This is a genomic window from Citrobacter sp. KTE151, from assembly GCF_000398845.1.
GTDB classification, from domain to species: domain Bacteria; phylum Pseudomonadota; class Gammaproteobacteria; order Enterobacterales; family Enterobacteriaceae; genus Citrobacter; species Citrobacter braakii.
This window is the reverse complement of sequence record NZ_KB976068.1, coordinates 112,681-170,351: the sequence shown is the minus strand read 5'-3', so window position 1 is coordinate 170,351 and position 57,671 is coordinate 112,681. Positions and strand designations below refer to the sequence as shown.

Genomic DNA, 57,671 nt, shown 5'->3' with positions numbered 1-57,671 from the left:
TAGCTAATCCCATCTGGGCACATCCGATGGCAAGAGGCCCGAAGGTCCCCCTCTTTGGTCTTGCGACGTTATGCGGTATTAGCTACCGTTTCCAGTAGTTATCCCCCTCCATCGGGCAGTTTCCCAGACATTACTCACCCGTCCGCCACTCGTCACCCAAGGAGCAAGCTCCTCTGTGCTACCGTTCGACTTGCATGTGTTAGGCCTGCCGCCAGCGTTCAATCTGAGCCATGATCAAACTCTTCAATTTAAGTTTGATGCTCGTGAATTAAACTTCGTAATGAATTACGTGTTCACTCAGAGACTTGGTATTCATTTTTCGTCTTGCGACGTTAAGAATCCGTATCTTCGAGTGCCCACACAGATTGTCTGATAAATTGTTAAAGAGCAGTTGCGACGCGCTTTAGCGCTCTGTCGCGAGGTCCCGTATATTACGTTTTCCTCATTCAGAGTCAAGCATTTATTTTCGCTTTTCTCCGCTGACCCGGCGGTTTGTAATCCGTTGTTCCGTGTCAGTGGAGGCGCATTATAGGGAGTTATTTCAGGCTGACAAGGGGAAATTTAAAATAATCTTCCGAGTGTCTATTTTTCCACCAAAACAGCCTAAACAGCCAGTTTTTCGAGCGTCTTAAAGCCATAACGCTGCAGCACGGGCAATAATTGTTCGGCTTCTGCCGTCATTGCCATGCAGAATGCGACATTCTCATCAGTTGATTTCGCGTCTGGCGCTTCATGTTCTAATAACCAGGCCGTACGACGCGCAATCGCGGCACCAGAATCCACCAGCCGCGTCCCCTCGGGCAGGACCTGTAAAAGTTCTTCCCGTAATAGAGGGAAATGGGTGCATCCGAGCACCACCGTGTCAGGTGGTTCCGACATCCGCAGCCAAGGGCGCAGGACACGACGCAGTTCTTCCAGAGAAATGGTTTCACCGTGCAGCTTCGCTTCCGCCAGTTCCACCAGCTCAGCGGAACCCAGCATCGCTATCTGACATTCGTTAGCAAACCGTGCAATCAACTCATGGGTATATGAACGCTTCACCGTTGCACGCGTAGCAAGCAGTCCCACCACACCATTCGCCGTGAGTCGCGCCGCCGGTTTAATAGCAGGCACCACGCCCACAACCGGAAAGGCAAATTTCTCACGTAATGCAGGGAGCGATACCGTGCTTGCTGTATTACACGCGATGACCGCAAGAGAGAGGGGATAGCACTGCTGGACCGCAGTCACAATCTCAACAACACGTTCGACGATAAACTCCTCGCTCTTCTCTCCATAAGGAAAGGCGACGTTGTCGAAAGCGTATATATAGTGGAGATCCGGCAGAAGACGCCGGATCTCATCATAGACCGACAACCCACCGACGCCGGAATCAAACACCAGCACGGTGGGACGCGGATCAGAAAGTGTAGCTGCCAGACAAGGTGTATTCCCGTCCTGCAGTTGCGTAGCCATAAACTGTCTCGTAATCTTTATCGAACAGGTTGGCGATTTTACCACGAACTGTCAGCTGTGAGGTGATTGGATATGACACGCCAAGATCCCACAGGCTAACCCCACCCATTTTTACATCTCTCTTATTGTCGTAGTCGTTATCGTAACGCTCGCCGAGGTACTGATACATTACATTCCAGCCGAGTTCAAAGATTTGCCCGGTCAGCTCATACTTTACCTGCTGCTTAGCACGGCGATAGAGAACCTTATTAGTTTCATCATCACGCGGATCGACATATTGCAGCGTCAGGTGGTGATCTACCGGACCAGTGGTGATATTTCCAGTCCACTCAAGACCTTTAATGGTGGCTGACTTCAGATTGACGTACTGGTTATCTTTATAATCGATCAGGTTTTGAACTTTATAATGATATGCAGAAAGACGCCAATCCAGCGGCCCGGTCAGTCCATCAATACCGGCCTCCCACTGCCTGGATTCTTCCGGCTTCAGATTTGGGTTGGCGGCAATGCCAGGCCCATAAGACGATGCAAAACGCGTCGCGCCATATTGCTGTCCAAGGGATGGCGCCAGGAAACCCGTGCCATAGGAGAGAGTCGCCCGATAGCCATCAACAAACTCCCAGCCCGCAGCGGTCTGCCATGTCCCATGCCAGCCGAACTGCTCATCATGATCTTCACGGCCAGAAGCTTCTAGCGTGACGCTATCGATTTGCTGCTGCCCGGTCAGGTAGAGTCCGGTGGTATCACGTTTGTAAGTATCGGCCTTCGTTGTACTGCTAGAAGTCAGCTTTTCCTGTTTCCAGTCAACCCCGCCGTTAACCGCCCCGTGCCCAACTTCAACACTATTACCCCACTGAATATAACGTTGCTCCATGTTATCCAGCGAGGCATCCCCCGCATACCGACCGAGCTCGTTGCTGTAGTTGTAATCTTTCAGGTGCTGATAATTGGCGATCAGCTGAGAAGAATAGATGCCAGAACTGTATTGCAGGCCAGAATCCCAGGATTGAGTGTAATTCTGAGCTTCATCATTGCCGCCAACATAGCCATATGAACCCTGATCGTAATCGCTATTCGCCGTATAGCCATAGCCGCGAAAGAACCCAGAGACGTTATCGTTAAACTTATGCTGTACGCCTCCCCAGAACAGCTTGTTGCGGTAGCCGTCCCGGTCACTGTCACCGCGATAGGGAGAGTCAGGCTGAATGTTAAAGCCCCTGGTCGTCTCATATGCCCCGGCAGCCGTTACGATCGTATCGCCAAACCGTTTATTTATGATGCCATCATAGGTCTGGTAACCATCCGTTCCCATACCGGCATTGATCTGCGATTTATCGTCATTGCTCATCGTAATGATATTGACGACGCCGCCAATCGCGCCGGAGCCGTACACCGCTGAACGCGGTCCGCGAATGTATTCAATGCGCTGCACCAACGATACCGGGAGCTGGCCAATATCAATCGCGTTACTAATGCCCGCCCGCGCCATCGGCACACCATCAATCAGTACCAGGACATGCCGCGCTTCGGTGCCGCGAACATACAGAGAGGAACTTTTTCCCATTCCGCCGCTCTGTGAGATATCTACCCCAGGAAGACGGCGCATCACGTCATTAAGATCTTTTGACTGCCAGCGCTGAATATCTTCGCGGGTAACAATATCCGTTGGCGCAAGCACGGTATTTACCGGTTGTTGAAAACGGTTAGCGGTAACGACAAGGGTATCCTGGCCTAAATCCTGCGCCCAACCCGAAAATGCTGTGACGGACAGTGCCGTGCACAGCAACGATTTTTTAATCATTGTAAAGCATCCACAATATAAGAAGGATGCCGCAGGTCCCACCGATAGTACGCGATGATGAAAACCAGATGCGACGTTAGCCGGCAGGTCTTCGGGCTTGGAGGCAACTTAAAGAGATGATGACTTCCCACGGCAAGCCGCAGTGTCTGCACCAGGTGCGCTCATCTCCTACCTTCCATACCGCTGCGCGTCAGCTCCAGATTCACACTGGATTCCCTTTTAACTCACAGGACCGGAAAACGGATGCTACAGTTTGTTACAACCTGGTGTCCAGACCGCGCATCACAATATCGGAAATCATCAATGACTGGACATCTGTTGAGCAATCCCTACAATCCCCGCGTACTTTTATTTTTCAGGACGCATCATGACCCCCGAACACCTTCCGACAGAACAGTACGACGCCCAGTTAGCTGAAAAAGTAGTGCGTCTGCAGAGCTTAATGACGCCATTTTATGCACAGGCTCCGGAAGTGTTTCGCTCGCCGGTCAGCCACTACCGTATGCGCGCGGAATTTCGTCTGTGGCATGACGGGGATGATCTGTACCACATCATGTTCGACAGCCAGACCAAAAGCCGTATCCGCGTCGACAGTTTCCCGGCGGCCAGCGAGCTTATCAACACGCTGATGACGGCAATGATCGACGGCGTTCGCAACAACCACGTCCTGCGCCACAAACTGTTCCAGATTGATTACCTCACTACCCTGAGCGATCAGGCGGTGATATCGATGCTGTACCATAAAAAACTGGATGATGAATGGCGTCAGGAAGCTGAAGCGCTGCGGGATGCGTTACGGGCGCAAAACCTGAACGTGCATCTGATTGGCCGGGCAACCAAAACCAAAATCGAGCTGGACCAGGATTACATTGACGAACGCTTGCCGGTTGCGGGTAAAGAGATTATCTACCGCCAGGTTGAGAACAGCTTCACCCAGCCGAATGCCGCCATGAATATTCAGATGCTGGAATGGGCGATTGATGTCACCAGGGGATCAAAAGGCGACCTGCTTGAGCTATACTGCGGCAATGGCAATTTCTCGTTAGCCCTCGCACAAAACTTCAACCGCGTGCTGGCCACTGAAATCGCTAAACCGTCCGTGGCTGCTGCGCAATACAACATTGCGGCTAACCATATTGATAACGTACAAATTATCCGCATGGCGGCCGAAGAGTTTACTCAGGCGATGAACGGGGTTCGTGAGTTCAACCGTTTGCAGGGAATCGATCTGAAGAGTTACCAGTGTGAAACCATTTTCGTTGACCCACCGCGCAGCGGTCTGGACAGCGAAACAGAGAAAATGGTGCAGGCGTACCCGCGAATTCTGTACATCTCCTGTAACCCGGAGACATTATGTAAGAATCTGGAAACGTTAAGCCAGACGCACAATGTTTCACGCCTGGCTCTGTTCGATCAGTTCCCGTATACGCACCATATGGAGTGCGGAGTATTACTGACCGCCAAGTAAATGATGTCCTGGCCGGGGGCGCTTCGCTTGCCCGGCCTAAAAATATTACTCCACGATTTCCTGTCTACGGTTACGCACTTTAAAGCCGATCCAGAACACCAGAATCACCGACAGAACCGCCGGGAAGAAGTTTGAGCCAATATCCGGATATTCAGCGCGTACCACAGTGCTGTACAACAGAACGCCGAGAATAAAACAGGCGGCGGCCAGGCCCGGTAACCCCACAGGCATGGTGCGGTTTTGATAGCGTTGATGCAGACAATAAACCGTCAGCACCAGCGAAATAATTGGGAATACTGAGAATGGCACAATGGAGCTAAACAGCGCCGCAAATGTGCCATTGATCGATAAGCCAGCAACCAGCGCCAGCAGCAGCGTACCTTTATCTTGACCTGACTGTTTCATTGCTCGTCCTTCTCGTTACTCGGAGTGATGCGTCATCTTCTCTTGTTCACGGCGGTACCAATAAAATGCGCCCTTCGCGATCATGCGCAGTTGCAATACCAGCCGTTCTTCCAGCTGTCGACGCTGCTCGGCGCCAACATCCAGTGCTTCTGCCCCGGCGCTGAACACAATGGTGACCATGGCTTCGGCCTGCGCTTCAGTAAACGCACGAGGCATATGGTTTTCGAGTTCGAGATAGTCCGCAAGTTCCGCAATGAAGTGCTGAATTTCACGAGCGACCGCTGCGCGAAACGCCGCGGAGGTTCCCGAACGCTCGCGCAATAATAAACGGAAGGCGTTGGGATTGTTGCCGATGAACTCCATAAATGTTGAGACCGAGGTGCGGATCACACTCCCGCCCTTCGCGATACGCTGACGCGCCTGACGCATCAACTGACGCAGCATCAAACCACTCTCATCCACCATCGTCAGGCCGAGTTCATCCACATCGCGGAAATGGCGATAAAACGAGGTTGGCGCAATGCCCGCTTCACGAGCGACTTCGCGTAAACTGAGGCTGGCAAAACTACGCTCAGCGCTGAGTTGACTAAATGCGGCTTCTACCAGCGAACGCCGGGTTTTTTCTTTTTGTTGCGCTCTAACGCCCATCACGATGTCTGAATCCTTCCACATACCTTGCTGGCACTATACCAGAGATTAGGCGGTTGGCATGGCTTTGTGAATGATTGTTTACGCGCAGTTTGTGCTTCGAGTTCGCAAAAAAGCACAACGATAATTGGGTTATCCCGACAACGATGTTACTATTCTGTTGCTTTTATGTATAAGAACAGGTAAGCCTGACCATGTCACATTCCTACGATTACGATGCAATAGTAATAGGTTCCGGTCCCGGCGGCGAAGGCGCTGCAATGGGTCTGGTTAAGCAAGGAGCGCGCGTCGCGGTGATTGAGCGCTATCATAACGTCGGCGGAGGCTGTACCCACTGGGGGACCATCCCGTCGAAAGCCCTCCGCCACGCCGTCAGCCGTATTATTGAATTCAATCAGAACCCACTTTACAGCGACCACTCCCGACTCCTTCGCTCTTCTTTCGCCGATATTCTCAACCACGCTGATAACGTTATTAATCAGCAAACGCGTATGCGGCAAGGATTTTACGAGCGCAACCACTGTGAAATTTTGCAGGGAAATGCCCGTTTTGTTGATGAACACACACTCGCCCTTGAATGCCACGACGGCACGGTGGAAACGCTGACCGCGGATAAGTTCATCATCGCCTGTGGTTCACGCCCCTATCATCCGGTGGATGTCGACTTTTCCCATCCCCGGGTTTATGACAGCGACTCTATCCTGAGCCTGCACCATGAACCCCGCCATGTTTTGATTTATGGCGCGGGAGTAATTGGCTGCGAATATGCGTCGATCTTCCGTGGAATGGACGTCAAAGTTGATTTAATCAACACCCGCGATCGTCTGCTTGCGTTCCTCGATCAAGAGATGTCCGACTCGCTCTCTTACCACTTCTGGAACAGCGGAGTGGTCATTCGCCACAACGAAGAGTACGAGAAGATTGAAGGTTGCGATGACGGCGTCATCATGCATCTGAAATCCGGTAAGAAACTGAAAGCCGACTGCCTGTTGTACGCCAATGGCCGTACCGGTAATACCGATTCGCTGGCGCTGGAAAATATTGGGTTGAAAACCGACAGCCGCGGACAGTTGAAGGTCAACAGCATGTACCAGACGGCGCTGCCGCACGTGTATGCCGTAGGAGACGTGATCGGCTATCCGAGTCTGGCATCGGCGGCCTACGATCAGGGACGCATTGCCGCCCAGGCATTGGTAAAAGGCGAAGCTACCGCGCATCTGATCGAAGATATCCCGACCGGGATTTATACCATTCCGGAAATCAGCTCCGTCGGGAAAACCGAGCAGCAGCTCACGGCCATGAAAGTTCCATACGAGGTTGGCCGCGCCCAGTTTAAACATCTGGCACGTGCGCAAATCGTGGGTATGAGTGTCGGAACGCTGAAGATCCTGTTCCATCGCGAAACGAAAGAAATTCTGGGGATCCACTGCTTTGGGGAACGCGCGGCCGAAATTATTCACATCGGTCAGGCGATAATGGAGCAAAAAGGTGGTGGTAACACCATCGAATACTTCGTTAACACCACCTTTAACTACCCAACCATGGCGGAAGCCTATCGGGTAGCAGCGCTAAATGGCTTAAACCGCCTGTTTTAACGCACTGTCGAAATGGCCATCCATTGACCCACGGATGGCCTCTGCCAGCTGTTCATAACGGCTGCGCAGCGGCGAACCTGGACGATACACCAGGCCAATCGTACGGCGCGGTTCTGGCTTGATGCAGGGCAGATAGACTACGCCATCACGCTTACGCTCTGGCGGCACGGCCAGCGCAGGCAGTAAGGTAATACCGCTGCCTGCCGCCACCATGTTACGCAGCGTTTCCAGACTGGTCGCCCGGAAATGGGTATCCTCATCAGCACCCGCTTCAAAGCAGAAGCCCATCGCCTGATCGCGCAGGCAGTGGCCATCCTCTAGCATCAGCAGTTTCTCACCCGCCAGATCGGACATCGGCACACAGTCGCGGTTTGCCCATGGGTGATCTTCATAGATCGCCAGCAGCATAGGCTCATCAAATAACGGTACTTCGATGAACGCCTCACTCTCTTTCACCAGCGCCAGAATCACGCAGTCGAGCTTACCGCTATCCAGTTGCGCCAACAGCTGATGCGTCTGCGCCTCATGAAGATACATTTCCAGTTTTGGGAAGGTCTGATGCAACATAGGAATAATATGCGGCAGCAGGTATGGCCCCACCGTTGGGATCAAACCAATATGCAGCGGTCCAGACATTGTCTCGCCTTGTTGGCTTGCCATCTCCTTGAGCACTTTGACCTCGCGCAGCACGGTGCGCGCCTGATCCACCAGCAGTAAACCTGCCTGAGTGAACAGCACTTTGCGACTCGTACGCTCCAGCAGCATGACGCCAAGCTCATCTTCCAGCTTGCGGATCTGTCCGCTCAGCGTTGGCTGGCTAACGTGACAGGAGTCTGCCGCTCGTCGGAAGTGACGATGTTCGGCTAGCGCCACCAGGTATTCAAGATCACGAATATTCATTATTCATCCTCCATCGCCACGATAGTTCGTAGCGATAGGTAGAATAGCAACGAACGATTATCCCTATCAAGCTTTCTGTTTAATAATGCACCACAGAAACGGAACGGTACCCCTTTAACCCTTGAAGCTACGGTCCGTTTTGAGAGTTTCTCTCATACTCGAAATAACTAAAGCCAACGTGAACTTTTGCGGACCTTGAGTCCGCATTTTTTTTGCGCCCGGCGCGAATACATTCAAAAAAATATATACAAAATATAAATTACATATTTCAATTCGATTATTTAAATGAAAATCATAGTAAATTAAAATAATCAAAAACATTTTGTATCATTTATATATTTGACGACACACCAGGTGAATCAATAATATTCGCAAGCTATTCAATATATGGCAAATCGCAAGGACATTCATTTCCTCGTTGCTCTAATTATTTAGAGTATATTCAGCCATATTTTTTTAATATTTATCGAATGGAATCTTTTATGAAACTCAATACTATTTCGCGATATTTTCTCGCGGCAGGCCTGATGTCGTGCACTGCAAACGCATTCGCCCTGGAAGCCTGGAGCGGTCAGGCAAGTGAAAACACCATTGAAGTTATTTTTGACAGTAAAGTTTATAGTAACCGCTGGTATGTAAATGCCGATAATTGTCCGCAGGGCGCATCCGCAGACAACTGGGATAATCCGTGGGGTTACGTGCGTAATGCTACAAAAGCGGAAATAGACCAATACGGTAACCCAACCACCTGTGACGCAGGCAGCGCCACGCCGGTAGCCCAAGATGCCTTCAGCGCCGAAAAAAGTTACGCCAAAGGCGATATTGTCGCTTATCAGAATGTGACATATGAAGCGCAAGCCGCCGTTCCGGCTTATTCTTTTGCCCCGGGTGCCAGCAATCCGTGGGTACTCTACACGCCCGTATCCACCTGGAGTGCCAGCCAGGTTTACAACAAAGGAGATAAGGTAAAAGTTGACGGCCAGTCTTATGAAGCACTGTTCTATACCGTTGGCGACAATCCTTCTATTGCAGGCAACCAGAACCCGACCAGCACCAATGGCCGTCCGTGGAAACCATTAGGCCCAACGGTCGAATACACCCAGGAACAATTAAATAACGCGCCACAGCTCAACTCCGTCGCGATTTACGAACCCGGCAAACTGGTGGTGTACAAGGGAATGCCTTATATCGCTCAGACGAAAGTCAAAGGCGTTATGCCGAATGATACCAACCCGTGGGCGATTTATACCGACTGGAAAGGCACCAAAGATCGCGTAGGCACACCGAAAAATCCGTGGCCTGCCCACGTTTATGCGCCATACGTCGACTTTAGCCTGAACAGCATCCCGGATCTGGCGAAACTGGCGAAAGAGCAGAACATTACCCACTTCACCATGGCGTTTGTCGTCGCGAAAAGTGGCGATCAGTGCATCCCAACCTGGGGGACTGCCTATAACCTGCAGGATTACGCGCAATACAGCAAAATAAAAGCGCTGCGTGAAGCCGGTGGCGATGTGATGGTTTCCATTGGCGGAGCGAATAACTCTCCGCTGGCAGCGGCCTGTAAGAATGTGAGCGATCTGCAAAAACACTATTACGACATCGTGGATAACCTGAACCTGAACGTGCTGGATTTTGACATCGAAGGCACATGGGTGGCCGATCATGATTCCATCGATCGTCGCAACCAGGCGGTGAAAGCAGTTCAGGAGCAGTGGAAGCAGGAAGGTCGCAAAGTGGGTATCTGGTACACCCTGCCGATTCTGCCGACCGGTCTGACGGCTGAAGGTCTGTATGTGCTGGAAAATGCGCGCCATGTCGGCGTTGAGCTGGCAGGTATTAACGTGATGACCATGGACTACGGTAACGCCGTCTGTCAGTCAGACGGCACCGAAGGGCAGAACATTCACGGTAAATGCGCCACGTCCGCCATCGACAACATGTTCACCCAGCTGAAGAAAATCTGGCCAGAGAAATCTGACAAAGAGATCAACGCCATGATGGGCACCACCCCGATGATCGGTTACAACGATGTGCAGGGCGAAGTGTTCTATCTGTCCGATGCGAAACTGGTAATGGAAGATGCGAAAAAACGCGACCTCGGCATGATTGGCGCCTGGTCAATGGCACGCGATCAGCCGGGCGTGGCGAAGCAGGTCAGCCCGGAGCACAGCGGCATGACCGCACAGCAGGCGCCGATGTACGCTTACAGCCAGATATTTGCGCCGTTTACTCACGATAATTCCGCAGATGAAGCGTCTACCGATCTTGCCGGTGATGTGAAAGCGGTTTATGTCGATGTTTTTGATGGGCAGCAGCGCGTCAATGTGAATCTCGATACCAGTAAGCTGAGCGGCAGTAACAAGTACTCGGTGGATGTGGATGGTAAATATGTCTTCTCCACCTCTGGCAGCAGTGTCTACTCCAGCTATCGCTACAACTACGGTACGCAAAGCGCGGTGCGATCAGGTAATTTATCCCACGTGCTGGCGCCAGGAAAAGTGATCACCGTTAAACGCACCAACCCGAATCCTGAAGTTCTGGCGCAGGTCACCGTGACGAAGGATATGCTGGAAGGTAACAATCCGGTCAAGGATGCCGGTGAAGTGAAATCGTTGACGGTTAAAAAAATCAACGGCGTGCCGAATGTGGTTGTTGATTTTGACACCAAAGCGCTGGGCTGGAAACCGACAAATGGTTCTGCATGGGTCGTGAAAGTGATGGGCGACGCGAAAAACGGTAACTACATCTTCAGTTGTGACAACGGTAAATGCTATTACAGCTCTGTCAAAGCAGCGGGAGATATCACCACGGTAACGTCTGCTGAAAAAGACATCTCCGAAGGTGAAACCATTGTCGTTGAACGTGTTACACCGAATCCGGCAACCGTAGCCAAACTGGTTGTTACGAAAGATATGCTGAAATAATCCTTTTCGCATAAAGTCAGAACCCCGTCAGCTCACAGCGACGGGGTTCTTTTTTTTACACCAGCCGCGCCTTCGCGTAGTCGATCGCCTGCGCCACCTGCTGTGGCGACACGCCGCCTTTCGCCGCACGTTTATCCAGGCACGATTGCAACGAGAGGATCGGATAAACGTCATCGCCAATCACTTGACTGAACTTTTGTAAGTCGGCAAGCGACAGCGCTTCCAGCGGTTTGCCCTGACGAATCGCCTCGACCACCGTCTCACCCACAATATGGTGTGCTTCGCGGAACGGGACGCCTTTTGCTACCAGATAATCCGCCAACTCGGTGGCGTTAGCATAACCCTGCTGCGCCGCTTCCTGACAACGCGGACGTTTCACCTGAATGCCATCCAGCACCAGCGCAGCCATATGCAGACAGTCCAGCCAGGTGTCGAGCGCATCGAACAGCCCTTCTTTGTCTTCCTGCATATCTTTATTGTATGCCAACGGGAGACCTTTTAAGGTCATCATCATGCCGGTCAGCGCACCCTGCACGCGACCACATTTCCCACGGATCAGCTCCAGCGCATCCGGGTTTTTCTTCTGCGGCATCAGAGATGAACCCGAAGTTACACGATCGGACAGCTCGACAAATCCCGCTTCGCCGGTATTAAAGAAAATCAGGTCTTCAGCAAAACGCGACAGGTGCACCATGCCGATAGAAGCGTCGGAGAGTAACTCCAACACGTGGTCACGGTCAGAAACACTGTCCAGACTGTTACGCGTCGCCGAGGCAAAGCCCAGCCAACCGGCCAGCTGCTCGCGATCGATTTCATACGCCGTACCCGCCAGCGCGCCGCAGCCCAGTGGACTGACGTCCAGGCGCTTGAGCGAGTCCTGCAGGCGGCTCTCGTCACGCGCCAACATTTCGACATAGGCCAGACACCAATGAGCAAACGTCACCGGCTGCGCACGTTGCAGGTGGGTGTAACCCGGCATAACGGCGTCCTGGTTATTCTCTGCCGTCACCACCAGCGCACTTTGCAGCTGACGGTTGGCCGACAGTAATTCAATAACCGTGTCTTTACACCACAGTTTAAGATCGGTCGCGACCTGGTCATTACGGCTACGTCCGGTATGCAGTTTTTTACCAAGCTGGCCGACTTTATCAATCAGCTTACCTTCCACCCAGCTATGAATATCTTCGGCATCGCTTTGCAGGATCTGCTGCGGATTAACGCGAACCTCTTCCAGCAGAGTGTTCAGCGCCTCTTCCAATTGCAGCTGTTCATCGGCAGTCAGTACGCCGACCGTTACCAGCGCTTTAGACCAGGCCACAGAGCCGACAATATCCTGTTCTGCCAGGCGGTAGTCAAAACGCAACGAGTCGTTGAACTGTTTGAACCGCTGATCTGCTGCCTGTGTAAAACGCCCACCCCAAAGTGCCATAACTTGCTTCCTTAATATCTTGAATTTCAACGCCGGATGGCGCTTAGCTTATCCGGCGTACAGGTTCGGTTCACGTAGGCCCGATAAGGCGTAACCGCCATCGGGTACAAAATAGTTTACGCTAAAATCCGCGTGCCAATTGGCATGCCGTTAAACAGCGCCGGAAGTTGCTCGGCATGACGCCAGGAGGCAATATCCACAGGGCGGCCCAGCGTGCGTGCGGCATCCAGCGCCGCATTGACCTTCACGATCATGCCGTCAGTAATAATACCTTGTTCAATCAGTTGTTCCGCTTTCGCGGCGGTCATTTCGGCAATACGCTGGCCTTTACCATCCAGAATACCGCTTACGTCAGAGAGCAGGATCAGATCCGCACCCAGCGTTGCCGCCAGCGCCGTTGCCGCCTGATCGGCATTAACGTTCATCAGCAGTCCGTCTTCAGTAACGCCAATGGAGCTAACTACCGGCAGAAAACCGCCTTCCAGCAGTGTGTTAATCAGCTTAGGCGAACCCGGCTGCGCCAGTCCAACATGACCCAGCGCTTTATCGAGCGGCGTCACTTTTACGCTATCGCCATCACCAAGATACAGACCCACGGATGCGATGTGGTGCTTTTTCGCCCAGGCCAGTAAGGTTTTATTCGCTGTTCCCGCCAGGGCGCCGGTAATAATGTCAATTTGATCGGCTGGCGTGACGCGCAGACCATTTTTCTTTTTCACCGGCAGGTTCAGCTGCTTCATAAGATCGTCAACCACGCAGCCGCCACCGTGCACAATGACCAGCGGTCGCTGGTGCGACTCACGATAATTCACCAGTGCGGTAAACAGACGCTCCAACGCCTCTTCGCTATCCAGTAAAACGCCGCCCAGCTTGATAATTAATGGATTCATCGTTGCACCCTTAAATAAGAGACTGCGTTTCAGCAAAGCCAAAACGAATATTTGCGCACTGCATCGCCTGTGCCGCCGCGCCTTTCAATAAGTTGTCTTCAGTTGCCACCACGATCAGGTGCTCACCCTGTACGGCAAACCCGATATCACAGAACGGTAAGCCAACCACGTTCTTCAGCGCCGGAACGCCTTTGTCATACAGACGCACCAGTGGCTTATCGCCATACGCCTGTTGCAACGTTTGAGCCACCTGCGCATGGGTTACGCCCGCTTGCAAACGGCAGGTGATGGTTTCCAGAATTCCGCGCGGGAAGTTGCCCAGATGCGGGGTGAAGATCACCTCCGCACCAAGGTGAGTAGCGATTTCCGGCTGATGGCGATGGGTAAACACGCCATACGGCTGCAGGCTCACCTCACAAAAGCTGTTGGAAATAGCCGCCTTACGTCCCGCGCCGCTCACGCCGCTGGTGGCGTTAATTACCGGCCACTGGCTGAGATCCAGCAGCCCGGCATCAATCAGTGGTTTCAGCGACAGCTGCGCCGCCGTCGGGTAGCAACCCGGCACGGCAATCAGATTCGCGTCTTTCAGTTGGTCTGCGCTCCACTCCGCCAGTCCATAAACCGCCTGCTCCAGCAGGTCGGGATGCTGATGGGTAAAGCCGTAATATTTTTCATAGAACGCGCCGTCGTTTACGCGAAACGCGCCCGAGAGGTCAAACACCACGCATCCGGCCTGCAAAAACTGCGGGGCCAGGTCATGGCTCACCTCATGTGCCGTTGCGAGGAACACAACGTCCACCCCTGCGCTAAACTCGCTGATATCTGACATTGGCTGTAACGGTAAATCGACAATGCCTTTCAACTGCGGATGCAAATCGGAGATTAATTTTCCTGCATCATTGCTTTGCGCTGAGACGGTCAAAGCGGTTATGGTCATATCAGGATGGCGATTTACATAGGTCACAAGCTCTGCGCCGGCATAGCCACTGGCGCCCACAATCAGCGTATTCAACATCGGGGCTGCTCACCTTCTTAGATTCTGTTGCCAGATATAAGCCTTTATCACCTCACCTTACACTTGGTGGGTTTTATTACGCTCAACGTTAATGTATTTTTATTCACAAATACTGCATGAATATTGATACTATCATGACCCGAGGTGTGTCAACAATGAAAAACAATTTACCGCCATTTATCGAGATATACCGCGCTCTGATTGCCATGCCGTCGATTAGCGCCACCGAAGAAGCGCTCGACCAAAGTAATGCAGGTTTAATCACTCTGCTGGCGGGCTGGTTCAAAGATTTAGGCTTTAATGTGGAGGTTCAGCCGGTTCCCGACACACGCAATAAATTCAATATGCTGGCAAGCATTGGACAGGGAGCCGGTGGTTTGTTGTTGGCGGGCCATACCGATACCGTCCCCTTTGACGACGGACGCTGGACGCGCGATCCGTTCACCCTGACCGAGCATGACAATAAGCTCTACGGTTTGGGTACGGCGGATATGAAAGGCTTCTTCGCCTTTATCCTCGACGCGCTGCGTGACGTCGACGTCACTCAACTGAAAAAGCCCCTGTACATTCTGGCCACTGCCGATGAAGAGACCAGCATGGCGGGAGCGCGTTATTTCTCTGAAACCACCGCTTTACGCCCGGACTGCGCGATCATTGGCGAACCCACTTCTTTGCAACCTGTCCGCGCTCACAAAGGTCATATCTCTAATGCGATTCGCATTTTGGGGCAATCGGGTCACTCGAGCGATCCGGCTCGTGGCGTGAATGCCATTGAACTGATGCATGATGCCATCGGCCATATCATGAATCTGCGCGATGACCTGAAAGAGCGCTATCACCATGATGCTTTTACCGTCCCGTATCCGACGTTAAATTTGGGTCACATCCACGGCGGCGACGCTGCTAACCGAATCTGCGCCTGCTGCGAGCTGCATATGGATATTCGCCCACTGCCCGGCATGACGCTTAACGATCTCAATGGCTTACTTAACGACGCGCTGGCCCCGGTCAGCGAGCGCTGGCCGGGTCGCCTGACGGTGTCGGAGCTGCATCCGCCAATTCCAGGCTATGAGTGCCCACCGGATCATCAACTGGTACAAGTGGTTGAGAAACTGCTGGGCGCACAGACTGAGGTGGTGAACTACTGCACCGAAGCGCCGTTTATCCAGACGCTTTGCCCGACGCTGGTGTTAGGGCCTGGCTCCATTAATCAGGCGCATCAGCCGGATGAGTATCTGGAAACTCGTTTTATTAAGCCAACCCGCGAATTGATCACCCAGGTTGTGCATCATTTCTGCTGGCATTAACCGCTTATCGCCTCGCTAACCCTTTAGTGGTAAGCGAGGTAATTTATTAACATTTCCATAAGCAAAGCTTATTTGATTCGATGTGAATTAAATAACGTAAATTCCCGTCATTTTTTCGTTTGCTGAACCGATTTCGCAGCAATTGACGTCACGACTTTTACGTGGCTTTATAAAAGACGGCTAACATACAAAGTCCGAGAGATTTCGTGTCACAGCAAGGCGGCAAGCGAGCTCATACCAGGAGCTTACATAAGTAAGTGACCGGGTGGGCAAGCGCAGCCAACGCCGATGTCGCGCGAAAGATACAGGACGCATAAATTAAAGATGGGGTGTCTGGGTTAATATGAACGAACAATATTCCGCGTTGCGTAGTAATGTCAGTATGCTCGGCAAAGTGCTGGGGGAGACCATCAAGGATGCGCTGGGAGAGAACATTCTTGACCGCGTAGAAACAATCCGTAAGTTGTCCAAATCATCCCGCGCCGGCAATGAAGTCAATCGCCAGGAGCTGCTCACTACGCTGCAAAACCTGTCTAACGACGAGCTGCTGCCGGTTGCCCGCGCGTTTAGCCAGTTTCTGAACCTGGCCAACACCGCCGAGCAGTACCACAGCATTTCGCCAAAAGGCGAAGCAGCCAGCAACCCGGAAGTGATTGCTCGCACTCTGCGTAAACTGAAAGAGCAGCCCAACCTCGATGAAGCCACCATCAAAAAAGCCGTCGAATCTCTCTCCCTGGAGCTGGTTCTCACCGCCCACCCGACCGAGATCACCCGCCGTACGCTGATCCATAAAATGGGTGAAGTGAACGCCTGTCTCAAGCAACTTGATAACAAAGACCTCGTCGATTACGAGCGCCATCAGCTGATGCGCCGTCTGCGCCAGTTGATTGCCCAGTCCTGGCATACGGATGAAATCCGCAAGCTGCGCCCAAGCCCGGTTGATGAAGCCAAATGGGGCTTCGCGGTGGTTGAAAATAGCCTGTGGGAAGGCGTACCGAATTATCTGCGCGAGCTGAACGAACAACTGGAAGAGCATCTGGGCTATAAGCTGCCCGTTGATTTTGTCCCGGTTCGCTTTACCTCCTGGATGGGCGGCGACCGCGATGGCAACCCGAACGTAACGGCGGATATCACCCGTCACGTGCTGCTACTCAGCCGCTGGAAAGCGACCGATCTGTTCCTGAAAGACATTCAGTTTCTGATTTCTGAGCTGTCGATGGTGGATGCTACACCGGAACTGTTGGCGCTTGTGGGCGAAGAAGGCGCAGCAGAACCTTACCGTTATCTGATGAAAACCCTGCGTTCACGTCTGATGGCAACCCAGGCCTGGCTGGAAGCCCGTCTGAAAGGCGAGAAATTACCGAAACCTGCGGGACTTCTCACCCAAAACGAACAGCTCTGGGACCCGCTATATGCGTGCTATCAGTCTCTGCAGACCTGTGGCATGGGCATTATCGCCAATGGCGAATTGCTCGACACCCTACGCCGCGTGAAATGTTTCGGCGTACCGCTGGTACGTATTGATATTCGTCAGGAAAGCACCCGTCACACTGAAGCCCTTGGCGAACTGACCCGTTATCTGGGCATTGGCGACTACGAAAACTGGTCGGAAGCGGATAAACAGGCTTTCCTGATCCGCGAGCTGAACTCCAAGCGTCCGCTGCTCCCACGTAACTGGGAGCCGAGCAACGACACCCGCGAAGTGCTCGACACCTGCCGGGTCATTGCCGAAGCCCCGTATGGCTCTATTGCCGCCTATGTTATCTCAATGGCGAAAACGCCATCGGATGTACTGGCCGTACATCTGCTACTGAAAGAAGCCGGTATCGGTTTTGCTATGCCGGTTGCCCCGTTGTTTGAAACGCTGGACGACCTCAATAACGCCGATGACGTCATGTCCCAGCTCCTGAACATTGACTGGTACCGTGGCTTTATTCAGGGCAAACAGATGGTCATGATTGGCTACTCTGACTCCGCAAAAGATGCAGGCGTGATGGCGGCCTCCTGGGCGCAATATCAGGCACAGGACGCGTTGATCAAAACCTGCGAAAAAGCCGGTATCGAACTGACGCTGTTCCACGGTCGCGGTGGCTCCATTGGTCGCGGTGGCGCGCCTGCGCATGCGGCGCTGCTCTCTCAACCACCAGGCAGCCTGAAAGGCGGTCTGCGCGTGACAGAACAAGGGGAGATGATCCGCTTTAAGTACGGCCTGCCGGAAGTGACCATCAGCAGCCTGTCGCTGTATACCGCAGCAATTCTGGAGGCCAACCTGTTACCGCCGCCAGAGCCGAAAGATAACTGGCGTCATATCATGGATGAGCTTTCCGATATTTCCTGTGAGCTCTATCGTGGATATGTGCGTGAAAACAAAGACTTCGTCCCTTACTTCCGCTCCGCAACGCCAGAGCAGGAACTGGGTAAATTACCGCTCGGTTCACGTCCGGCAAAACGCCGCCCAACCGGCGGGGTAGAGTCTCTGCGCGCCATTCCGTGGATTTTTGCCTGGACGCAGAACCGCCTGATGCTCCCGGCGTGGCTGGGTGCAGGCACCGCACTGCAAAAAGTGGTTGAAGACGGTAAGCAAAGCGAACTTGAAGCAATGTGCCGCGACTGGCCATTCTTCTCCACACGTCTTGGCATGCTGGAAATGGTTTTCGCCAAAGCAGACCTGTGGCTGGCAGAATACTACGATCAGCGCCTGGTCAAAAAAGAGCTGTGGCCGCTGGGTGAAGAGCTGCGTCAGCGCCTGGAAGCCGATATCGATGTCGTGTTGGCGATTGCCAACGACTCACATTTGATGGCCGACCTGCCGTGGATTGCCGAGTCCATTCAGTTAAGAAATATTTATACTGACCCGCTGAATGTCTTACAGGCTGAGCTGTTACACCGCTCACGCCTGGCGGAAGAGCAAGGCAATGCACCGGATCCGCGCGTTGAACAAGCGCTGATGGTGACAATCGCTGGTGTCGCAGCCGGCATGCGTAATACAGGCTAACGTCCCCCCCCCTCGTCGCCTTCGTGCTATTGTACGAAGGCGACAACAAAAACTGCTGTCATAACCGCTTCTTTTTCAATATATTCCCGCCTTAATATATTCACATTGTGAATATATCAACAGCAAAACACGATCCTAAGATCGTGATGCTTAAGTTCCTCTTAATATTAAGTCGCTACTCTTGGCGCTACGATTAAAGACAGGCTCACATTATGCAATCCTTACAACTCCAGTCTAAACCTAAATTTAGCTGGAAAGCCCTGGGTTGGGCGCTCCTCTATTTTTGGTTTTTTTCCACTTTACTCCAGGCCGTTATTTGTATAACCGGATATAGCGGAACTAATGGATTACGCGACTCCTTGCTATTCAGTTCGCTGTGGTTAATCCCGGTATTTTTATTTCCAAACCGTATCCGTATTATTGCTGCCGTCATTGGCATGGTGCTATGGGCGGCCTCACTGGCTGCTCTGAGCTATTACGTCATCTACGGACAAGAGTTCTCGCAAAGCGTTCTGTATGTGATGTTTGAAACCAATGCGAACGAAGCCAGCGAATATCTCAGCCAGTATTTCAGCCTAAAAATTGTTCTTATCGCCCTGGCCTATACGGCTATCGCTATTCTGCTGTGGACGCGTCTGCGCCCTGTTCATATTCCATCACCCTGGCGCTATCTGGTGTCGTTTGCGTTGTTATACGGTTTGATTCTGCATCCGATAGCCGTTAACACTTTCATCAAACACAAGCCGTTTGAAAAAACGTTAAATGGTCTCGCCTCACGTATGGAGCCCGCCGCACCGTGGCAATTCATCTCCGGGTATTATCAGTACCGTCAGCAGTTGACCTCACTCAATAGCCTGCTGAATGAGAACAATGCCCTGCCGCCGCTGGCTAACTTCAAAGATAACTCCGGCGATGCTCCACGTACGCTGGTGCTGGTCATTGGCGAGTCAACGCAGCGTGGTCGCATGAGCCTGTATGGTTACCCGCGCGAAACGACGCCAGAACTGGATGCATTGCATAAATCCGATCCTAACTTCACCGTATTCAATAATGTCGTGACCTCACGTCCGTACACCATTGAAATCCTGCAGCAGGCGCTGACCTTCGCCAACGAGAAGAATCCGGACCTGTACCTGACTCAACCGTCTCTGATGAATATGATGAAACAGGCAGGTTATAAAACCTTCTGGATCACCAATCAGCAGACGATGACGGCCCGCAACACCATGCTGACCGTGTTCTCTAAGCAGACGGATAAGCAGTTCTATATGAATCAGCAGCGTACGCAAAGTGCGCGCGAATATGACAGCAATGTGCTGGCGCCATTTAAAGAAGTACTGGCCGACCCGGCACCGAAAAAGTTCATCATCGTGCATCTGCTGGGTACGCATATTAAGTACAAATTCCGCTATCCGGATGGTCAGGGTAAATTCGATAACAATGTCGACCATGTTCCTGCTGGTCTGGATAATGATGAACTGGAAGCATACAACGATTACGACAGCGCGAATGTCTACAATGACCATATCATTGCCACTCTGATCAAAGACTATAAAGCGACAGATCCGAACGGCTTCCTGCTCTACTTCTCCGATCACGGGGAGGAGGTATACGATACGCCACCGCATAAAACGCAGGGTCGTAATGAAGACAACCCGACGCGCCATATGTATACGGTGCCGTTCCTGCTGTGGACCTCTGAAAAATGGCAGGCTGCACACCCGCGTGACTTCTCACAGGATGTGAATCGTAAATACAGCAGCTCAGAGCTTATCCACACCTGGTCTGATTTAGCGGGATTCACCTACGACGGTTTCGATCCGACCCGATCCATTACCAGCCCGCAGTTCAAAGAGACGACCCGCTGGATTGGCAATCCGTACAAAAAGAATGCCCTGATTGATTACGATAGCCTGCCGTACGGCGATCAAATCGGTAATCAGTAATACTCGTATCGGCCACTCTTAAAGAGTGGCCTTTTTTTATGATGGCGGTTACTGTTTCCCCTGTCTGCTGCCTGCAAGGGATTAACATGTATCACGACGTCAGCCATCTTCTCTCCCGCCTGATTAACGGCCCCACGCCGCTGCGACAGGTTTATTTTGCCAGCACCAGTAGCTCAACGCCGGAGCTGGCGTATCAGGTCGATTTTCCCCGGCTGGAAATTGTGCTGGAAGGTGAGTTCACCGATAACGGAGTTGCTGGCGCATCCGCGACGTTACTGCCTTGCGATGTGCTATTCGTTCCGGCTGGCGGCTGGAACTTTCCGCAATGGCTCACACCGGTCACCACACTCAGCATTCTGTTCGGCAAACAGCAACTGGGTTTCAGCATCGTCCAGTGGGACGGCAAGCAGTATCAAAATCTTACCCGCCAGCACGTCGCGCGACGTGGGCCACGAATTGGCTCTTTCCTGCTGCAAACGCTCAATGAAATGCAGATGCAACCGCAGGAGCAACAAACCGCCAGGCTAATCGTTGCGAGCTTACTGAGCCATTGCCGCGATCTGCTGGGCAGCCAGATCCAGACCGCATCACGCAGTCAGGCGCTTTTCGAAGCCATTCGCGACTATATTGATGAACGCTACGCTTCGCCGCTCACCCGAGAATCCGTCGCGCAGGCGTTTTACATCTCACCCAATTACCTCTCCCACCTGTTTCAAAAAACGGGCGCTATCGGGTTTAACGAATACCTGAATCACACGCGACTGGAACACGCGAAAACGCTGCTGAAGGGTTATGAGCTGAAGATCAAAGAAGTGGCGCACACCTGTGGGTTTGTTGACAGCAACTATTTCTGCCGCCTGTTTCGCAAAAATACCGAACGTTCGCCGTCAGAATATCGTCGGCAATACCACAGCCAGCTGACGGAGATAAAAGCTAATCCAAAGTAAGATGTGTGTGCTGTGGCGCAGAAAGCAGCTTTCGCACGGCGCTCATCACCCGCTGCGGCTCACGCAGAAATGCGCTAATGCCCGACTGGACGTATCGGCTCTGCGTAAATCGCTCTGCTCCTGCCAGTTCAATATCGGTAATGAGCAACACCGCATCAGCACGGTTAATATCCTCTTCCGTCAGGCGATTTTCGGTACCCAACGCGCCCTGAGTTTCAATCTTGATGCTCCATTTCTCCTGCTGGCAGAGTTTCTCCAGCCGTTCAGCAGCCATATAAGTATGGGCCACGCCGCTTACGCACGCGGTGACAGCAACCAGATATCGTACAGGTGCGATGGCCATACTATCCTCCTACTGTTACCTGAAATCCGGCGCATTCTGCCATCTTACGTATAAAACCTATCTCTTGCGCCGACGGGACGGGCACTTCTTTCATCGACCAGGGTAATCCGAGCAGGTTGTATTTCGGTTCGCCATATTGATGAAACGGTAGCAGGTGCACCTGCTTTATGCCCAATGATGACAACAGCGTCAACGCCTGCTGCGTGTTCTCTACATTCATCGTAAAGCCCGGAATCAGCGGCAGGCGAGGTATGACATTAATTCCTTCAGCGACCATTAGTCGTAAATTCGCCAGCACGCGCGGCAGGTTCATATTAATGGTCTCACGCGCCAAATGGACATCCATAATTTTGAGGTCAAACAGCACCTCATCGCACTCTCTTGCCAGCGATAACAAACGACTGGCTGGCGCATCGCCAGCAGTTTCAATCGCACAGCGCACGTCCCAGCGCCGCAGACGTTGCAGGAATCGTACGGCAAAGGGCGCTTGCATCAGCACTTCACCACCGGAAAGCGTCACCCCCCCGCCAGAGGTGCGAAAGAAAATATCATCTTTCATCACTTCACGTTCCAGCTCGTCCAGCGAGATATCACGACCGATACGTTCAAACGCCCCGGAGGGACACTCATCAGCATCACGTAGACAGGGTGTACAGTGCAGGCATTTACTCTCCCGCCGTACTGTTTCAATACGTGGGGAGAGAGATTCAGGGTTGGCGCACCACGGGCAGGTATGCGGACAACCTTTAAAAAAGACTACCGTACGAATACCTTGTCCATCATTCAGTGAGTAACGCTGAATATTAAATATACGCGCGACGTCCTCGCCACGTGGATCAATAACCTCACAGCTGATGCGCGGTGCGGCGAATGATGTCATCCTGGATCTCCTTCGACAGCTCGACAAAGAAGGCGCTGTAGCCCGCCACGCGCACCACCAGTCCGGCGAAATCTTGTGGGCGCTGCTGCGCTTCTCGCAATGTGTCGGCATTCACCACGTTAAACTGGATGTGCTGGAGCTTGAGCTGGGTAAATGCCCGCAGAAAATCCGCCAGCTTGCGTAAACCAGCCTCACCTTCCAGTGTGGCTGGCGTAAACTTCACGTTCAGCAAAGTCCCATTGGAAAGCAATGTGTTATCCAGCTTGCTGACCGATTTCAATACCGCCGTCGGCCCTTGCATATCCTGCCCCAGCATCGGCGACAGCCCCCCGTCCGCCAACTGTTCCCCGGCGAAGCGACCATCCGGTGTCGCTCCGACGACCGAACCCAGCGGCACGTGCGCAGAGACAGTATATGAACCCGGCGTAAATTGCCCGCCGCGTGGATTCTGGTATTTCTCTACCTCTTTGCAGTAATGACGCAGCAGTTCGGCGCTGATGTTATCTACATCATCAATATCGTTGCCGTATTTTTCGAAGCGGTTAATCAGCCTGGCGCGAATTTTCTCGCCTTCCGGGGTAGCAAAGTTGTCTTTTAGTACCGACAAAAGTTCGTCAAAAGTTAAACGCTGTTGTTCAAATACCAGTCCATTGAGCGCATGCAGCGAATCGCTCAGGTTCGCAATGCCGATCCCCTGTACGCCGGAGAAGTTATAACGCGCGCCGCCGTCGGTAATATCACACCCTTTATCCAGACAATCGCTAATAAACGAGGAGAGCAGCGGCACCGGCGCCCAGTCGCGATGACCGATATCGCAGATATTACTGCCTTCGACCATCAACGTAATGTAGTGGCTGATTTTGGCACGAATGTGCTTCAACAGATCTTCGTACGTCAGCGCGCGATTGCCTTCGTTCTCATGCAGGCAGATTTCCATTACTTTCAGCAGATTAAACATGGCGATGTCGTGCAAACCGTATGTTCTGCCTGGAATAGACAGCTCGACACAGCCGACTACCGCGTAATCTCGCGCATCTTCCAGCGAGACGCCACGGTTAAGAAATGCAGGCACCACCACTTCATCATTAAAGATTTGCGGGATGCCGGTCCCGAGGCGAATGGTCTGTGCCGTTTTCATCAGGAACGGCGTATCGATCAACGCGTTCGTGCGCACACCGAGATTTGGTTGCGGCAGTTGTACGCTCTGATAAGCATCAAGGCAGAGAAACGACAGTACGTTTACCGCACTACGACCATTCTCCGTTAATCCCCCAAGCAGTGCGGTGTAACCCGTTGGGAAGCCAGCGAAATAACGCGCGCTGCTGGTGGATCGCAGCAGTACAATGTCATTGCATTTCACCCATAGCGATTCGAGGATTTCTTTTAAGAATGCAGGATCTTCCCCCTGCGTCAGCGAGGTTTGATAAAACGGCAGCATATACTGGTCGAAGCGTCCGAGTGAGAGCGAACTGGCGTTGGACTCATATTGCAAAATAATGTTCATGTACCAGAACAGCTGACATGCTTGCCAGAAGGTTTGCGGCTTATGCTGAGCGTTATGCCGGGAGTTTTCCGCAATCGTCAGCAATTCCTGACGTCGCTGCGCATCCGGGCAGTTTTCCGCCATTTTTTCTGCCAGCAGGGCGTAACGTAGAATGTGGCTTTGCGAAGCCTCAAGCAGCAGCAGCGCAGCCTGATAAAAGTGGTTATCCGGCTGCTGCAGACAAGGCGCCCGCATCTGCGCTACCAGTTCGCCAAGTCCGAGATTCAACAGGCGTGGATAATCAATAATGATATGCCCCTGACCTTTATCCGTCTGGTTAACGCTAAAAATCTGCGTACGGACAGCGGCTTTTACCTCATCGGTCATCTGACCGTTGATGAAATCTTTCATCGACCGCTTTTCCCAGTACGGATACAGCACATCGCGATAGAGATGTTTATCCTCTTCGCTGATGTCAAAACGGTCCTGCGGACGGGTTGGAAACTGCTCCAGTTCGTTGAGCAGCCAGTAAGGATCCATTTCCGGTGACATTATGCCCGCCCGCGGTTTAACGGTACGGTTCCCGGCTATCAGTTCCTCATCACGAATCGATATTTCAACGTGCTCAAGAATATATGCGGTGGCTTTCGCCCGCCGCAGAATAACCGGCTCTCCCTCCGTCTGCTGGTGGCTGGCGGTATATAGCAGCGCACGCTCAAGCGAAATTTCGCGGTTATTCTGAAACAGAGCGTTTTTTAAACGTTGGATACGGTTAGTCATGAGGAACTCCTGTAGAAAAACTGATGCCAGATGGCGCTGTGCTTATCTGGCCTACGTATCAGTAGGCCGGATAAGTCGCCCCCCCCTCCGGCAAACAAACCGTTATGCGGTTTGCGCAAGGTGTGCGCCAATCTTGTTCATGATGGCGTCGGCACGTTTCACTGCATCGCTGATGTTGACACGAACGATAGTTTTGCCCGCAAAACGCTCTTCAAACTTAATACCAATGTCTTTGGTCAGAATGACCATGTCGGCTTCTGCCACATCCGCCGCGGTCAGTTCGTTTTCCAGACCGATCGACCCCTGAGTCTCAACCTTTACTTCCCACCCCTTGGCTTTAGCGGCGCTTTCCAGCGCTTCGGCGGCCATATAGGTGTGGGCAACGCCAGAAGGACATGCAGTTACTGCGATAATCTTGGTCATGACTCATTCCTCACTTAATTCATTTCAAAATCTAAATCCAGGTCGTCTTCTTTCTGGTCGACCTGAGACACTTTTTTCCGCGCCAGACTTTTCAGTACGTTAACGCACACAGCGGTCACTACAGCCCCCACGGCAACCGCCGCGATATAACCCAATTTTCCTTCCACGACCGGCAGAACAATCAGCCCGCCCCAGCCGGCATAACACTGCGCACCAAACAGCGCGGCGGTTACCGTGCCGCAGGCGGAACCCACCATAATGGATGGGATAACGCGTAGCGGATCGGCGGCAGCAAAAGGAATTGCGCCTTCCGTTACGCCAACGCAGCCCATCACCAGCGCGGCTTTACCGGCTTCACGTTCTTCAGAAGAGAAATTCTTACGACCAATCAGCGTCGCCAAACCTAAGCCCAGCGGCGGCACGCAGATCCCTACCGCGGCGATTGCCACCACGGTATAAACCCCCTGCGCCACGCAAATCAGCATGAAGGCGTAGGCAACTTTGTTAATCGGCCCCCCCATATCGAAGGCCAACATCAGTCCCATAATTACCGCCAGCAGCACGATGCTGCCCTGCTGCATACCCTGCAGCCACTCGGTCAGGCTAGTGGTTAACGCGCCAACGGGTTCTCCCTGGCCCCACATCATGATGCCTGCGGTGATAAAGGTGCCGACAATAGGAATAACGAAGATAGGCATTACCGATCGCAACACCTTATGTACGGGGATCTTCTTCAGATAATGGACGACGATGCCGCCAATAATCCCGGCAATTAGCGCGCCGAAAAAACCTGCGCCGAAGCTGTTTCCCACCCATGCGCCAATCGCACAAGGGGCGAGAGCAGAACGTTCAGCAATGGAATAACCAATGTAAGCGGCAAGGAATGGCACCATCAACGTCAGCCCTGCGACGCCAATATCAAACAGTTTCTTGAGATTAGGATCGGTCGCAGCATCCGGTACCGCGCCCTTGCCATACAACATGACGGAGACCGCCAGCAAAATTCCACCCGCGACTACGAAGGGGATCATATGCGAAACACCCGTCATCAGGTGTTGACGGGTATTTTTCAGGATTTGTACCAACTCTTTCATAAGTCGCTCCCAGGCTGCCTAAAGCCCATATCCATAAACTTGTTGCGGAAAACAATAGGCAATCCGACGCGGCGCAAACAGTGGATAAAAAGGCCATTTGCTGGACTTTTGTAATGTCAGCGCAAAAATGCGATCCGCCTCATAACTTGTAGTTTCTCGGAATTTATAGAGGACATACTGACTTGTGAGGGATATCTCACTTTGATGGTTACATTACATTTATCCAGTTTTTGGCAGATTTGTCAGATGGCAGGCTCAGGCGTTGCCCTTTTATCCTGTAGCGAGAAATCGTTATGGGAGATGAGGCTATGGCCCTGATTGTGGAATTTACCTGTGAGCTGCCCAATGGCGTACATGCGCGCCCGGCAAGTCACATAGAAACGCAGTGCAACACCTTTACTTCACACATTGAGTGGCACAACCTGCGTACCGAACGTAGGGGTAACGCCAAGAGCGCATTGGCACTGATTGGCACCGATACTCTGGCGGGTGATAGCTGCCAGTTGCTGATTTCCGGTGCAGATGAACAGGCAGCCCACCAGCATTTAACCCAATGGTTACGTAATGAATTTCCACACTGCGATGCACCGCTAGCGGAAGCCAAAAGCAACGAGCTGGAGCCACTTCCTGCATCCCTCACCAATCTAAACCCACAGCTTTTTCGCGCTCGCACCGTCTGCAGCGGCAGTGCGGGAGGCATTCTGAGTCTGCTCTCTTCGCTGGATCTCAACGCCCTTAACAATCTCCCATCCGCTAAAGATATTGAAACCGAGCAGGCGGCACTGGATAACGGCTTAACGCTGCTGATGAAGAATATTGCGTTTCGGTTACTCGACAGCGACGGCGCAACCAGTGCGATTCTGGAAGCACACAGCTCGCTGGCAAGCGACCTCTCACTGCGTCAGCACCTGCTCGCTGGAGTATCTCGCGGGTTAAGCTGCGCCCAGGCGATTGTCGAAAGTGCCGGACATTTTTGTGATGAATTCGCCCGCTCCAGCAGCAGTTATTTACAGGAACGTGCGCTGGATGTGCGCGATGTCTGCTTCCAGCTTCTGCAGCAAATTTATGGAGAGCAGCGTTTCCCTGCGCCGGGAAAACTAACCCAGCCTACGGTCTGTATGGCGGACGAGCTCACACCGAGCCAGTTCCTCGAACTGGACAAAACATTGCTGAAAGGTTTGCTGTTAAAAAGCGGCGGTACCACTTCACACACGGTGATTCTCGCCCGGTCATTCAACATTCCTACGCTGGTTGGCGTGGATATTGAATCCTTAATGCCATGGCTGCAGCAAACGGTTTATATCGATGGTAACGCAGGAGCGGTCATTGTTGCCCCTGATGAATCCGTCGTACGTTACTACCAGCAGGAAGCCCGTATCCAGGATGCCATTCGAGAACAACAACGTATCTGGCTGACCCAGGAGGCGCGCACGGGTGATTGCATCCGCATGGAAGTCGCCGCCAACATCGCCCATTCCGTGGAAGCGCAAGCAGCCTTTGGCAACGGTGCGGAAGCGGTTGGCCTGTTTCGCACGGAAATGCTGTATATGGACCGTACCTGTGCCCCGGATGAGAACGAGCTATACAACATTTTCTGCGAGGCGCTGGAGCCCGCGCAGGGACGCAGCATCATTGTGCGCACCATGGATATCGGTGGTGATAAACCCGTTGATTACCTGAATATTCCTGCCGAAGCCAACCCGTTCCTTGGTTATCGCGCGGTGCGTATCTATGAAGAATACGCCGCTTTGTTTACCACACAACTGCGATCGATCCTGCGCGCATCAGCGCACGGTAGCCTGAAAATCATGATCCCAATGATCTCCTCTATGGAAGAGATCCTGTGGGTCAAAGAGAAGCTGGCCGAAGCTAAACAGCAACTGCGTACTGAACACATCCCGTTTGATGAGAAGATCCCGCTCGGTATCATGCTGGAGGTTCCGTCAGTGATGTTCATCATCGATCAATGCTGCGAAGAAATTGATTTCTTTAGTATTGGCAGTAATGACCTGACGCAATATCTGCTGGCGGTCGACCGCGACAACGCCAAAGTTACCCGCCATTACAACAGCCTGAATCCAGCCTTCTTGCGCGCACTGGATTACGCCGTACAGGCGGTACATCGGCAGGGGAAATGGATTGGCCTGTGCGGCGAACTTGGCGCTAAAGGTTCAGTGCTACCGCTGCTTGTGGGACTGGGTCTGGACGAGATCAGCATGAGCGCTCCCTCCATTCCCGCCGCCAAAGCGCGGATGGCGCAACTTGACAGCCGCGCCTGCCGTCAGTTGCTGAATCAAGCAATGGCGTGTCGAACGTCGCTGGAGGTCGAACATCTGCTGGCTCAGTTCCGCATGACTCAACAGGATACCCCTCTGGTTACCGCCGAGTGCATCACGCTGGATAGCGACTGGCGTAGTAAAGAGGAGGTCATCAAAGGGATGACCGACAACCTCCTGCTGGCAGGTCGTTGCCGCTATCCGCGTAAACTGGAAGCCGATCTGTGGGCGCGCGAAGCGGTCTTCTCTACCGGATTAGGTTTTAGCTTCGCCATTCCACACAGCAAATCAGAACATATTGAGCAGTCCACTATCAGCGTAGCGCGCCTGCAAGCGCCGGTACGTTGGGGTGATGATGATGCGCAGTTCATTATTATGCTGACGCTCAACAAACACGCCGCTGGCGACCAGCATATGCGTATTTTCTCGCGTCTGGCACGCCGCATTATGCATGAAGAATTCCGTAACGCGCTGGTTAACGCCGCCTCTGCCGACGCTATCGCCAGCCTGCTGCAACATGAACTTGAACTTTAAAGAGGGTGTTTTTGTATGGAACTTTACCTTGATACCGCCAACGTCGCGGAAGTCGAACGTCTGGCACGCATCTTCCCAATCGCGGGTGTCACCACCAACCCAAGCATTGTGGCAGCAAGCAAAGAATCCATCTGGGATGTGCTGCCGCGCCTGCAAAACGCCATTGGCGAAGAGGGCATTCTGTTTGCCCAAACCATGAGCCGCGACGCACAAGGCATGGTGGAGGAAGCCAAACGTCTGAGCAACGCGGTCCCCGGTCTGGTGGTAAAAATCCCGGTGACATCCGAAGGTCTGGCCGCAATCAAGATGCTGAAAAAAGAGGGTATCACCACGCTGGGAACCGCCGTGTACAGTGCCTCTCAGGGGCTGCTGGCAGCGCTGGCGGGGGCGAAATATATCGCGCCTTACGTTAACCGTATTGACGCGCAGGGCGGCGACGGAATTCGCACGGTACAAGAACTGCAAACGTTACTGGAACTGCATGCGCCAAACAGCATGGTACTGGCAGCCAGCTTTAAAACCCCTCGTCAGGCGCTGGATTGCTTACTGGCAGGATGCGAAGCAATCACCCTGCCATTAGACGTAGCGCAACAAATGCTCAATACCCCTGCGGTAGAGTCAGCAATAGAGAAGTTTGAACATGACTGGAACAATACATTTGGTCACATCAACCTGTGAGGGAAATAAAGTATGGATCGCATTATTCAATCACCTGGTAAGTACATCCAGGGTGCCGATGTTATTACCCGTCTTGGCAACTACCTCAAACCACTGGCAGAGCGCTGGCTGGTCGTTGGGGACAAGTTTGTCTTAGGCTTTGCCCAGGGCGCACTGGAAAAAAGCTTCCAGGATGCCGGACTGGCGCTGGAGATTGCACCGTTTGGCGGCGAGTGTTCACAAAACGAAATCGACCGTCTGCGCGGCGTGGCAGAAAAAGCGCAATGTGGCGCAGTACTTGGTATTGGCGGCGGTAAAACGCTGGATACTGCCAAAGCGCTGGCGCACTTTATGGGCGTGCCTGTCGCCATTGCGCCAACCATCGCCTCTACCGATGCACCGTGCAGCGCGCTGTCCGTTATTTACACCGATGCCGGTGAATTCGATCGCTATTTGCTGCTGCCCAATAACCCGGACAGGGTCATTGTTGATACCAAAATTGTCGCAGGCGCACCGGCGCGTCTGTTAGCCGCGGGCATTGGCGATGCGTTGGCGACCTGGTTCGAAGCACGTGCCTGTTCACGCAGCGGCGCAACCACCATGGCGGGCGGTCAGTGCACTCAGGCGGCTCTGGCGCTGGCTGAGCTGTGCTTTAATACGCTGATAGAAGAAGGTGAAAAAGCGATGCTGGCCGCCGAGCAGCACGTGGTAACGCCTGCGCTGGAGCGCGTTATTGAAGCCAACACCTATCTGAGCGGCGTCGGTTTTGAAAGCGGCGGTCTGGCGGCGGCGCACGCCATCCATAACGGTCTGACGGCAATCCCGGATGCGCATCACTATTACCACGGCGAGAAAGTGGCTTTCGGCACGCTGACACAACTGGTCCTGGAAAACGCGCCGGTCGATGAAATTGAAACCGTTGCGGCGCTGTGTCATTCCGTTGGCCTGCCGATTACCCTGGCGCAACTGGACATCAAACAGGATATTCCGGCGAAAATGCGCATTGTGGCTGAAGCTGCCTGTGCCGAAGGCGAAACCATCCACAACATGCCTGGCGGCGCAACGCCGGACCAGGTGTATGCCGCCCTGCTGGTGGCTGACCAGTACGGTCAACGTTACCTGCAAGAGTGGGAATAACCGACCAATAAAAATCCCCGCAATTGCGGGGATTTTTTTGTTCATACTATGCCGGACCCGCACAAGCGATATCCGGCATGGTCTGTTACAGCAGATCGAAACGATCCAGGTTCATCACTTTCACCCATGCGGCAACGAAATCTCTCACGAACTTCTCGTGAGCATCGCTGCAGGCATAAACTTCAGCCACTGCGCGCAGTACAGAGTTAGAACCAAACACCAGATCGGCGCGAGTTGCGGTGTATTTTACTTCGCCGCTCGAACGGTCACGACCTTCAAACAGCTCTTGTGACTCATCAACCGCCTTCCACTCATGACGCATATCCAGCAGATTGACGAAGAAGTCAGTGCTGAGTACGCCAGGGCGATCGGTAAAGACGCCGTGCTGGCTACCATCAAAGTTGGTGCCCAGTACGCGCATACCGCCCACCAGCACGGTCATTTCCGGTGCGGTTAGCGTCAACTGCTGCGCTTTGTCGATCAGCAGCGACTCGGTGGTCGACACGTCAGGACGAGCGCGGTAGTTACGGAAACCATCGGCAATCGGCTCAAGCAGTTCAAACATCTCAATATCCGTTTGATCCTGACGCGCATCCACACGACCCGGCGCAAAAGGCACCTTGATGCTGACACCCGCAGCGCTAGCCGCCTGCTCGATACCGACAACACCGGCCAGCACGATAATATCGGCCAACGAGGCAGTATGAGCAGACTTATAAATACCTTCCAGCACAGGCAGAACGCGTGCCGCGGTGGCATTCACATCCCAGCCGCGTTGTGGGTCCAGCGCCAGACGCGCACCGTTAGCGCCGCCACGTTTATCCCCGCCACGGAAAGTCGATGCCGAAGCCCACGCTACCGATACCAGTTCGCCCACGGACAGTCCGGAAGCAGCGATGGTCGCCTTCAGCTTCAGGATATCTTCTTCGCTTGGGTTGAAGAACGCATGCGGCAGCGGGTCTTGCCAAATCAGATCTTCTTTTGGCACTTCCGGTCCAATGTAACGCGATTTTGGCCCCATATCGCGGTGCGTCAGTTTAAACCACGCACGGGCAAACGCTTCGTTGAACGCTTGCGGATCGTTCAGGAAACGGCGAGAGATCTTTTCAAACTCAGGATCGAAACGCAGCGTCAGGTCGGTAACCAGCATCGTCGGCTTGCGTTTTTTCGACGGATCAAACGGATCGGGAATAATTTCTGGCGCGTCAACCGCTTCAAACTGAATCGCGCCTGCCGGACTGCGAGTCTGCACCCACTCATATTTGAACAGGTTCTCGAAGAAATAGTTGCTCCATTGGGTAGGCGTCTGCGTCCACACCACTTCCAGACCGGAAGTAATTGCATCCGCGCCCGCGCCACTACCGTAGCTGCTGGCCCAACCCAGGCCCTGCGCTTCAATCGGTGCGGATTCTGGATCGGCGCCAACGTGCGATGCCGCTGCTGCGCCGTGGGTTTTGCCCAACGTATGACCGCCGCCAATCAGCGCCACGGTTTCTTCGTCGTTCATTCCCATGTTACCGAAGGTCGCGCGAATAGCCGCTGCCGCAGAAAGCGGTTCGCCGCTATGGTCCGGCCCTTCCGGGTTGACATAAATAAGGCCCATTTCGGTGGCGCCCAGCGGCGCTTTTGCCAGCTCTTCCGGGTGACGGTGAGTCAGCCAGGCTTTTTCATCACCCCAGTTTACGTCGAGATCCGGTTCCCAGACATCTTCACGACCGGCACCAAAGCCAAAGGTACGGAAACCTGAGTTTTCCAGCGCCACGTTACCCGCGAGGATAAACAGGTCGGCCCAGGAAATTTTCTGACCATATTTCTGCTTGATTGGCCACAGCAGACGACGTGCTTTATCAAGGCTGACGTTGTCCGGCCAGGAGTTCAGTGGTGCAAAACGCTGCTGTCCGCGACCCGCTCCACCGCGTCCATCGATAGAGCGATAGGTTCCCGCGCCGTGCCATGCCATGCGGATAAACAATCCGGCATAGGTTCCCCAGTCAGCGGGCCACCACGGTTGAGATTCGGACAGAAGGGCTCTGAGATCCCCTTTCAGGGCAGAATAGTCGAGTTTACTAAACTCTTTGCGGTAGTCGAAGTCCTCACCCAGCGGGTTCGAACGGTTGGAATGTTGGTTTAAAAGATCAACGCGGAGTTGATTTGGCCACCAGTCGCGGTTATTCGTTCCTGCTCCCGCGCTCTGATCGTGACCGCCTTGATGAAAAGGACACTTACCGGCAGTTGATGCGTTTTGGCTATCGTCGGACATGCTCATCTATATGCTCCCTTTACAGTGTTCTGACTACGATATACACCACCAGAGATAAGATATAGTCGAAATAACCCACAGATTCGATAGCTAATTCCTTTTATATTTTAAGTTACAGAGATGTAGATCAAAATGATCAACAAAAAGCCCTCCGTAGAGGGCTGGGGCATCTGTTTAGTTAGGTCTTACACCCAGTGTGTGACAAATAGCGTAGCTCATCTCGGCACGGTTGAGGGTATAGAAGTGAAAATCTTTCACCCCTTCGCGACTGAGAATTTTCACCATATCCATGGCGATATTCGCGCCCACCAGCTTGCGGGTTTCCGCGTCATCATCAAGACCATCAAACATGGTCGACATCCACGCAGGAATGCGGACGTTGGTCATGTCAGCAAATTTTTTCGCCTGCTTAAAGTTAGATACCGGCAGGATGCCCGGAATAATTTCCACATCGATTCCCGCAGACACGCAGCGATCGCGAAAGCGCAGATAGCTTTCTACATCGAAGAAAAACTGGGTGATCGCGCGGTTTGCACCGGCATCAACCTTACGCTTCAGGTTCAGCAAATCCGCCTGAGCGCTTTTCGCTTCCGGGTGCACTTCCGGGTAAGCCGCAACGGAGATATCGAAGTCTGCAACGTCTTTCAGCAGAGTCACCAGGTCGGAAGCATACATATCCGGTTTACCGCTTCCCGGCGGCAGGTCGCCGCGCAGGGCAACAATATGACGAATACCGTTATGCCAGTAGTCCTGAGCAATGGTACGCAGCTCATCGCGGGTCGCATCAATGCATGTCAGGTGCGGGACCGCTTCAAGACCTGTGCGATCCTTAATGCCTTTAATAATGCTGTGCGTACGGTCGCGCTCACCAGAGTTTGCACCGTAAGTGACTGATACAAACTTCGGCTTCAGGCTGCTCAGGCGATCGATGGAGTTCCACAGGGTTTGCTCCATTTCACTGGTGCGCGGCGGGAAAAACTCAAACGAAACGTTAATCTGACCCTGCACTTCTGCCAGGCTCTGATTCAGGGCTTCCCGCTGGTTGGCGTGAAAAAAGCTCATACCTTACCTCATCAATCTTTTGTCGTTATATGTTGTGTTGTGAACTGCTATACGTTTAGACGTCTAGATGTAAAAATGACGGAAAAGCATGCTGGCGTCAACACAAAAATCATCGTTAAAGGTGAGGAATACTCAGCCAACGTGAAAAAAATTCACATCAGCTTGAAATGGTGAGGGATTGCGTCACGACCGTCTGTAGCCACTCTACTTTTGTTACGTTCTCAGGCAGAGTCGCTAACCCCATGCTAAGCCGCAATTCTGTATCAGTAAGCGGAAGGAAGATCACGCCCTGACGCTGGATAGCGGAAAAGGAGGCCGGAACCAGGCTCAGACCGTCACCCTGCGCGATCCGTGCCAGCAGCACGTCATGTTCCATCGGCTCCTCAATAAGGGTAGGAGAGTAACCGGCACGACGAAAAATGTGTCGAGTGTAATCAAAAAAAGCAGGGTTACGTTCACGTTTGAACCAGAACAGCGGTCGGTGGTTCAGCGACGTTAACGACAGCGAAGGCAGAGCCGCCTCGGGCCAGAGCGTGGGTAAGGCCGGGGCTGGATTTACGCAGTAGAGAAATTGCCACCGTCGCCGCGCTCACCGCCATGGGTAACGCCGCACCGCAGCTTAAGGTACACATCGCCGCCGCGCTGCACGTTGGCTTAACGCAGGAAGAGATTATTGAAGTGATGATGCAGATGGCTGTTTATGCGGGATTCCCGGCAACACTCAACGGTTTGTTCGCTGCAAAAGAGGTGTTTGCCTCCCACAGAGGTTAAAACAAAGGCCAGCGGAATATCTGCTGGCCTGACCTCACTACGGTTTCACATCTTCCACACGCATGCCTTTGAGTTGCTCATCCGTCAGCGTATTTCCCGCTTTGAAATAATCAACGACCGCATTAGAGACATAGTAACCGCCGGATGTGTTACGCGCTTTACCTTCAGTAAATGTCGTGAAACCATCACCGCCGTCCGCCAGGAAGCTATTGGTGGCAATGTGATAAACCGTGGCATCCTCAATGGGTTTGCCGTTTAACGTCAATACGCTAACCCGCTGACCAACCGGTTTACTGCTGTCATACTTCATCTCCAGTCCTTTGGACACCTGCAATACACCGTTGCTTAAACCCGCGCCGTGCTCCATCAGGCTACGTAACTGCTTCCCGGTGAGATCCATGGTTGCCAGCTCATTCGGGAACGGGAAGGTGCTAATGACTGCGCCCATGGTGATGACTCCAGCAGGGATTTCATTCCGGATGCCGCCCGAGTTAGTGAGCGCTAACTGGGTATCTTTACCCGCCGCAACCAGCAACGCATCTGCCGCCAGATTTCCCAGCGAAGAAGATTCACCGTAAGCACGCGTCAGCTCAACCGGCGCGTTGGCAACCGTCTGCTGCACCACTTTATCGAGCTTTTTATTCCAGCCATCAATGACCTGTTTCGTCTGCGGGTCTGGCTGCCACTCATCAGCAAAAATGGTTTTCAGCTCGAAGTTCTTCACGGTAAATTGATGCGGTTTTTGCTGGTAATCCAGCACCAGTTTACCCACATCAATGCCGCCGCTGTCGGTAGACAGAATCAGGGTGTTACCTACTTTAATCGGCTCCGGCGTGCCCACATGCGCATGACCGGTGATCAGGATGTCCAGCCCCTGCACCTGGCCTGCGGTCTGGATGTCTTTATCCAGCGCACGGCGTACATCGGTGCCCCCCAGACTGGACTGACGCGCTGGCGTGCCTTCATGGATCAGCGCCACGGTGAGATCGACTTTGCCTTTCAGCTCATCAATATAGCGTTGCAACCACTTCACTTCATCCCGCGCCTCGATCCCGACATGTGTCGCAGCGGAAACCGTATCATCAAAAGCAAACACGCCGTGCAGGCCAATCACGCCAATCTTCACGCCATCTTTTTCAATAATGGTGTAAGGCTTATCCCAGAACATTTTGCTGCTGTTCTGGTAAAAGATGTTGCCCTGCACGATCGGAAACTTTGCCTGGCTCAGCTGCAGCAGCGTATTGTCCCAACCGTGATCGAATTCATGATTACCCATGGTGACAGCGTCAAAATTCATGGTGTTCATGATATCGATAATCGCCTTCCCCTTGGTCAGGCTGCTGATATATGGCCCGGTAAAATAGTCGCCAGCATCCAAAAACCAGGTGGCGCTATTTTTCGCTTTCTCCTGCTTCACCATCGCCGAGATATTGGCCCAACCGCCAATATCTCGTGTGCCATTGGCAATCCATGGCACTTTATAAGGTTCGACATGGGCATGGAGATCGTTGGTATAAATAATCGTGACATCTTTGGCACTTGCCCAGAGCGGCAAAGATACCAGAACACCGACAGCAAGCATTTTTAGCTTCATAACCAATCCCTTTCAGTCATATAAAGATTCGCTACGTTACGTTCTGAAAGGTTTTTTTATGTGAGAAAACTCACATCCATCGGTGATAGTTGCAGGCCAAAATCAACGACCATTAAAAATCGTTGGTAACAGGATGACGTCACTGTTCACTATCAATTGTTGCAAATCCTTTGGCTGCAAAAATCTGGGGCTGGCGAGTTCAGCTGATTACAGCTGGCCAGAATATCGGCTGGGTTATGCCGCACTGCATTGTCGGGCATGCGGCAGCCTTCCACCGCTGTTTGATGAGGAACAGTTCCGTTGCTGGTTGTCGGCATATTTAGCGGATTTTGCCGCTAATCGTGGTCAGTTTTGCCCATGTTGCTACCAGCGAGAAATCATTCGCTATGGGCATAATCCCCAGGGTAGCCAGCGCGTCCAGTGCCGAAACTGCAAAAAAGTGTGGACACCAAAGCAGGCGCCTCCCACCAGCATCGTTTTGCCAGAACAAATAGCGACGATTCCCTTGCTCGTCCCTTTTCAGGGCGTTAGTGCAGGCCAGCAACTCTATGTATTACTCTCTTTTGACGCTATTCGCGGCAATGTTCTGCATATTTCCAGCAACTTTACGCCGCACACTGCCGGCATATCATTGCTTTACCGCTGGCGTGGCAGTGCTGAGCCAACAGTCATTCACGACGATATCATTGAGCGAGTGAGTCAGCGGGAAACCCAGTTTTTACGCCGCAGCCAGTTTGATGAAATCCAGTACGGCAGCGCCATACTTAAACGGAACGCCAGCGGCGCGATTTTACGCCCGGTCATTACTGCCCATGGGCATTTCCGCCTGCTGAGCCATCTATGGCCAGAGGTAAAAACCCATATTATTGCCCACGAATGCTTCCTGCGCGGCGCAGCGATTACCGCATGGGCGGAACAGTTTCGCCATCATCGCGCCTCGCTGTGGTTTATTGATGAAGAAATGAATAGCGATCAGCGCACGCTGCCCTGGCAATTGCTGGGTAAAACGTATCAGGGATGGTGGCGAAATCAGTGGCAAATCTGGCAACGAGGCGATATGCGTAAAATGGTGTGTTTGTTAACGCAGGGGCGGGTTGAAGAAAGCGCGTCAATAACCCTGGCGGCAAGCCATCGTTTTCTCGCCTGGTTGCGGCAACAGACGGAATTTGAGCAAAGTACCCGTTACTCTGCCCATTCGGTGTTTCAGGCGATAAGATCGCTGGCAGATAAATACAACGCCCTCATTGAGGGCGATGTTTACACATGTTATCCGGCAACAAAAACTACAGCAGTTGCGCCAGGCGGTTGATATCAGACTGAATCGCCCCGGCGGTCACGTCGCGGCCCGCCCCCGGTCCACGAATGACCAGCGGGTTATCACGATACCAACGGCTTTCAATGGCGAACACGTTATCGCACGGCAGCAGCGCCGCCAGCGGGTGCTCAGGGCGTACCGCTTCAACGCCAACGCGTGCCTTACCGTTAGCGTCAAAACGCGCCACATAGCGTAGCACCAGTCCCATTTCACGTGCCGCTTCCAGGCGTTGCACCATCTGCTCGTTCAGCTCATCGCCATTTTCAAAGAAATGGTCAATAGAACCTGCTTCACAGTGTGCAGGCACCAGCGATTCTACGCGTACCTGGTCCGGTTCGATGTCGTAACCCGCTTCACGCGCCAGAATCACCAGCTTGCGCATCACATCTTTGCCGGAAAGATCCACGCGCGGATCAGGTTCAGTCAGACCCTGCTGCCACGCCTGATCCACCAGATCGGTGAACGGGACCGTGCCATCAAATTGCAGGAACAACCACGACAACGTGCCGGAGAAGATCCCACTGATCGACAGAATAGTATCTCCGCTATCAATCAGATCGCGCACGGTATGGTTGATCGGCAAGCCTGCGCCGACGGTGGCGTTATACAGCCAGTGACGACCGGTTTTTTCAAAGGCGTCATGAATCTGGCGGTAATTATTACTGCTACTCGCCCCCGCCAGCTTGTTGGCGCTGATAACATGGAAGCCATGACTGGCGAAATCCAGATACTGCTCCGCCAACTGCTCGCTGGCAGTGACGTCCAGCACCACTAAATCATCATACGGGTGGGCACGCATCCACAGGAACAATGACTCTTCATCCTGTTCTACCGCCTCGTCATCGAAGAAGGCCAACGCGCGGCTGGCATCCAGCCCTTCGTAATTCAACAGGCTACGGCGACTATCAACCACTCCTGCCAGCACGAACTCTAATCCGGTACGCGCCGAGAGCGTGCTCTGCTCGCGGGCAAACAGCTCCAGCCAGCGCGACCCAATGTTACCTTTGCCGAACAGCACCAGACCAATGCGTTTTTCCGCGCGGAAGATTGACTGGTGCAGACCCTGAATCAGGCTCTCCGTTGGCCCGGTACGCAAGACGGCGACCAGGCTAATGCCCTCTTCCGACTGCCAGGTGAATTCGACCGGCTGACCTTTCAGCTGTTGCCAAAAGCGATGGCAGTGCAGCGGGTTACGGGTGACGCCCGCCCCAACCATCGCCACCAGCGCCAGCCCCTGGCGCAGACGCAGTTCGCCCGGCAGGCCAGCTTCATCCAGAATTTTCAATGCGCCATCAGCGACTTCGGAGGTATAGCAAAATTGCAGCAACTGGCGGTCAGGATGCACACCCACTGCCAGCGGACGCACCTGGGTGCGTTTTAAAATCTGATCAATCTCTTTATAGGCCAGTTTAAAGTCCTGGCCAGTGGGAACCTGAAACTCAATCAGGCAAACGTCGTCATGGCTGGTCACAATACGTGCCCCGGTACCGGAAGCCAGCACGCGTTCAATACGCGTCGATCCCTGCTCCGGCGTATAGCTACAACGCAACTGGAGATCGATATCGCTGCCGGAAACCGGCTGGAGGGTGCGGGCATGCAGAACCGGAGCCGCCAGACGCGCCAGCTCGCTGGCTTCATCCAGACGCAGCAGCGGCAGCAGACAGGCATCTTTTACTTTACGCGGATCCGCGCTGTAAACCCCGGCGACATCGCTCCAGATGGTTACGCGGGAAACCCCCGCCAACGCGCCAACCTGCGTCGCCGAGTAGTCGGAGCCGTTACGCCCCAGCAGTACCGTCTCACCGGCGTTGCTACGGCTAATGAAACCGGTAACGACCAGGCGTTTGCCCGGATGCTGCGCCAGCAGTTGCTGCAGCAATGGGTAAGAAAGACCTTCATCCACCTGCGGCTGAGCGCCGCGCTCGGCACGTAAAAAATCGCGCGCATCCAGCCAGGCTGACTCCAGCCCCTGTTGGTTAAGGACGGCAGACATCAAACGCGCCGACCACACCTCGCCATGCCCGACGACTTCAGCATAGACGGCATCATTCACGCCGCTGTCGAGTAACCCGGCCAGGCGCTCCAGATCGTGAATAAACGCGCCGATCAGCCCATCCGCCACCTCAGGAGGCAACAAACCGCTGATAAGCTCACTCTGATAGCGACGTAACGCCTGTTGAACCTGATGCGCAGACAGACGATCGGTCTGGCTTAATTTTAGCCAGCTAATCAACTGGTTAGTGGTACTGCCTGCGGCTGAAACAACCATCATGTCATCAGGCTGCGAGTACTCCGCCATAATGCCTGCGACACGCAGATAACATTTCACATCAGCCAGACTACTACCACCAAATTTGTGCAGTTGACGACCCTTCGTCCCTGCCTGCGCAATCACACTCATGTTTACCCCTTGTTTGCAGCCCGGAAGCCATTTTCCAGGTCGGCAATTAAATCTTCGCCATCTTCAATACCGGTGGAGATACGCAACAGCGTTTCCGAAATTCCGGCAGCAGCACGCGCTTCTGGCGCCATTCCCGCGTGTGTCATGGTTGCGGCATGGGAGATCAGACTTTCAACGCCCCCTAACGATTCCGCCAGCGTAAACAATGACAACCCGCCGAGGAAGCGACGCAGCGTTTGCTCATCGCCATCCAGCTCAAAACTCAACATCGCGCCAAACCCTTTTTGCTGACGCGCGGCAATCTCATGACCCTGATTATCCGGCAATGACGGGTGATACAATTTTTTCACCAGCGGCTGAGTTTGCAGATAATCCACAATCGCCTGAGCATTACGTTGCGCCACCTCCATACGAGGTGACAGAGTACGCAGGCCGCGCAACAGCAGATAACTATCAAACGCGCCGCCGGTCACACCAATATTATTCGCCCACCATGCCAGTTCAGTGACCATTTCCGGATCTTTTGCTATCACCACACCAGCCACTACGTCGGAGTGACCGTTTAAATATTTCGTGCATGAATGCAACACCAGATCGGCGCCTAATGCCAGTGGATTTTGCAGTGCCGGGCTTAAAAAAGTGTTGTCCACCACGCTGACCGCACCAGCCTCGCGCGCCAGCTGGCAGATTTTCGCGATATCCACCACGCGCAGCAGCGGGTTGCTTGGGCTTTCTACCAGCACCAGCTTCGGTTTTTCCGCCAGTGCCGCCTGCAACGCCTGCTCATCTCCTTGATCGACAAACAGTACGCGATAACAGCCACGCTTTGCCAGGCTGTCAAACAGACGATAACTCCCGCCGTAGCAGTCGTGCGGTGCGACCAGCAGATCGCCAGGCTTGAGGAATACCGTAGTCACCAGATGAATCGCCGACATGCCGGTATTGGTCAGTACTGCCCCCGCCCCACCTTCCAGTTCCGCCAGCGCACGCTGAACGACATCACGCGTTGGGTTACCGCGGCGCGAATAGTCATGGGCGCGAGGCTCATTAAAACCGGTAAAGTTATAGGTGCTGGAGAGGTGGATCGGCGGGACAACGCAACCGTACTGTTCGTCGTCATTTAACCCGCTACGCACTGCGATGGTGGCCTGTTTACGCGTCATATCGAGGAGATCCTGGCTGAGTCGGTGAAAAGTCAGACACCAGAGTAATCATAGTTACGATAGCCGTCAATACATCTGGACATCTAAACTTCTTTGCGTATAGATTGAGCAAACCGGAAATAGCCGTTAAAATTATATGCATTAGCGTACATCTGCGTCGGCTTACTTCGTGTCAGGGCCACGCCACTACGATAAACTACGCGCAATTATGGTCCGGGCTCAGGTTCTGGCCTCAATATTAATGACAAAGAGGATTAGGTATCTCATGGCTGAATGGAGCGGCGAATATATCAGCCCATACGCTGAGCACGGTAAGAAGAGTGAGCAAGTCAAAAAAATTACGGTTTCCATTCCTCTGAAGGTGTTAAAAATCCTTACCGATGAACGCACGCGTCGTCAGGTTAACAACCTGCGTCACGCCACCAACAGCGAACTGCTGTGTGAAGCGTTTCTGCATGCTTTTACCGGGCAACCATTACCCAACGATGACGACCTGCGTAAAGAGCGCAGCGATGAAATCCCGGAAGAAGCAAAGGTAATTATGCGTGAACTGGGTATCAACCCGGAAACGTGGGAATACTGATTTTTCAAGACAGATGAGAAAAGGCGGGATTACTCCCGCCGCTTCTCACTACGTTACTTACTGATACCATTAATCTTATTCAATGTTTCTTCCATTTTGAGCGTCTCTTTACGGTTCAATGGATAGAAATAAATCAGAATGACCGCTGCCAAGAACAGGCATAAAGCCGGTAACAGATTTGCCATCGTATAGATGTTTTCCTGCACAATGCTGGTTTGCACAGCGCCGCCCGTTGACGAAGATTGATAACCAATGATGGCCAGCATAAAGCCGCCAATAGCCCCTGCGCACGCCTGGCCAACCTTGCGGGCGAAGAAGTTCACGCCATAGACGGTCCCATCTTCACGATCGCCGGTGACATACTGGTGATAATCACACACATCGGTCATAAACGCCCAAATCATCAGGTTGAATAACCCGGCACCCAGCGTCGCCAGGAACAGGAAAACCAAATAAACCTTCGCGTCGGTAATGTGAGTGAAGTACATAATCACATACATGGCTACCGCAAAGAGCAGCGCGCCTACGCTGGCTTCTTTCTTACCAAAGCGCTTCGTGAGCCAGGATGCCGAGGGTGCCAGCAAAACCAGAGAGCCAAAGGTGAATAGCAATGCAACGGACATGGCCTCTTTGTTATGGAAATAGTCATTAAACAGGTAAGTCATGTTGGTACCAGACAACCCCTGATTAATCACAATCAGCAGATCCACAACCACTAAAACAATCAGCGCTTTATTGCGTATCAGCCCCTTCAGCAGCACAGAAACCGGCATGCTCTCTTTTCTTTCCACCCGCACGCGTTCCGTCGTTAACTGACAGGTCAACGTTAAAAAGATAAACCCCAGCACAGAACAACCAATGGCAATCCAGAAGAAATGCTGTCCAGAGATCACCTGGCTTCCGTCCACCAGAGTGGTGTACATCAGGATCGGAATAAAAAAGCCGGTTGTCCCGCCGCCGATGGCGGACCCAACGCTGCGCCAGGTTGACAGCGATACGCGATCTTCCGGATTCGAGCTAATCGCCGCAGACATGGCGCCATACGGAATACTCACTGTCGATAACAGCGAACCGTAAATAAAATAGGAACAGCAGATGTAGATAATTTTCGCCGTATAAGAAAAATCATGCACAAACGGCAGGAACAGAACGACCGCAATGATGCAAAACGGGTACTTCATGCGGCGCACCCAGGGGTTAAATCGCCCATGTACCGTCAGTTTAGAGGTATCACATAAGCGCCCTACGCCAACGTCGACAAACGCATCAAAGAGTTTGGTCACAAAATAGAGTGAACCAACAATAACACCGGAAATACCGAGTACGTTGGTGTAATAAATCATTAAAAAACTATTTACCAGCCCAAGAATAAAACAGGTTCCGAGGTCACCACATAAATAACCGAATTTATCTCTTAATCCGAAAGGCCTGACAGCAATATTTTGATTGCTTCCGATCATTGTTCCATCATTAGACATGATGTTAACTCCTTAGACACATTATTCACGCAAACTATGCGTATACCGATGCTCAGCGTAATAAATCGATACGAAGTGTATTAACGGTCAGAAGTTATAACCGAGACCAACGCGATAGCGGGTCTGACGATCGTCTGTGGTTGTGGTGTTATACCCCGAGGAAACGTTACCCACCTCAACAAATGGAACCCATGAGCCTATTTTATACGCCACACGGAAGTTATATTCGTAATCGTCTTTTCGGTTGTTATATAAATCTTCGCTATCGGCAATTTTATAAATACCGTTCAGCTCAAACATCCAGTCATTGATGTTATAACCGAGCCATGCTTCCGGACGATAGACCATGCGGTCATCCTTGCCGTCAGTGTTTCTGCGCATGTACTCCTGACGATAGCGGAACGCGGTCCACCAATTGTCATTGATGTTATACTGCACGCGGATATAAGGCTTATAAATCGCGATGTTATCGCCCGTTTCGATCGCAATACCCGGCTGCCAGACAAGGTCCTTCCAGGTGAACTGGTAGCTCGCCGTATACTCGTTGCCATTACTTTCCATATTATTCCACGCATCATTAGATTGCGTATTTTCGGAACGTGAAATGGCCTCGACTGCGACACCAAAACCAGTCGCAAAACGATGCGACATATAAACACGGTCGTAATTACGACCATCATCATAATATTCATGTCGATAATCAACATAACCCGCTTGCGCGGCCGCAGAGAATAATGAAATCAGTAATAACGCGGATTTAAATTTCATGACCATCCCTCTTCACACTAAATCTAGGAAATTGCCCATCTCGCTCCGTCCATAAATGAAGAAACGATGAAGGAATAAGAATAATTTTATATTTCCACGAAAGTGTATTTTAGAAAGAAGGAAGAAACCTTTGGTATTTTGCCAAAGATTGGCATAAGTGGCAAAAACAAGAAGATAAAAAGGACGCAGATCACCAGTTGAAACATTTTATCGTAAAAATAAAAACGCTGTTTTATTTATTAAATAAAAGACATTATTCAATACATCAATACGAATTTCAGTCTGCAGGCGCAGATACAAAAAAAGCGCCATAAGGCGCTTTTTTCTGACAGCTGAAACTTACTTGCTGCCTGGGATGCTGAAACGCTTGTTGAAGCGATCAACACGGCCACCGGTAGCAACATCACGCTGCTTGCCAGTATAGAACGGGTGGCACTGACCGCACACGTCCAGGTTCAGATCGTGACCGACGGTAGAGCGGATTTTCATGACGTTACCGCAAGAGCAGTTTGCAGTAATTTCTTCGTATTTCGGGTGAATATCTTTTTTCATGGGAAAACCTCGGTTTAAGGCCGCGTCGCTCTTCCAGCCCTAACGCCAGACACCACGCGATGTTAATTATTCCCCGTCACCTTTCACGCTGCATCAACAGCCTGAAACTCTCGGGTAATGGTCATTGTTTGACGCAATCAATTTGCATCAAAGGCGGCGAATCATACAGAAATTAACCTGCTCATGCAAACTGATCCGCATTCTACCCTTCACTAATGTGTATACTAACCCGCCAGATTTCAAGTCAGGATGATTCAATGCCCGTTGCGCACGTTGCCTTACCCGTTCCGCTACCTCGCACCTTTGACTACCTGCTGCCGGAAGGCATGAGCGCCAAAGCCGGGTGTCGTGTACGCGTGCCCTTTGGCAAGCAACAGGAGCGCGTGGGCATCGTTTTATCCGTCAGCGAGCACAGCGAACTGCCGCTGAGCGAATTGAAAGCCGTTCTCGAAGTGCTGGACAGCGAGCCGGTTTATTCGACCTCCGTCTGGCGTCTACTGTTGTGGGCGGCTGACTATTACCATCACCCTATCGGCGACGTACTGTTTCATGCCCTGCCGATCCTGCTGCGCCAGGGACGCCCGGCGACAAACGCGCCCATATGGTACTGGTTTGCCACTGAAGAAGGTCAGGTTATTGATCTCAACAGCCTGAAGCGCTCTCCCAAGCAGCAGCAGGCGCTGGCTGCGCTACGCCAGGGAAAAATCTGGCGTGACCAGGTGGCTGAACTCGAATTTAATGACGCCGCATTACAGGCGCTGAGGAAAAAAGGGCTGTGCGATCTGGCGAGCGAAACGCCTGGTTTTAGCGACTGGCGTACCCACTACGCGGTTTCCGGTGAGCGTCTTCGACTGAACACCGAGCAAGCCACCGCCGTCGGAGCAATTCACAGCGCCGCGGACAGTTTTAGCGCCTGGCTATTAGCGGGCGTGACGGGCTCAGGCAAAACAGAGGTCTATCTAAGCGTACTGGAAAATGTCCTGGCCCAGGGCAAGCAGGCGCTGGTGATGGTGCCGGAGATTGGCCTGACGCCGCAAACTATTGCCCGTTTTCGCGAACGCTTCAATGCGCCGGTCGAAGTCCTGCACTCCGGTTTGAACGACAGCGAACGTCTTTCGGCCTGGCTGAAAGCAAAAAATGGCGAAGCGGCGATTGTTATCGGCACGCGCTCGTCGCTGTTTACACCGTTTAAAAATCTCGGCGTGATTGTCATCGACGAAGAGCACGACAGCTCTTATAAACAGCAGGAAGGCTGGCGCTATCATGCGCGCGATCTCGCGGTTTATCGCGCCCACAGCGAGCAGATCCCGATTATTCTCGGCTCAGCCACTCCGGCTCTGGAAACGCTGTGCAACGTGCGACAGAAAAAATATCGCATGCTGCGCCTGACGCGCCGTGCCGGAAATGCGCGCCCTGCCACTCAGCACGTGCTGGATCTCAAAGGTCAGCAGGTGCAGGCCGGACTCGCCCCTGCGCTTATCACCCGTATGCGTCAGCACCTGCAGGCGGATAACCAGGTGATTCTGTTTTTGAACCGCCGGGGCTTTGCTCCTGCGCTGCTGTGTCATGACTGCGGCTGGATTGCCGAATGTCCGCGCTGCGATCACTACTACACGCTGCATCAGGCACAGCACCATTTACGCTGCCACCACTGCGACAGCCAGCGCCCAATACCGCGTCAGTGCCCTTCCTGCGGCTCAACGCATATGGTTCCGGTTGGACTCGGCACCGAACAGCTTGAGCAGGCTCTGGCCCCTTTTTTCCCCGGCGTGCCAATCTCACGCATCGATCGCGACACCACCAGCCGTAAAGGATCGCTGGAGCAGCATCTGGCGGAAGTACATCGCGGCGGCGCACGAATTCTGATCGGCACGCAAATGCTGGCCAAGGGCCACCACTTCCCGGACGTCACCCTGGTGGCGCTTCTGGACGTTGACGGCGCACTATTCTCTGCAGATTTCCGGTCGGCAGAACGCTTCGCCCAGCTTTACACGCAGGTCTCCGGGCGAGCAGGACGCGCCGGGAAACAGGGCGAAGTGGTGCTACAAACGCACCATCCTGAACATCCGCTGCTGCAAACTTTGCTGTACAAAGGTTATGACGCGTTTGCCGAGCAGGCGCTGGCCGAGCGACAAACGCTCCAGCTTCCACCGTGGACCAGCCATGTGATCGTGCGGGCAGAAGATCATAACAACCAGCATGCGCCAATGTTCTTACAACAGTTGCGAAATCTGATCCAGGCCAGTCCGCTTGCCGATGACAAACTGTGGGTGCTCGGCCCGGTTCCCGCTCTGGCCCCCAAGCGCGGCGGTCGCTATCGCTGGCAAATTTTGTTGCAACATCCGTCGCGAATTCGCCTGCAGCATATCGTCAGCGGCACGCTGGCGCTGATCAATACGTTACCCGATGCACGTAAGGTTAAATGGGTGCTGGATGTCGATCCCATCGAGGGATAATCCCTCACGATGCGAGGCGGATCGTAAAATTAAAGATCCATCACACTTTTTATGAAAATTCTGTAACCGCTTCCATTAACTATCTGATAAAAATGTTTCAGATGAAGGCTATTCAAGGACGAGTCTGTGCCAGCAGCTCTCTGGCGAGGAGAAAGAGTGAAACCGAATAAGCAGGTTGCCGCCGCTACGATGAAAGATGTTGCTCTGAAGGCGAAAGTCTCAACGGCAACCGTATCCCGCGCATTAATGAACCCGGACAAAGTCTCGCAGTCAACCCGTAACAAGGTTGAACAGGCAGCGCTGGAAGTGGGATATTTACCCCAATTAATGGGACGCAACGTTAAGCGTAATGAATCACGTACCATTCTGGTGATTGTGCCGGATATCTGCGATCCGTTTTTTAGCGAAGTGATTCGCGGCATAGAAGTGACCGCCGCTGAGCAGGGATATCTGGTGCTTATCGGCGACTGCGCCCACCAGAATCAGCAGGAAAAGACCTTCCTCAACCTCATTATCACCAAACAGATCGATGGCATGGTGCTGCTCAGTTCGCGCCTGCCGTTTGATGCCAGCGTGGAAGAGCAGCGCAACTTGCCGCCGATGGTCATGTCCAACGAGTTCGCGCCAGAGCTGGAACTCCCCACCGTGCACATTGATAATCTCACCGCCGCCTTCAACGCGATGAACTATCTGCTGGAACTGGGGCATAAACGCATTGGCTGTATCGCCGGACCAGAGGATATGCCGCTGTGCCATTACCGTCTGCAAGGTTACGTTCAGGCATTGCGTCGCAGTGGAATTACAGTCGATCCGCATTTCATCGCGCGCGGTGACTTTACCTATGAAGCGGGAGCCAATGCGCTTAAGCAGCTCCTTGAGCTTCCACAGCCACCTACTGCGGTCTTTTGCCACAGCGATGTCATGGCGCTGGGGGCACTCTCTTACGCCAAACGTCAGGGTCTGAAGGTACCTGACGATTTATCCATCATTGGCTTTGATAATATTTCGCTCACGGAATTTTGTGATCCACCCCTGACAACCGTCGCACAGCCGCGTTTCGATATCGGACGTGAAGCTATGCTGTTACTGCTCGATCAATTACAAGGTCAGAATGTCAGCAGTGGCTCACGTTTACTGGACTGCGAGCTTATTATTCGGGGCACTACCCGGGCACTGACGTAAAGTAAAGTGCTTTCGGACTCCCCTGTCTGGTCAAAGGCCCGCCGCTTAAGTAACATGGCGGGCTGACGAACGAATAAATACAGCGAAACGATAGTGGCACAACGAGATTATGTACGTCGCGGCCAACCGGCACCTTCGCGGCGCAAGAAGAGCACATCACGGAAAAAACAACGCAATACGCCTGCGGTATCGCCCGCTATGGTTGCTATTGCTGCAGCCGTACTCGTGACCTTTATCGGTGGTCTGTACTTCATTACGCATCACAAGAAAGAAGAGTCCGAAACGCTGCAAAACCAGAAAGTCACCGGTAATGGCATCCCGCCAAAACCGGAAGAGCGCTGGCGATACATCAAAGAGCTGGAAAGCCGTCAGCCTGGCGTACGTGCGCCTACCGAACCGTCTGCAGGCGGCGAGGTACTGAACGCCGATCAGCTTACCAATGAGCAGCGCCAGTTGTTGGCGCAAATGCAGGCCGATATGCGCCAACAGCCAACGCAGCTCAACGAAGTACCATGGAACGAACAAACTGCTGAACAACGCCAGCAAACGCTGCAGCGTCAGCGTCAGGTGCAACAGCAGCAGTGGAATAACACCCAACAGCAGGCTCAACAGCCGCGCCAACGGGTAACAGAACAGCCGTACCAGCAGCAGCAAACGCGTACTGCGCAAACCGCACCGGTACAGCAGCCGAAGGCGCAGCCAAAACCTGCGGCCCAACAGCCGTATCAGGATCTACTGCAAACACCTGCGCATACCACCGCCGCTCAGCCGAAAACGCAGCCGGCCGCGCCGATAACAAATGAAACGCAGCCGCCAAAACAGACGGCGGAGAAAAAAGATGAACGCCGCTGGATGGTACAGTGCGGCTCATTTAAAGGCGCTGAGCAGGCAGAAACCGTGCGCGCGCAGTTGGCCTTTGAAGGCTTCAACTCACGTATTACCACCAATAACGGCTGGAATCGCGTGGTCATTGGTCCGGTCAAAGGCAAAGAGAATGCCGACAACACCATCAGCCGCCTGAAAGTTGCTGGTCACACAAACTGCATTCGACTCGCCACTGGGGGTTGAAACCCCCAAAATCCCCCCCATCTATACTTGCATTACGCCCCGCATACTGCGCGGGGCCTGTGTTTTGCATTTGTAACCAAGGGGTCTGCTCGTGACAACAATAGTAAGCGTACGCCGTAACGGCCATGTGGTAATCGCCGGTGATGGTCAGGCCACACTGGGTAACACCGTAATGAAAGGCAACGTGAAGAAAGTCCGCCGTCTGTACAACGACAAAGTCATCGCGGGCTTTGCGGGCGGTACTGCGGATGCATTCACGCTGTTTGAACTGTTTGAACGCAAGCTGGAAATGCACCAGGGTCACCTGGTGAAAGCTGCCGTTGAACTGGCAAAAGACTGGCGTACCGACCGTATGCTGCGCAAACTCGAAGCGCTGCTGGCCGTTGCGGATGAAACTGCATCACTCATCATCACCGGTAACGGCGACGTCATCCAGCCAGAAAACGATCTGATTGCCATCGGCTCCGGCGGTCCCTACGCCCAGGCTGCTGCACGCGCTCTGCTGGAAAACACCGAGCTTGGCGCACGCGAGATTGCTGAGAAAGCGTTGGATATTGCAGGGGATATCTGCATTTATACCAACCACTTCCATACCATCGAAGAATTGAACTCCAAAGCGTAAGGATCCCCCATGTCTGAAATGACCCCACGCGAAATTGTCAGCGAACTGAACAAACACATCATCGGCCAGGATAACGCTAAGCGTTCCGTGGCGATTGCCCTGCGTAACCGCTGGCGCCGCATGCAGCTCAACGAAGAGCTACGCCATGAAGTTACGCCGAAAAACATTCTGATGATTGGCCCAACCGGCGTCGGTAAAACCGAAATCGCCCGTCGTCTGGCAAAACTGGCCAACGCGCCGTTCATCAAAGTTGAAGCAACGAAATTCACCGAAGTCGGCTATGTTGGTAAAGAAGTTGACTCTATCATCCGCGATCTGACCGATGCTGCCATCAAAATGGTCCGCGTTCAGGCCATCGAGAAAAACCGCTTCCGTGCCGAAGAGATGGCGGAAGAACGCATTCTCGACGTGCTGATCCCACCGGCTAAAAATAACTGGGGACAGTCAGAGCAGCCGCAGGAACCTTCTGCAGCGCGTCAGGCGTTCCGTAAAAAACTGCGTGAAGGCCAGCTGGATGATAAAGAGATCGAAATCGATCTCGCGGCCGCACCGATGGGCGTTGAAATCATGGCGCCTCCGGGAATGGAAGAGATGACCAGCCAGCTACAGTCCATGTTCCAGAACCTGGGCGGTCAGAAGCAAAAACCGCGTAAGCTGAAAATCAAAGACGCGATGAAGCTGCTGATTGAAGAAGAAGCGGCCAAACTGGTGAATCCGGAAGAGCTGAAACAGGAAGCTATCGACGCCGTTGAGCAGCACGGAATCGTGTTTATCGACGAAATCGACAAAATCTGTAAGCGCGGCGAATCCTCCGGCCCGGACGTGTCCCGTGAAGGCGTACAGCGCGACCTGTTGCCGCTGGTTGAAGGCTGCACGGTCTCCACTAAACACGGTATGGTGAAAACAGACCACATTCTGTTTATCGCCTCTGGCGCATTCCAGGTAGCGAAACCGTCTGACCTGATCCCGGAACTGCAGGGTCGTCTGCCGATTCGTGTCGAGCTGCAGGCGCTGACCACCAGCGATTTTGAGCGTATCCTTACCGAACCGAATGCCTCCATCACCGTCCAGTACAAAGCGCTGATGGCGACCGAAGGTGTGGACATCAACTTCACCGAATCGGGCATTAAACGCATTGCCGAAGCGGCCTGGCAGGTCAATGAAACCACCGAAAACATCGGTGCACGTCGTCTGCATACCGTTCTCGAGCGTCTGATGGAAGATATTTCCTATGATGCGAGCGATTTAAACGGCCAAAGCATCACAATTGATGCCGAATATGTGAGCAAACATCTGGATGCGCTGGTCGCAGATGAAGATCTGAGCCGTTTTATCCTATAATCGCGTTCAATGCATTTTCATCACTGTTGATGGGGCTGATAAAGCCCCATTTTTATTGGCGCTAAATATGACTGAACAACAAAAAATTAGCCGCTCACAAGCCTGGCTGGAAAGTTTACGACCTAAGACCTTACCGCTCGCCTTCGCGGCGATCATCGTCGGTACGGCATTAGCATGGTGGCAAGGATACTTCGATCCGCTGGTTGCTCTGTTGGCATTGATTACAGCAGGACTGCTGCAAATTCTGTCCAACCTCGCTAACGACTATGGCGATGCCGTCAAAGGCAGCGACAAGCCCGACCGCATTGGACCGCTGCGCGGCATGCAAAAAGGGGTTATCACCCAACAGCAGATGAAGCGTGCGCTGATCGTCACCGTGGTGTTGATCTGTTTGTCGGGCCTGGCCCTGGTTGCTGTGGCCTGTCACACGCTGGCGGATTTTGTCGGTTTCCTGGTACTTGGGGGCCTGTCGATTATCGCGGCGATCACCTACACCGTGGGTAATCGCCCTTACGGATATATCGGTCTGGGCGATATTTCCGTGCTGGTATTCTTTGGCTGGCTCAGCGTGATGGGAAGCTGGTATCTGCAGGCGCATACGCTGATTCCGGCGCTGATTCTGCCTGCCACCGCCTGTGGCCTGCTGGCAACTGCCGTGCTCAACGTCAACAACCTGCGCGATATCAACAGCGACAGAGAGAACGGCAAGAACACGCTGGTAGTACGTTTAGGTGCCGTCAATGCCCGCCGCTACCATGCCTGCCTGCTGATGGGGACGCTGGTCTGCCTGGCGCTGTTTAACCTGTTTTCGCTACAAAGTCTGTGGGGATGGCTGTTTATCCTTGCCGCTCCGCTGCTTTTCAAACAGGCGCGTTACGTGATGCGCGAAATGGATCCTGCGGCAATGCGTCCGATGCTGGAACGCACCGTAAAAGCGGCGCTATTAACTAACTTGCTGTTTATCGTTGGAATTTTCTTAAGTCAGTGGTCTCTTTAACTGACACATATCAATTAACAATTTCAATTTTTAGAATCGCATAACGCCTCGCAACCCTTACAAATAGAGGGGCGCGAGGTTTTTCCATGTTTTTTATATTTTCCGGGGATACCAACGAACGGTAAACACCGTGATCTATAAGTACTAAAATCAGCGTTTCCCAGCTTACTTAACCGATCACGTGGTCTGAAGCCCAACCGTACGAGAGCGTACGCTAAGTGCATTTTTTAATGCAGGTTGGGCGAGTGAAGAAAATGAGGGTTTTATTTACTTTTTCCATTAATGCCAGTATCCGTGCGGTTTCCGGCATTAACGGTCTTAATAAACCCAGTAATCAAATCAACGTAAACCTGACCGACAACGCCACGAATTTGTAGATTTAAATTCATAAAGTTACGTTTTTAGCGTCCGATCTCGTACGGTTGCCCCCCAAACCAGGGGGCTTAACGCTAGAAGCGGCGTAGCCGCAGTTTTTGACAATTTCGGATATTCCCCGCATTTTTTAACAGGAAAAAATTTACTTTAAGGCGTATTAAGGTGTTTTTACCAATGGATGATGTCTTCAATGATAAGGGAAATGAACGATATAGACCGGGGCGGGTTACGGCTGTTAACGCTTGGTGAGATCAACTTGGCCCGTACCCTCTACGCTTTCACCATCCGCTATAACGAAGTCTGGATCCACCGCAGCAGCTATCTACCTTTCAACCTCCAAAAGAACAACTACGCCATGACGCCCAACGGCGAATTGTACTTTCAGGAAGGTACTTATGAGCCTGACTTTTCACAGCCGCATGTTAATAACGATCGCGTTAGTGGGCAGCATCTTTTTTTACATGAAATGATGCACGTCTGGCAGCATCAGCGCAGGATGATGGTAAGGATGCGGGGCCTGTTCTCTTGGGCAGTTGATTACTATTACACGTTGGATAAGGCCATACTCTTGGATTACGGCTTAGAGCAGCAGGCTGCAATGGTGGCTGATTATTGGCTGCTTAAAACGTATGGATTCGGCAACCGCTCTGATTTGTATCTCCTCAAGGATTACGATCCATCTGAGCCTGTCCTTAGCCTCATATCCCGCTATGAGAAAGTGTTAGGGAGGTTCCCGCATTGAAACACTACTTTTTCATTCCTGCCTTTTTTGCGCTGGCTGGGTGTGGCGCTGGCGATAGCGTTCCCCCATGGCGTAGTTTCCCCATTATAAATAATTCGCTTTGCTTCTCTGTTAATATATCGGACGTTCTGAGCCGATACGGCGTTTATTCTGAGCAGGGGAATGAATACAAGACATTGGCGGAAAATTCGCATGTAGCTCTCTCCTATCCTGAAACGTGCTTAAAAATACCGATAACGCCGGGCTATATCTATGCGGCTTCATACACGTTGAACGGAAAGAATTACCGTTACAACTTTTTCATCGACAGAAACGGGCAAATATTAAGCACAAAATAAGGAAATCTATAAATGTCATTACCAGCTTATATGTATATTTATGATGAAAATGGACAGCTGATCAAAGGCAGTTGCATGGCGCTGGGCCGTGAGGGTGCAATTGAAATCATGAACAGCAGTTACGGTGTGTACCAAAACACATGCCGCAACACTGGTAAGCTGATGGGTTCGCGCGAACACAACGCTTTTACCCTGCACAAAGAGATTGATAAGACCTCGCCATATTTTGCGGTTGCAGTCTGCCAAAGTAAGCGGCTGCAAAAGGCAGTAATCCACTATTACGACATCAACGAGGCGGGTGTCGAATACGAGATTTACCGAATTACGCTTAACAACATCGTAATCATGTCCGTCAATGCTGCTCATGCTTATATGCCGGGTTCCCACACTCCGGGCATGATGGAAAATATCGCCATCACCTACTCAGGCATTGAGTGGTTTTATATCGAAGGGAATATCAAATACGACGATGACTGGAGCCGCCCGGTTGGTTACAACCAGCAGCAGAGGTAAATCGAATTGGCAGGCAGATCTGCTAAAAATAAAGACCACTTAGCAGACAACCTGCAATACACGTCGCTATTCCCGAACACGCTTACTTGCAATACGAGCGTACTTGATCATCAAATCAACGTAAATCAAACCAATAATGCAACAACTTTATAGCCTGCTATAGCCCATTGTCTTACGGTATCAAGGGCCTTGAGCCAGCGGCCTAAATCATTATTTCTGATTTTAGTTGTTCTCCGTGTATTTCCATTCCAAAGCATTTTTGTACTTAAAATGGTTGTGGGCGGATCCGGTAACAATCTCCCGCCATCTTTATCACGGTAGCTATCATATGCATAGCGATAGATAGCACGCAGAACACGTGCCCATAAATCAGCCTGGGCTTTACTGCCTTTTTCTTCTCGCCTGAACGGGCCACCAAACCATATGCCATGCCCGGTAATGATCTAGTGTCTCGTTTCCACCATTTCACACGTGATAGATGAAAGTTGAAGAGCCATCCAGTCACCAGAATAATTATTGATGGTGTCTTCATATTTTTCGCTGGTCGTTTATTTTATACGCCCGGCAGCCAACCGGGATTTGATGTACTCATCCAAAGCATCAGACAGCGTTACCGCCCATTTTTCTCTTCACGCCGCCGTTCGTTCGGGTTACGCCGTGTGATAGCTACTTCACTTAAGGCGTTATATGCCCGCTCTCTGGCCTGCTCAATAGTCATATCCGGGAACTTGCCCAACGTCACACGGTAAAATTTTACGTCGCGCTTTCGGGACACACAAAAACTTTTGCTGCCACTAGACGTAACGCGCAGCCGCAACTCATTAACGACACTATCAGCATATTCAAGGCGTTTGCCTGCATCAGGAACGGGAAGTTCCTGATGCACGGCTTTGGTGAATCTGATCGTTCTCATAGGGCTTTCTTTTATGCTCCAGCAATCTTCCGGAGATACCTCGGGGATACTTTACAGAGGGAAATACGGGTAATTTCAGGTCATTATCAGCTGTTTTCAAAATCAGTAATCACCTGTTTTTCAATGAAAAATACGAATAGTTATTGATCTGGACACTAATTAACAATTGATGATTTTGCCAACAGTACACATAGCGCGATATACTGAAAATTCTCGCAGCAACTGAACGTTAAGCCTATGAAATACGATACATCCGAGCTTTGTGACATCTATCAGGAAGATGTCAACGTCGTGGAACCGCTGTTCTCTAACTTTGGAGGACGGTCGTCGTTTGGCGGACAAATCATCACGGTAAAATGTTTCGAGGACAACGGGTTGCTGTACGATCTGCTCGAACAAAATGGCCGTGGTCGCATTCTGCTGGTCGATGGCGGCGGTTCTGTCCGTCGTGCGCTAGTCGATGCCGAACTGGCGCGACTGGCCGTACAGAATGAATGGGAAGGTCTGGTCATCTACGGCTCAGTCCGCCAGGTAGACGATCTGGAAGAACTGGATATCGGCATTCAGGCGATTGCCGCAATTCCGGTAGGTGCTTCAGGAGAAGGTATTGGGGAAAGCGATGTGCGCGTCAACTTTGGCGGCGTGACATTCTTCTCCGGCGACCACCTGTACGCCGACAACACCGGGATAATCCTCTCCGAAGACCCGCTCGATATCGAGTAAGTGAAAAAGGCACCGCAAGGTGCCTTTTTTATGCGTTGTCACTGATTGCCGGTTGGCGGCTTACGCCTTATCCGGCTTACAGGCACTCGCAGTCTACATCCTCTATAGATTTCGCGTCAGGGCAAGGCGGCAAGTAAGTGAATCCCCAGGAGCATAGGCCACTATGTGACTGGGGTGAATGTACGCAGCCAACGCCGCCATAACGTGAAATATGACGAGAATTAGACTTCTTCCATACGCCCCAACAGGGCATGCAGACGATCCTGCCAGCCGTTCTGCTGTTCTTTCAGGTTGTTGTTCTCACGCTCCAGCTCTTCACGCTGCTGCTGTGCAGACTGAACTTCCTGCGACAGTGAGTTGTTCTTTTCTTTCAGCTCTTCGATTTCCATCTGCAACAGCGTGATGGTATCAATCGCCTGCTGTACTTTTGCTTCCAGTTTCTCAAACACTTCTAATGACATCGTCATACCTCTCCTGAATTGCAAGGCGTTGATGGATAAAAATCCTCGTCCCGATAACCGGCGACGCCTTAATAAAAACGAGCGCACTCTACTTAACACCGATTGTATGAAGCCGCGTCATCCCTGTCCAGCGGCATCCCGCGCAGATTGCGGTTTGCAACACTTTTCGTCTTTCTCCTGGTGACATTACTATCATAACTCTTAAGTGTTAACGAATTGATCATTGAAATGATTCAGCTCACACTATTTTTGTATAACAAATACCGCGAAATGGCGCGATAACGCTCATTTTGTTGATGGAGTACACACATTTCAATTTCGATATTTCTCGTTTTTGAGCGTTAACGATAAATTAACAGTGTGCCTACCGGCTCCGGGGATGTCAGTGACCTTCTCGCATACAATAAACATTAAACTCTCTTCAGGATCCGATTATGAGTCAAACATCAACCTTAAAAGGCCAGTGCATTGCTGAATTCCTCGGTACCGGGTTGTTGATTTTCTTCGGTGTGGGATGTGTCGCTGCACTCAAAGTTGCTGGGGCTACTTTTGGTCAGTGGGAAATCAGTATCATCTGGGGTCTGGGGGTAGCGATGGCTATCTATCTGACCGCAGGCGTTTCTGGTGCACACCTGAATCCAGCAGTAACCATCGCACT

The 57,671-nt window shown here is 52.5% G+C and carries 46 protein-coding genes, 1 rRNA gene, 2 pseudogenes and 1 riboswitch (2 of these 50 only partly in view); of the genes and pseudogenes, 24 read left to right on the top strand and 25 right to left on the bottom strand.

From position 1 onward, the window contains the following. The 3 genes from WC7_RS00835 to btuB all read right to left on the bottom strand — a co-directional run. A 16S ribosomal RNA gene (locus WC7_RS00835) occupies window positions 1-250 on the bottom strand (it extends 1,292 nt beyond the left edge of the window). A gap of 353 nt (window positions 251-603) precedes the next feature. Further along, window positions 604-1,455, bottom strand: a complete 852-nt coding sequence (gene murI, locus WC7_RS00840) for a glutamate racemase (RefSeq protein ID WP_016155295.1) — start codon at window positions 1,453-1,455, stop codon at window positions 604-606. Continuing rightward, window positions 1,400-3,256: a TonB-dependent vitamin B12 receptor BtuB gene (gene btuB, locus WC7_RS00845; RefSeq protein ID WP_016155294.1), complete on the bottom strand. Its 1,857-nt coding sequence runs from the start codon at window positions 3,254-3,256 to the stop codon at window positions 1,400-1,402. The genes murI and btuB overlap by 56 nt, the downstream gene beginning before the upstream one ends. A 64-nt stretch (window positions 3,257-3,320) precedes the next feature. Next, a riboswitch (cobalamin riboswitch) is annotated at window positions 3,321-3,508 on the bottom strand. Window positions 3,509-3,623: 115 nt separating this feature from the next. Between btuB and trmA the strand changes: the two genes are divergently transcribed. Beyond that, window positions 3,624-4,724, top strand: a complete 1,101-nt coding sequence (gene trmA, locus WC7_RS00850) for a tRNA (uridine(54)-C5)-methyltransferase TrmA (protein WP_016155293.1) — start codon at window positions 3,624-3,626, stop codon at window positions 4,722-4,724. Window positions 4,725-4,769: 45 nt separating this feature from the next. Here trmA and WC7_RS00855 read toward each other — a convergent pair whose 3' ends face one another. Continuing rightward, window positions 4,770-5,129, bottom strand: a complete 360-nt coding sequence (locus WC7_RS00855; RefSeq protein WP_016155292.1) for a YijD family membrane protein — start codon at window positions 5,127-5,129, stop codon at window positions 4,770-4,772. Window positions 5,130-5,144: 15 nt separating this feature from the next. Next, the gene (fabR, locus tag WC7_RS00860) at window positions 5,145-5,780 is read right to left on the bottom strand and encodes an HTH-type transcriptional repressor FabR (protein WP_003028862.1); all 636 of its coding nucleotides are present in this window, start codon (window positions 5,778-5,780) and stop codon (window positions 5,145-5,147) included. Between the two features lie 191 nt (window positions 5,781-5,971). On the opposite strand from fabR, the gene sthA reads away from it, so the two are divergent. After that, the gene (gene sthA, locus WC7_RS00865) at window positions 5,972-7,372 is read left to right on the top strand and encodes a Si-specific NAD(P)(+) transhydrogenase (RefSeq protein WP_016155291.1); all 1,401 of its coding nucleotides are present in this window, start codon (window positions 5,972-5,974) and stop codon (window positions 7,370-7,372) included. Here sthA and oxyR read toward each other — a convergent pair. Next, window positions 7,355-8,272 (bottom strand): DNA-binding transcriptional regulator OxyR, encoded by a 918-nt coding sequence (oxyR, locus tag WC7_RS00870; RefSeq protein WP_003028858.1) that lies wholly within the window; start codon window positions 8,270-8,272, stop codon window positions 7,355-7,357. The two genes, sthA and oxyR, sit on opposite strands and share 18 nt — an antisense overlap. A 482-nt stretch (window positions 8,273-8,754) precedes the next feature. Between oxyR and WC7_RS00875 the strand changes: the two genes are divergently transcribed. Beyond that, window positions 8,755-11,199, top strand: coding sequence for a glycosyl hydrolase family 18 protein (locus WC7_RS00875; RefSeq protein ID WP_016155290.1), 2,445 nt, complete (start codon window positions 8,755-8,757; stop codon window positions 11,197-11,199). Window positions 11,200-11,254: 55 nt separating this feature from the next. Here WC7_RS00875 and argH read toward each other — a convergent pair whose 3' ends face one another. From argH to argC, 3 genes are all read right to left on the bottom strand, one after another. Continuing rightward, on the bottom strand, window positions 11,255-12,628 hold the full coding sequence (gene argH, locus WC7_RS00880; RefSeq protein ID WP_016155289.1) for an argininosuccinate lyase: 1,374 nt from the start codon (window positions 12,626-12,628) through the stop codon (window positions 11,255-11,257). A gap of 116 nt (window positions 12,629-12,744) precedes the next feature. After that, complete coding sequence (argB, locus tag WC7_RS00885; protein ID WP_016155288.1) at window positions 12,745-13,518, bottom strand: acetylglutamate kinase; 774 nt, start codon at window positions 13,516-13,518, stop codon at window positions 12,745-12,747. Between the two features lie 10 nt (window positions 13,519-13,528). Beyond that, the gene (gene argC, locus WC7_RS00890; RefSeq protein WP_016155287.1) at window positions 13,529-14,533 is read right to left on the bottom strand and encodes an N-acetyl-gamma-glutamyl-phosphate reductase; all 1,005 of its coding nucleotides are present in this window, start codon (window positions 14,531-14,533) and stop codon (window positions 13,529-13,531) included. 155 nt (window positions 14,534-14,688) lie between these two features. Here argC and argE point away from each other — a divergent pair, with 155 nt between their 5' ends. The 4 genes from argE (at window position 14,689) to WC7_RS00910 (ending at window position 21,728) form a co-directional block, all read left to right on the top strand. Next, window positions 14,689-15,840, top strand: coding sequence for an acetylornithine deacetylase (gene argE / locus WC7_RS00895; protein WP_016155286.1), 1,152 nt, complete (start codon window positions 14,689-14,691; stop codon window positions 15,838-15,840). A 343-nt stretch (window positions 15,841-16,183) separates the two neighbouring features. After that, on the top strand, window positions 16,184-18,835 hold the full coding sequence (gene ppc, locus WC7_RS00900; protein WP_016155285.1) for a phosphoenolpyruvate carboxylase: 2,652 nt from the start codon (window positions 16,184-16,186) through the stop codon (window positions 18,833-18,835). Between the two features lie 212 nt (window positions 18,836-19,047). Beyond that, the gene (locus tag WC7_RS00905) at window positions 19,048-20,781 is read left to right on the top strand and encodes a phosphoethanolamine transferase CptA (protein WP_016155284.1); all 1,734 of its coding nucleotides are present in this window, start codon (window positions 19,048-19,050) and stop codon (window positions 20,779-20,781) included. 86 nt (window positions 20,782-20,867) lie between these two features. Further along, window positions 20,868-21,728 (top strand): helix-turn-helix transcriptional regulator, encoded by an 861-nt coding sequence (locus tag WC7_RS00910; RefSeq protein ID WP_032947284.1) that lies wholly within the window; start codon window positions 20,868-20,870, stop codon window positions 21,726-21,728. On the opposite strand, the gene WC7_RS00915 is transcribed toward WC7_RS00910, so the two are convergent. From WC7_RS00915 to WC7_RS00935, 5 genes are all read right to left on the bottom strand, one after another. Next, complete coding sequence (locus WC7_RS00915) at window positions 21,715-22,071, bottom strand: PTS fructose-like transporter subunit IIB (RefSeq protein ID WP_016155282.1); 357 nt, start codon at window positions 22,069-22,071, stop codon at window positions 21,715-21,717. The genes WC7_RS00910 and WC7_RS00915 overlap by 14 nt on opposite strands. A gap of 1 nt (window position 22,072) precedes the next feature. Beyond that, window positions 22,073-22,951 (bottom strand): [formate-C-acetyltransferase]-activating enzyme, encoded by an 879-nt coding sequence (locus WC7_RS00920; RefSeq protein ID WP_016155281.1) that lies wholly within the window; start codon window positions 22,949-22,951, stop codon window positions 22,073-22,075. Beyond that, window positions 22,917-25,214, bottom strand: a complete 2,298-nt coding sequence (locus tag WC7_RS00925; RefSeq protein ID WP_016155280.1) for a formate C-acetyltransferase — start codon at window positions 25,212-25,214, stop codon at window positions 22,917-22,919. Before WC7_RS00925 ends, WC7_RS00920 begins: the two co-directional genes overlap by 35 nt. Window positions 25,215-25,316: 102 nt before the next feature. Further along, window positions 25,317-25,637: a PTS fructose-like transporter subunit IIB gene (locus WC7_RS00930; RefSeq protein WP_016155279.1), complete on the bottom strand. Its 321-nt coding sequence runs from the start codon at window positions 25,635-25,637 to the stop codon at window positions 25,317-25,319. Between the two features lie 14 nt (window positions 25,638-25,651). Continuing rightward, a complete protein-coding gene (locus WC7_RS00935) occupies window positions 25,652-26,731 on the bottom strand; it encodes a PTS fructose transporter subunit EIIC (RefSeq protein ID WP_016155278.1) in 1,080 nt (359 codons plus the stop codon). A gap of 308 nt (window positions 26,732-27,039) precedes the next feature. Here WC7_RS00935 and ptsP point away from each other — a divergent pair, with 308 nt between their 5' ends. From ptsP to WC7_RS26895, 3 genes are read left to right on the top strand one after another with little or no spacing between them, the layout of a single operon-like run. After that, on the top strand, window positions 27,040-29,541 hold the full coding sequence (gene ptsP, locus WC7_RS00940; protein WP_016155277.1) for a phosphoenolpyruvate--protein phosphotransferase: 2,502 nt from the start codon (window positions 27,040-27,042) through the stop codon (window positions 29,539-29,541). 15 nt (window positions 29,542-29,556) lie between these two features. Then, on the top strand, window positions 29,557-30,219 hold the full coding sequence (gene fsa, locus WC7_RS26900; protein WP_016155276.1) for a fructose-6-phosphate aldolase: 663 nt from the start codon (window positions 29,557-29,559) through the stop codon (window positions 30,217-30,219). 12 nt (window positions 30,220-30,231) lie between these two features. Further along, window positions 30,232-31,335: a bifunctional L-1,2-propanediol dehydrogenase/glycerol dehydrogenase gene (locus WC7_RS26895; protein ID WP_016155275.1), complete on the top strand. Its 1,104-nt coding sequence runs from the start codon at window positions 30,232-30,234 to the stop codon at window positions 31,333-31,335. 85 nt (window positions 31,336-31,420) lie between these two features. Here WC7_RS26895 and katG read toward each other — a convergent pair whose 3' ends face one another. From katG to WC7_RS0124815, 3 genes and pseudogenes are all read right to left on the bottom strand, one after another. Continuing rightward, window positions 31,421-33,601 carry a catalase/peroxidase HPI gene (gene katG / locus WC7_RS00955; RefSeq protein ID WP_016155274.1) on the bottom strand — a complete coding sequence of 727 codons (2,181 nt, stop codon included), beginning with the start codon at window positions 33,599-33,601 and terminating at the stop codon, window positions 31,421-31,423. A gap of 168 nt (window positions 33,602-33,769) precedes the next feature. Next, the gene (gene metF / locus WC7_RS00960; RefSeq protein WP_016155273.1) at window positions 33,770-34,657 is read right to left on the bottom strand and encodes a methylenetetrahydrofolate reductase; all 888 of its coding nucleotides are present in this window, start codon (window positions 34,655-34,657) and stop codon (window positions 33,770-33,772) included. A gap of 157 nt (window positions 34,658-34,814) precedes the next feature. Further along, window positions 34,815-35,201 (bottom strand): annotated as a pseudogene (locus WC7_RS0124815) (LysR family substrate-binding domain-containing protein); the annotation flags it as partial. On the opposite strand from WC7_RS0124815, the pseudogene WC7_RS0124810 reads away from it, so the two are divergent. Further along, window positions 35,195-35,428 (top strand): annotated as a pseudogene (locus WC7_RS0124810) (carboxymuconolactone decarboxylase family protein); the annotation flags it as partial. The pseudogenes WC7_RS0124815 and WC7_RS0124810 overlap by 7 nt on opposite strands. 37 nt (window positions 35,429-35,465) lie before the next feature. Here WC7_RS0124810 and WC7_RS00965 read toward each other — a convergent pair. Then, window positions 35,466-37,022: a bifunctional metallophosphatase/5'-nucleotidase gene (locus tag WC7_RS00965; protein WP_016155270.1), complete on the bottom strand. Its 1,557-nt coding sequence runs from the start codon at window positions 37,020-37,022 to the stop codon at window positions 35,466-35,468. A gap of 133 nt (window positions 37,023-37,155) precedes the next feature. Here WC7_RS00965 and WC7_RS00970 point away from each other — a divergent pair, with 133 nt between their 5' ends. Next, a complete protein-coding gene (locus WC7_RS00970; protein WP_016155269.1) occupies window positions 37,156-38,331 on the top strand; it encodes a hypothetical protein in 1,176 nt (391 codons plus the stop codon). Here WC7_RS00970 and metL read toward each other — a convergent pair. Together metL and metB are read right to left on the bottom strand one after the other, a co-directional pair. Beyond that, window positions 38,306-40,738 carry a bifunctional aspartate kinase/homoserine dehydrogenase II gene (metL, locus tag WC7_RS00975; protein ID WP_016155268.1) on the bottom strand — a complete coding sequence of 811 codons (2,433 nt, stop codon included), beginning with the start codon at window positions 40,736-40,738 and terminating at the stop codon, window positions 38,306-38,308. The genes WC7_RS00970 and metL overlap by 26 nt on opposite strands. A gap of 2 nt (window positions 40,739-40,740) precedes the next feature. Beyond that, window positions 40,741-41,901: a cystathionine gamma-synthase gene (gene metB / locus WC7_RS00980; RefSeq protein WP_016155267.1), complete on the bottom strand. Its 1,161-nt coding sequence runs from the start codon at window positions 41,899-41,901 to the stop codon at window positions 40,741-40,743. A 265-nt stretch (window positions 41,902-42,166) separates the two neighbouring features. Here metB and metJ point away from each other — a divergent pair, with 265 nt between their 5' ends. Continuing rightward, a complete protein-coding gene (metJ, locus tag WC7_RS00985; RefSeq protein ID WP_003825168.1) occupies window positions 42,167-42,484 on the top strand; it encodes a met regulon transcriptional regulator MetJ in 318 nt (105 codons plus the stop codon). A gap of 53 nt (window positions 42,485-42,537) precedes the next feature. Here metJ and WC7_RS00990 read toward each other — a convergent pair whose 3' ends face one another. The 3 genes from WC7_RS00990 to rpmE form a co-directional block, all read right to left on the bottom strand. After that, complete coding sequence (locus WC7_RS00990) at window positions 42,538-43,962, bottom strand: MFS transporter (protein ID WP_016155266.1); 1,425 nt, start codon at window positions 43,960-43,962, stop codon at window positions 42,538-42,540. Window positions 43,963-44,049: 87 nt separating this feature from the next. Further along, window positions 44,050-44,730: an oligogalacturonate-specific porin KdgM family protein gene (locus WC7_RS00995; RefSeq protein WP_016155265.1), complete on the bottom strand. Its 681-nt coding sequence runs from the start codon at window positions 44,728-44,730 to the stop codon at window positions 44,050-44,052. A gap of 339 nt (window positions 44,731-45,069) precedes the next feature. Further along, on the bottom strand, window positions 45,070-45,282 hold the full coding sequence (gene rpmE, locus WC7_RS01000; RefSeq protein WP_008787040.1) for a 50S ribosomal protein L31: 213 nt from the start codon (window positions 45,280-45,282) through the stop codon (window positions 45,070-45,072). Between the two features lie 257 nt (window positions 45,283-45,539). On the opposite strand from rpmE, the gene priA reads away from it, so the two are divergent. The 9 genes from priA to WC7_RS01040 all read left to right on the top strand — a co-directional run bounded on the left by priA (window position 45,540) and on the right by WC7_RS01040 (window position 54,916). Beyond that, window positions 45,540-47,738 (top strand): primosomal protein N', encoded by a 2,199-nt coding sequence (gene priA / locus WC7_RS01005; RefSeq protein WP_016155264.1) that lies wholly within the window; start codon window positions 45,540-45,542, stop codon window positions 47,736-47,738. A gap of 156 nt (window positions 47,739-47,894) precedes the next feature. Then, window positions 47,895-48,920, top strand: a complete 1,026-nt coding sequence (gene cytR, locus WC7_RS01010; RefSeq protein ID WP_016155263.1) for a DNA-binding transcriptional regulator CytR — start codon at window positions 47,895-47,897, stop codon at window positions 48,918-48,920. 93 nt (window positions 48,921-49,013) lie between these two features. Next, complete coding sequence (gene ftsN / locus WC7_RS01015; RefSeq protein ID WP_071600361.1) at window positions 49,014-49,988, top strand: cell division protein FtsN; 975 nt, start codon at window positions 49,014-49,016, stop codon at window positions 49,986-49,988. A gap of 91 nt (window positions 49,989-50,079) precedes the next feature. After that, a complete protein-coding gene (gene hslV, locus WC7_RS01020; RefSeq protein WP_003028805.1) occupies window positions 50,080-50,610 on the top strand; it encodes an ATP-dependent protease subunit HslV in 531 nt (176 codons plus the stop codon). A 9-nt stretch (window positions 50,611-50,619) separates the two neighbouring features. Continuing rightward, on the top strand, window positions 50,620-51,951 hold the full coding sequence (hslU, locus tag WC7_RS01025) for an HslU--HslV peptidase ATPase subunit (RefSeq protein ID WP_003028803.1): 1,332 nt from the start codon (window positions 50,620-50,622) through the stop codon (window positions 51,949-51,951). Window positions 51,952-52,018: 67 nt separating this feature from the next. Next, window positions 52,019-52,948: a 1,4-dihydroxy-2-naphthoate polyprenyltransferase gene (gene menA, locus WC7_RS01030; protein ID WP_016155261.1), complete on the top strand. Its 930-nt coding sequence runs from the start codon at window positions 52,019-52,021 to the stop codon at window positions 52,946-52,948. Between the two features lie 565 nt (window positions 52,949-53,513). After that, window positions 53,514-54,065: a hypothetical protein gene (locus WC7_RS01035; protein ID WP_016155259.1), complete on the top strand. Its 552-nt coding sequence runs from the start codon at window positions 53,514-53,516 to the stop codon at window positions 54,063-54,065. Continuing rightward, the gene (locus WC7_RS27395) at window positions 54,062-54,403 is read left to right on the top strand and encodes a putative T6SS immunity periplasmic lipoprotein (RefSeq protein ID WP_369708034.1); all 342 of its coding nucleotides are present in this window, start codon (window positions 54,062-54,064) and stop codon (window positions 54,401-54,403) included. Before WC7_RS01035 ends, WC7_RS27395 begins: the two co-directional genes overlap by 4 nt. A 12-nt stretch (window positions 54,404-54,415) precedes the next feature. After that, window positions 54,416-54,916, top strand: coding sequence for an Hcp family type VI secretion system effector (locus tag WC7_RS01040; protein ID WP_016155257.1), 501 nt, complete (start codon window positions 54,416-54,418; stop codon window positions 54,914-54,916). 610 nt (window positions 54,917-55,526) lie between these two features. Here WC7_RS01040 and WC7_RS27235 read toward each other — a convergent pair. Beyond that, window positions 55,527-55,829 carry an Arm DNA-binding domain-containing protein gene (locus WC7_RS27235; RefSeq protein ID WP_231390994.1) on the bottom strand — a complete coding sequence of 101 codons (303 nt, stop codon included), beginning with the start codon at window positions 55,827-55,829 and terminating at the stop codon, window positions 55,527-55,529. Between the two features lie 237 nt (window positions 55,830-56,066). Here WC7_RS27235 and rraA point away from each other — a divergent pair, with 237 nt between their 5' ends. Further along, entirely contained in the window at window positions 56,067-56,552 is a 486-nt protein-coding gene (gene rraA, locus WC7_RS01045; protein WP_008787034.1) for a ribonuclease E activity regulator RraA, read from the top strand. Window positions 56,553-56,773: 221 nt separating this feature from the next. Here the strand turns inward: rraA and zapB are convergent, their stop codons facing one another. After that, a complete protein-coding gene (gene zapB / locus WC7_RS01050) occupies window positions 56,774-57,019 on the bottom strand; it encodes a septal ring assembly protein ZapB (protein WP_019077914.1) in 246 nt (81 codons plus the stop codon). A gap of 428 nt (window positions 57,020-57,447) precedes the next feature. On the opposite strand from zapB, the gene WC7_RS01055 reads away from it, so the two are divergent. Beyond that, on the top strand, window positions 57,448-57,671 hold the start of the coding sequence (locus tag WC7_RS01055) for an MIP/aquaporin family protein (protein WP_016155255.1). Its footprint extends 622 nt past the window's final position; only the first 224 of its 846 coding nucleotides appear in the window; it begins with the start codon at window positions 57,448-57,450; its stop codon lies beyond the right edge, outside the window.

Coding starts and splice junctions, on each gene's coding strand:
- murI (WP_016155295.1), bottom strand. CDS start 1,455: ATGGCTACGCAACTGCAGGACGGGAATACACCTTGTCTGGCAGCTACA.
- btuB (WP_016155294.1), bottom strand. CDS start 3,256: ATGATTAAAAAATCGTTGCTGTGCACGGCACTGTCCGTCACAGCATTT.
- trmA (WP_016155293.1), top strand. CDS start 3,624: ATGACCCCCGAACACCTTCCGACAGAACAGTACGACGCCCAGTTAGCT.
- WC7_RS00855 (WP_016155292.1), bottom strand. CDS start 5,129: ATGAAACAGTCAGGTCAAGATAAAGGTACGCTGCTGCTGGCGCTGGTT.
- sthA (WP_016155291.1), top strand. CDS start 5,972: ATGTCACATTCCTACGATTACGATGCAATAGTAATAGGTTCCGGTCCC.
- oxyR (WP_003028858.1), bottom strand. CDS start 8,272: ATGAATATTCGTGATCTTGAATACCTGGTGGCGCTAGCCGAACATCGT.
- WC7_RS00875 (WP_016155290.1), top strand. CDS start 8,755: ATGAAACTCAATACTATTTCGCGATATTTTCTCGCGGCAGGCCTGATG.
- argH (WP_016155289.1), bottom strand. CDS start 12,628: ATGGCACTTTGGGGTGGGCGTTTTACACAGGCAGCAGATCAGCGGTTC.
- argB (WP_016155288.1), bottom strand. CDS start 13,518: ATGAATCCATTAATTATCAAGCTGGGCGGCGTTTTACTGGATAGCGAA.
- argC (WP_016155287.1), bottom strand. CDS start 14,533: ATGTTGAATACGCTGATTGTGGGCGCCAGTGGCTATGCCGGCGCAGAG.
- argE (WP_016155286.1), top strand. CDS start 14,689: ATGAAAAACAATTTACCGCCATTTATCGAGATATACCGCGCTCTGATT.
- ppc (WP_016155285.1), top strand. CDS start 16,184: ATGAACGAACAATATTCCGCGTTGCGTAGTAATGTCAGTATGCTCGGC.
- WC7_RS00905 (WP_016155284.1), top strand. CDS start 19,048: ATGCAATCCTTACAACTCCAGTCTAAACCTAAATTTAGCTGGAAAGCC.
- WC7_RS00910 (WP_032947284.1), top strand. CDS start 20,868: ATGTATCACGACGTCAGCCATCTTCTCTCCCGCCTGATTAACGGCCCC.
- WC7_RS00915 (WP_016155282.1), bottom strand. CDS start 22,071: ATGGCCATCGCACCTGTACGATATCTGGTTGCTGTCACCGCGTGCGTA.
- WC7_RS00920 (WP_016155281.1), bottom strand. CDS start 22,951: ATGACATCATTCGCCGCACCGCGCATCAGCTGTGAGGTTATTGATCCA.
- WC7_RS00925 (WP_016155280.1), bottom strand. CDS start 25,214: ATGACTAACCGTATCCAACGTTTAAAAAACGCTCTGTTTCAGAATAAC.
- WC7_RS00930 (WP_016155279.1), bottom strand. CDS start 25,637: ATGACCAAGATTATCGCAGTAACTGCATGTCCTTCTGGCGTTGCCCAC.
- WC7_RS00935 (WP_016155278.1), bottom strand. CDS start 26,731: ATGAAAGAGTTGGTACAAATCCTGAAAAATACCCGTCAACACCTGATG.
- ptsP (WP_016155277.1), top strand. CDS start 27,040: ATGGCCCTGATTGTGGAATTTACCTGTGAGCTGCCCAATGGCGTACAT.
- fsa (WP_016155276.1), top strand. CDS start 29,557: ATGGAACTTTACCTTGATACCGCCAACGTCGCGGAAGTCGAACGTCTG.
- WC7_RS26895 (WP_016155275.1), top strand. CDS start 30,232: ATGGATCGCATTATTCAATCACCTGGTAAGTACATCCAGGGTGCCGAT.
- katG (WP_016155274.1), bottom strand. CDS start 33,601: ATGAGCATGTCCGACGATAGCCAAAACGCATCAACTGCCGGTAAGTGT.
- metF (WP_016155273.1), bottom strand. CDS start 34,657: ATGAGCTTTTTTCACGCCAACCAGCGGGAAGCCCTGAATCAGAGCCTG.
- WC7_RS00965 (WP_016155270.1), bottom strand. CDS start 37,022: ATGAAGCTAAAAATGCTTGCTGTCGGTGTTCTGGTATCTTTGCCGCTC.
- WC7_RS00970 (WP_016155269.1), top strand. CDS start 37,156: ATGACGTCACTGTTCACTATCAATTGTTGCAAATCCTTTGGCTGCAAA.
- metL (WP_016155268.1), bottom strand. CDS start 40,738: ATGAGTGTGATTGCGCAGGCAGGGACGAAGGGTCGTCAACTGCACAAA.
- metB (WP_016155267.1), bottom strand. CDS start 41,901: ATGACGCGTAAACAGGCCACCATCGCAGTGCGTAGCGGGTTAAATGAC.
- metJ (WP_003825168.1), top strand. CDS start 42,167: ATGGCTGAATGGAGCGGCGAATATATCAGCCCATACGCTGAGCACGGT.
- WC7_RS00990 (WP_016155266.1), bottom strand. CDS start 43,962: ATGTCTAATGATGGAACAATGATCGGAAGCAATCAAAATATTGCTGTC.
- WC7_RS00995 (WP_016155265.1), bottom strand. CDS start 44,730: ATGAAATTTAAATCCGCGTTATTACTGATTTCATTATTCTCTGCGGCC.
- rpmE (WP_008787040.1), bottom strand. CDS start 45,282: ATGAAAAAAGATATTCACCCGAAATACGAAGAAATTACTGCAAACTGC.
- priA (WP_016155264.1), top strand. CDS start 45,540: ATGCCCGTTGCGCACGTTGCCTTACCCGTTCCGCTACCTCGCACCTTT.
- hslU (WP_003028803.1), top strand. CDS start 50,620: ATGTCTGAAATGACCCCACGCGAAATTGTCAGCGAACTGAACAAACAC.
- menA (WP_016155261.1), top strand. CDS start 52,019: ATGACTGAACAACAAAAAATTAGCCGCTCACAAGCCTGGCTGGAAAGT.
- WC7_RS01035 (WP_016155259.1), top strand. CDS start 53,514: ATGATAAGGGAAATGAACGATATAGACCGGGGCGGGTTACGGCTGTTA.
- WC7_RS01040 (WP_016155257.1), top strand. CDS start 54,416: ATGTCATTACCAGCTTATATGTATATTTATGATGAAAATGGACAGCTG.
- WC7_RS27235 (WP_231390994.1), bottom strand. CDS start 55,829: ATGAGAACGATCAGATTCACCAAAGCCGTGCATCAGGAACTTCCCGTT.
- rraA (WP_008787034.1), top strand. CDS start 56,067: ATGAAATACGATACATCCGAGCTTTGTGACATCTATCAGGAAGATGTC.
- zapB (WP_019077914.1), bottom strand. CDS start 57,019: ATGACGATGTCATTAGAAGTGTTTGAGAAACTGGAAGCAAAAGTACAG.